Consider the following 54,583-nt stretch of genomic DNA (forward strand, 5'->3'; position numbering starts at 1 on the left):
GCCGACCGGGCCACGCGGCACGAATACGGCCTCTCCCGCCTCCCGGTACGGCCCGAAGTCGTGCACCGCCACGTCCCGGCGGTCCAGATCGTGCCGCAGCAGCGCCGAGCCGCCCAGCGTGCCGGTACCGTCCTGCATGGCCACCGTGTACGCGTACCGGTAGGGGGTCGTCTTGCGCCGGTCGTCGATGCGCGGGAACTCCTGCGGAATGTCGTCGAGCTGTTCGGCCGCGACGGACCCGCCGGTCAGGTCGAGGGTCCAGCGCCACAGCGTCGGGGCGCACTCACCGGGTGTCCGGCGGTCCCGGTCGAAGACCCGCTCGTGCCGTACGACGTCGATCACGCACCGGTCGGCGGTCTCGAAAGCGTTCACCGGGTGAAAGACGTAGCACGGATCGACCTCGAACCAGCGCACGACCGGCCCAGCGGCGGCTCGGGGCAGCAGGCCGATCCGGGCCGGCCGACCAGTGGACCAGGCGTACGGGAAGCGGGATCCGGCGTGGGCCAGAGCCGGGTCGAAGGCGACCGGCAGGTCGAACAGCACGGTGTGCCGGTCGGTCAGGGCCACCGAGTGCATCAGCGGAGTGCCGGCCACCTCGATCCGGGTGCTGTGCCGCACCCGGCCGTCCACGCCGACGACCAGGTGTTCGACATAGGGCAGGTCGTGGTAGTAGGCGACGGCGAACAGCTCCCCGGTGACCGGGTCGGTCTCGGCGTGCGCGGTGAAGCCGTGCGGCAGGGTCGCGTCGAAGTCCATCCGGGCCACCGAGTCGAGCTCGCCGTCGAGCTCGATCGGCAGGACGCCGGCTTCGCCGAGCGCGAGGGTACGGCCGGCGTGCCGAATCACGTTGGCGTTGGCGTTGTCGCTCAGCCCGTGCCGGGGGCCGGGGATGGGGAGTTCACCGCGGGTACGGGCGACGCTGTCGCTGCGTACCCACCGGTTGCGGTACCACAGCGCCCGGCCGTGCCGCAGTCGCACGCCGTGCACCATGCCGTCGCCGACCAGCGGGTGTGCCCGAGGGTCGGGCCGGGTCGGGTTGGGGCCGATCCGGACCAGGCAGCCATCGAGTTCGGCGGGCAACCGACCGCTGACGACCAGGTCGGTGCCGGTCGTCTCGTGAGCGACGGGACGCCGGTTGTCCCGGCGGACGGTCGCGGGAGTCAGGGGTGAGTGGGTGACGACGCTCATCGGGGGCCTCCACCGGCCGTACACGACCTGGACGGCATCGTTACGCACCAGCGTTACGTTTCAAGGTTACGTAACAATGTTATGTCTTGACGGTACGCCGGACGTGAGAACATGTCAATGTGAGTCCGCGCCGGGTCGATCCGCAGCTGGCCGCCGCCCTGCTCGAAGCAGCCGCGCGGCTGCTGGCCGAAGGCGGCACGGCCGCGCTGACCACCCGCCGGCTGGCCGCCGAGGTCGGCACGTCGACCACCGTCGTCTACACCTACTACGGCGGGATGGACAACCTGGTCCGGGCGATGGTGCACGAGGGCTTCGCCCGGCTGCACCGGCGGATGGCGACCGTCCGAGCCACCAACGACGCCGTGGCCGACGTGATGGCGCTCGGGTACGCGTACCGCGCCAACGCCCTCGACCACCCGCAGCTCTACCTGGTCATGTTCGGCAGTTCGGCGCTCGGCGGGTTCTCCCTCGGCGAGGGTGACCGCCAGCACGGCCGGTACACCTTGGAGCCGCTGGTCGACGCCGTGTCCCGGGCCACCGAGCAGGGCCGGTTCCGGCCGGCCGATCCGCTGCTCGTCGGGCAGACCATGTGGATCGCGTTGCACGGTCTGGTCGCCCTCGAACTCGGCGGCTACCTGATCGACCCGTACGACGCCGACCTGTGCTTCGAGACCCAGTTGCGCTCGTTGATGGTGGGCGCCGGCGACAAACACGAAGCCACCATGATCTCGCTGGCCCGGGCCCGCCGACGCCGACCGCCACGGTCGGCGTCGGCGTCGGCACCGAGCCAGAAGGACAGCGCCCTGAGCAATACCGGAGAAGTAACACCCTGAGCAACGGCGGAGAAGCACCGCGAATTGGCAAATGTGATGCTCATCGGAGGACGTGAAGGTCCTGTGATGGATGCGCATCCATTCCTGTGAGGAACGCCCAGGATCGCCAACTCGACACTGCCGAAGGACGCCGCTGATGAACGAATTTGACTATCTGGTGGTCGGAGCCGGGTCCGCCGGAGCCGCACTCGCCGCCCGCCTGAGCGAGGACCCGCAGCGCAGGATACTGCTACTGGAGGCGGGTCCGGACTACGCCACAGTCGCCGAGACACCGGACGAGATCCTCGACGGCAGCGCCATGTCGATGTCCACGTACGACTGGCACTTCAAGGCCGAAATCACCGACCGCCGGCGCATCATCTTCCCGCGCGGGAAGCTGACCGGTGGATCGTCTGCTGTCGGCGCGACCATCGCCCTGCGTGGCACGCCGAACAACTTCGACGAATGGGCGTCGATGGGCAATCCGGCGTGGGCCTGGAACGAGGTCCTGCCGTACTACAAGCGACTCGAGAACGACCTGGACTTCGACAATGAGTACCACGGTCAGGGCGGTCCGATCCCGATCCGCCGGTGGCGGCCCGACGAGCTGGCCCCGGTGCAGCACGTCTTTCACGAAGCCGCTCTCAAGGCCGGCTTCCCCGACGTGGAGGACCACAACCACCCCGAGGCCACCGGGGTCGGTCCCATCCCGTCGAACCGCGACGACACCCGTACCCGGTTCTCCACCGCGATGGGCTACCTGGGCATGGCCCGCGGCCGGGCGAACCTGACCATCTACTCCGGGGCGCAGGTCAACCGGGTGCTGTTCACCGGAACCCGGGCGCACGGCGTGGAGGTCACCAACCCGGCCGGCGGCACCGAGGAGATCCACGCCCGCAACGTCGTACTGGCCGCCGGGGCGGTCAACTCGCCGGCGATCCTGATGCGCTCGGGCATCGGTCCGGCCGGCGATCTGCGCCGGCTCGGCATCGACGTGCTACTCGACCGTCCCGGGGTCGGCGGCACCCTGATCGACCACCCGCGCACCGGCGCGTTCATGGTGCCGAAGGATGGCACGTTCGACCCGCAGGGTGCCTTCCTGCAGACCATGGTGCGCACCACCGCACCGGGCTCGGACGAGTTCAACGACCTGCAGTACTACATGATCAATCACTTCGATCTGACGCTCTTCCCCGAGCTGCAGATGCTCGCCGCGGCGAAGACGATCTTCGGGGTGATGGTGGTGCACCAGCGGCCGCAGTCGAGGGGACGCCTGGTGCTCGCCTCGGCCGACCCGACTTCACCGCCGGACATCGACCTGAACTTCCTCGCCACCGAGCAGGACATCAAGATCCTGGTCGACGCGGTCCGCACCTGCTGGCAGCTGATGCAGACCCCGGGCATCGTCGACCGCGGCGACCGGTTTGTCGTCCTCGGCGAGGAGATGGTCTCCGACGACGACATCCTCGGCCACTACGTCCGACTCAGCCTGGACAGCGGCTACCACCCGGTGGGCACCACCCGGATGGGCACCGCCGACGACGCCGACGCGGTCGTCGACGAACGGCTGCGGGTGCACGGCACGGAGAACCTGTACGTGGGCGACGCCTCGGTCATGCCGTCGATCGTCAACTGCAACACCAACCTGACCTCGATCATGATCGGTGAGCGGCTCGCCGACTGGCTGACGGCCTCCTGACCGCCGACACCGACCGGGGTGATACGACATGCCCCGCGGGTAGCGCGCTACCCGCGGGGCATCACCGTCGGTACGGGATCAGGACAGTTTCTGCAGCCCGGCTCCGGTGAGCTCGTAGCCCGGCGCGACCGTCGCGGCGTCCGCCCGGACCAGGTCCACCATCGCGGCACCGGCGATCTGCGGGGTAAGCGGCGGCCCGATCCGGTTGACGAACTCCTCGGTCGACTTGCCGGCGCGGGCGGCGTACGCCCGTACGGCGGGCAGGCCCACCCCGGTCATCGGCGCGAACCTCGGCAGCACGGTGGTGAAGGTGATGTCCAGGCCGGCCCGCTTCGCCTCGTCCTGGGCGTAGCCGGTGATGTAGCGCTGAGTCGCCTTCGCGCCGGCGTAGCCGCCGCTGAGCGGCGATCCGCCAAGCACGGCACCGCTACTGATCACGATCACCCGGCTGCCGGGACGCAGCGGCTTGAGCAGCGCCTCGCGCAGCCAGTGGAAGGTGATCCGCACGTCGGTCTCCCAGTTGACCGAGAACGTCTCCCAGGTCTGCTCCTGCAGCGGGCGCATGTGCGGGGTGGCCCCGGCGACCAGGATCACGGCCTCCGGCTCGTACTGGTCGATCAGGGTGGCCGGGACGGTGGCTTCACCGGCGTCGGCGATCTCCGGCTGGATCGATCCGGCGCCGTTGGCCGGCACCGGGAAGTCCATCGCGGTACGGGCCACCGCGATCACCGGCGCACCGGCGTCGGCGAAGGCGGTGGCGACCCCGTGGCCCAGGCCCCGGCTCGCCCCGACCACGATCGTGGTCCGGCCAGACATGTCACTCATGGTTCCTCCTGTGTCAGATGACGGGGTGGCTGCTGGATGGCTGCTCCGGCCCGACGTTGCACCGGCCGGTGGTTGGTGGCCGGTCCGACGCGGAACGGCCGGGACAGGCCTACGGCTCCGGCTTCTGGCGAATCCACGGATTCGCCAGAAGCCGGAGCCGTTTCGCCCGAATCAGGGGCTACTTCTGGAACCTGGTGCCGTTCCACCAGTTGGTGCCCGGCACCGCCGCGTTCTCCGCGTCGTACCGGTCCTTGTGACGCCACCAGTCCCACGGGTGCTCGAGCTCGTCCTCGCGCCGGCCGAGGTGGGTGATGTCCAGATAGTTGTAGAAGTTCTTGAAGATCTCACCACCCCGGTCGAAGATCGAGTAGGTGAAGTAGACGTCGTCGCCGTCGCGGTAGAAGGCGCTGACGCCGGGCGACTCGCCCTGCTCTGTGGAGACCTCGTAGTCGTAGTTGAAGTCGCTGCCGAACGACGAGTACCAGGGCATCTCCCAGCCCATCCGGGCCTTGAACGCCTGGAAGTCGGCCAGCGGAGCCCGCGAGATCATCACGAAGGTGGTGTCCCGGGCCCACATGTGCGACAGCTCGCCGACGCTGTCGGCCTGCATCGAGCAGCCGATGCATCCCTCCTTGTCGCCTGGGGCGTACATGAAGTGCCGCACGACGAGCTGGCGGCGCCCCTCGAACAGGTCGAGCAGCGTCAGCGTGCCGTTCGGCCCCTCGAAGAGGTACTCCTTCTCCACCTTGACCATCGGGAGATTGCGGCGCTCTTGGGCAATCATGTCCCGCGCCTTGGTGACTTCCTTCTCTTTCTCCAGCAGCGCTGTGCGTGCCGCCAGCCATTCTTCTCTGGAGACAACTTGCGGAGAATTCATCAGATCTCCTCAGAACTTCGGCCGGAACCATCCATGGCCAGAGTGACAGGGAACGGGTCGCCGGGACTTCTCCCCGCTTGCCCGGCACCGACTACGAGCTGAACGTCCGCTCCTTCAGCCGTCGCCGCTCGATCTTGCCCACCGGGGTACGGGGAATCTGCTCGATGAACTCGATCTGCCGGATCTTCTTGTACGGCGCCACCCGTTCGGCGACGAACGCCATGAGCTCCTGCTCGGTGGTCGGCTCCTTGGCGACCACGAAGGCCTTCGGGATCTCGCTGGCCTCCTCGTCCGGCACGCCGATCACCGCCGCGTCCGCCACCTTCGGGTGGGTCATCAGGACCGCTTCGAGCTCGACCGGGGAGACCTGCTGGCCCTTGTACTTGATGAGCTCCTTGATCCGGTCGACGAGGAACAGCTCGCCGTCGTCGTCGAGGTAGCCGAGGTCACCGGTGTGCAGGAACCCGTCCGGCCGGAGCACCTTGCTGGTCACCTCGGCGGCGTTGAGGTACCCCTTCATCACGTGCGGACCCCGAATCAGGATCTCGCCCCGCTGGTGCGCACCGAGCTGCGCACCGGTGTTCACGTCGACGATCCGGCACTCGACATTGGGCGCTGTGCGGCCCACCGACGCAGGCACCAACGGCTCCTCGAGCTGCATGAACGACGTCATCGCCTCGGTGAGACCGTACCCCTGGGCGATGTGGCAGCCGAGCCGTTCTCGGCAGAGCCGGGCGATCTCGGGGTCGAGCGCGGCGCCGCCGGAGACGATCGACCGGACCGACGACAGGTCGTACCGGTCCGGCAGCGGGCTGCGGGCCAGCAGCACGGCGAGCGTGGGGACAATGTAGAGGCGGGTGATCCGGTGGTCGTGGATCGCCTTGACGTATCCTTCCGGGTCGAACCGCGGCATCGTCACGATCGTCGCGCCCTGCAGCAGGCTGGCGCTCATCACCATGATCAGACCGAACGCGTGGTGGAACGGCGGCATGGCGAGCACCTTCTCGTCTGCGCCGAGCGGCGTGACCGTCCTGGTCTGCAACACGGTCGCGACGATGTTGCGGTGGGTCAGCATCACCCCCTTGGGACGTCCGGTGCTGCCGCTGGAGTGCAGCAGCGCCGCGACGTCCTGCGCCGGGTCGATGGCCACCTCCGGCGCCGGTTCGTCGCTGAGCAGCTCGGACAGCGGCGTCGCTCCGTCCGCCTCGCCCATCACCACGATCTCCTCGATCTTGGTGCGGGCGGCCAGCGCCGCCGCCTTGGGCACCTCGGACGGTACGGTCACCAGCAGCTTCGCGCCGGCGTCGGTGAGGTGGCCGGCCAGATCGTCGGGCGTGTCGATCGGGTTGAGCACGACGACCGTGCCGCCGGCCAGCGACGCGGCGAGCACCACGATCGGGTACTCCGGCACGTTGGGCGCGAGCATCGCCAGCACGTCGCCCCGGCGCAAGCCACGGGCGTGCAGCCCGGCGGCCAGCCGACGCACCATCGAGGCCAGCTGGCGGTACGTGTAGCCGTCGCCACCGGCCACGTCGACCAGTGCCGTACGGTCGCCGTACTGTTCGGCGCGCTGCAGCACGAATGCCGGCAGCGACAGGTCCGGGATGTCGACCGTCATCGGCGTCGGGGCAGTGGTGGTCATGACTTCGCCTCCGCCCGGCTGTAGGTGCTCAGCCCTGGCTGGTAGGCGCGCTTCTCGAACTGCTTCAGCGCGACGTTGACCCACTCGTTGCCGCTGAGCCGGGACAGCTCCCAGAGCTTGGCCTGGTCGTAGTCAATGGCGGTCGGCAGGTCCATGGTGGTGGTGCGCTCGTAGACCTGCTTGGCCAGTTCCAGGGTGATCGGGTTCTTCTTGGCGATCTTCCGCACGATCCGGTCGGTCTCGGCGTCCAGCTGGTCGGCCGGCACCGCCTTGTTGACCAGGCCGTACTCCTGCGCCTGCTGGCCGGTCATGGTGTCGCCGGTCAGGATGTAGTAGAGCGCCTGCTTGCGGGGCAGATTGTGGGTGGCTGCCCAGGTCGCGCCGCCGGCCGGGAAGATTCCGAAGTTGATCTCCGAAAGGCCGAACAGAGCGGTTTCCGACGTCACGGCCAGGTCACAGAGGCCGGTGACCAGCAGGCCGCCGCCGAACGCGAACCCGTTGACCTTGGCGATGGTCACCGCCGGGAACGCCTTGAGCCGTTTGAACCAGGTCAACGCGACCAGGTTGGTCCGGTAGAACAGCTGCGGGTCGTCGAACGGCTGCAGGAAGCACTCCTCGAGGTCCATCCCGGCGCTGAAGCTGTCGCCGACGCCCGTCACCACGACCGCCTTGACGTTACCGGCCGCCTCGATCGTGTCGAGCGCCTGGTTCATGTCCCGGTGCATCTGCGGGTTCATCGCGTTCTTCTTGGCCGGGCGGTTCAGATAGATTGTGGCCACCGGGCCGTCCATCTCGAGGTTCACGGTTTCCAGCACCATCATCTCGGTTCCCTCTTTCCGGTCGGACAACGAAAATGTGCGCACATGGCCTTGGCCGCTCGGCCGTACAATCCGGATTTCGTCAGTGCAGCCTCCGGTAGGCCCGCCGCGGTACGAGCATCACAAGTAGAGAACCGCAGCGCTTCTTTGGTGTTGCCTTGCACAACTGACCGCCGGTCGGCCTGCTACGACAGGCTCCGGTCGCACGGCCTGTCGAATATTGCCCACAACGACGGTCTACGATCGACCGCCCGGGCCCGGCGTGACAGGTCGCGCCACAGCCAAGGAGTGAGCATTCTCGAAGACGACAGCAGCCGCGTGGTCGTCGAGGATCGTTGAGCAGTGACAGCGGCGCCAGGACGGCCAGCAGGCCGGCCCGACCCCCGTGGTGATCCCTGCGCCAGGACTACCGCAAGCCCGCCCGATCCGGCTCCTCATTCACCCGCCCGCTCCAGGATCCGCAACTGACCTGGGCATACTCAACATCGCACGATCATCTGACGAGAACCACTCAGGTTGTGCAACCCGTGGGTTGCGCAACCTGGGGTGACGTGCAACCATGAGGTGGCAATCAACGACGAAGTTCAGGAGTCACCGATGAGCGAAGATCGGATCGAGCGGGAGACCTTGATCGCGGCGCCGATGGAGCGGGTCTGGTCGCTGGTGGCCGAACCCGGCTTCTGGGTGGCCGACGAGGCGACGGTGGCCGGCACTGTGGCGAAGGAGGGCGAGTCCATGACGGCTCGCAACCCCGAGTACGGTGACTTCCCGGTCCGGGTGGAGAAGGTCCAGCCACCTACCTACGTGGCGTACCGCTGGGCCAGCGCGTTCCCCGGCGAGGAGTTGCGGGAGGACAACAGCACCCTGGTCGAGTTCACCCTGACCGCCGAGGGCGACAAGACCCGGCTCCGCGTGGTGGAGAGCGGCTTCGCCGCGCTGGCCGTTTCCGAGGAGCAGCGCAGCGAGGCTCTGAAGAACAACGACAGCGGTTGGCCCCAGGTCTTCGACGGGTTCAAGAAGCGCGCCGAGGCATCTGTGTGACGCCAGAACGTCGTGGCGAAGCCGAGTTCGTCGACAGTGTTCTCGTTGCGCTGGCCGACGCGACTCGGCGGCATCTCCTCGACCTGCTGGCCGCACAGGGCGAGCTCACTGCGACGACCCTTGCCAAACAGCTGCCTGTCTCGCGACAGGCGGTGGTCAAGCATCTCGCCGTCCTGAACGCCGCCGGGCTGGTTTCGGGCAGCCGGGTGGGTCGCGAGGTGCGGTACGCCGTGCATCCGGCCGCGCTGGACGCGACCGTGCGGTGGATGGCCGCCGTCGCGACCGACTGGGACCGGCGACTGGCCAACATCAGACGGGCCGCCGAATCGGCCGATCAGAAGTCGGACTGACCCGGTGAGCATGCTGCATCGCTGGTTGCGCTGACCGACCGGCACGAGCACCAGTCATCCCTTGCCGACGGGTACGACGTCGTGTAGCGCGTGGCGCGCGTACCCGTCGGCGAATCTCGAATTCATGCGCCTATGACCGGTCGTGGCCGCCTCGCGATGGAAAACATTGTCAACGGACACCGAACACGGGATGAAATTCCTGTCTGGCGCTATCTGTCACGACGGCCAAAACGGGCCAGCGTGGGCAAGTAAGAAGTGGAAAAAGCACGTTCCGGAAGGGAGGATTCTTCGTTGGAACCACTCAGCGTGACCAAGAAGGAAGGTGCACCGTGAGCAACGAACAATCCGCCACCGGCCAGGACGTGACGAGCGGTATCCGTCACCGCGTCGTACAGACCAACGGCATCCAGATGCACATTGCCGAGCAGGGCGACGGTCCGCTGGTCGTGCTGCTGCACGGCTTTCCGGAGTCGTGGTACTCGTGGCGTCACCAGATTCCAGCGCTGGCCGCCGCCGGATACCACGTCGTCGCCCCCGACCTACGCGGGTACGGCCAGACCGACCTGCCGACCGCCGTGGAGCAGTACTCCCAGCTGCACCTGGTCGGCGACGTGATCGGCCTGCTCGACGCGCTGGAGGAGCAGCAGGCCGTGCTGGTCGCCCACGACTTCGGCACCTCGGTGGCGTGGAACGCCGCACTGATGCGGCCCGACCGAGTTCGTGGCGTCGTCTCGCTCAGCGTGCCCTACCTGCCGCGTGGTCCGGTCAGCGCGCTGACCGGGATGCGCGGAGCGTTGGGCGACGGCTTCTACATGCAGTATCTGCAGCAGCCCGGTATCGCCGAGGCCGAGCTGGAGCAGAACGTGCGGTCCTCCCTGACTCGCATCTTCCACTGGGGCTTCGGCAACTCCCCACAGGCAGCGGGGCCCACCATGCCGGTGGTGCCGACCGGCGGCAAGCTGTTCGACCTGATGCCCGAACCGGCGGCGCTGCCCGGTTGGCTGACCGAGACCGACCTCGACCACTACACGGCCGAGTTCAGCCGGACCGGCTTCACCGGGGGCCTGAACTGGTGGCGGACGATCGACCTGAGCTGGGAGCTGACCGCACCGTGGCAGGGAGCGCCCGTGACGGTACCGGCGTTGTACGTCCACGGTGACCGGGACGGAAGCATCCAGCTGCCGGGGATGGACCAGTTGATTCCCAACCTGAAGTACCTGGTACCCGGTCTGACCAGCACCACCGTGCTGCCTGGCGTCGGGCACTGGACGCAGCAGGAGGCACCTGAGGAGGTCAACGCGGAGCTGCTGAAGTTCCTCGCCGGCCTGTAGCAACACCGCGACGCAAACCCGGTCCACGCTCTCCGGACCTGCGCTGACAAACGGCGTGCGCCGCCGAGTCATCTGGCCAGTCCGGAGAGCGTGCTGATCGTCGGCAACATCGGTCTTTCGAGGAAGGGATCACATCTTGACTACCGAAACATCCCCGCCACTACAGTTCAGTAGCCGGCAGCGGTTGATCATGCTGGTTCTACTGGCCGCCGCCTTCGTATTCGCTGCCGACTACTCGATCCTGAATGTCGCGCTACCCGAGGTCGGCGCAGGCGTCGGGTTGGGGTTGACCGGGCTGCCCTGGATCGTCTCCGCCTACACGCTGCCTGCGGCCGGCTTCATGCTCCTGTTCGGTCGGATGGCGGATCTGTTCGGTCGCCGTCGGCTGTTCCTGTCCGGCATCGTGCTGCTCGCCGGCGCGTCACTGCTCGGCGGTTTCGCGACGAACCCCGAGATGCTGCTGGCCGCTCGGGCGCTACAGGGCACCGCGACCGCGATGGCCGTCCCAGCGGCGCTTTCGCTCATCACCACCTCGTTCACCGAGGGTGGCATGCGGGAGCGGGCGCTCGGTCTCAACGGCGCCATCCTGTCGGGTGGCTTCACGGCGGGGGCGCTTCTCGGCGGCTCCCTCGTCAGCCTGCTGAGCTGGCGGGCCGCGTTCTTCGTCAACGTCCCGATCGCGGCGGCCATCCTGGTGGTCACCCCGATGCTGATCAAGGAAAGCCGGATTCCCGACCGGGTCAAGCTCGACGTCCCGGGCGCGGTCACCATGACCGCCGGTCTGCTGGCCGTGGTCTACGCCGTCATGGAGAAGAACATCATCTGGGGCGTCGTCGGCCTGCTGCTGCTGGTCGCGTTCTGGATGGTCGAGAGCCGTTCGTCCGCGCCTCTGGTGCCGGTCCGCTTCCTCAAGCGGCCCACCGTCAAATGGGGCAACTACGCCGGTCTGGTGATCTTCTCCATGGAGACCGGCATGATCTTCCTGATGACGCTCTACCTGCAGAATGTTCTGAACTTCTCGCCGGTGACCACGGGACTCGCCTTCGGCGTGCCCGGCCTGGCCGCGGTCGCCGCAGGGCCGATCGCCGGACGCATCCTCGGTCGGTACGGTAGCCGGGGTGTCCTTAGTGTGGGCTTGGCCCTGCAGGGCCTGCTGATCCTGCCGTTGGCCTTCCTGGGTACCGACCGGCTGGCTCTGCTGATCCTGATCCCCGCGCTGTTCATCGGCTTCTTCGTACACGTCACGTGCATCGTTTCGTACACGGTGGTCGGCACCTCCGGTCTGCCCAACGAGGAGCAGGGTCTGGCCACCGGCCTGACCTCGATGACCCAGCAGGTGGCACTTACCATCGGCGCTCCGATCATGGTCTCAATCGCCGCCACGCAGAGCGTGGAGCTGACCGGAATTCAGCTGGCGTTGGGCGTGAACGTCGCCGTGACACTGGCTAGTGTGGTCCTCATCTGGTTCGGACTACGCCCGCGCGGAGGTGACGGCGAGACTACAGTGGCGGAGACACCCGCGGAGCAGACCTCCGGCCAAAAGCTGGCTGCGTCTGTGGACTGAGTCACCACGTCGGTGGACTGAGTCCGCCGCGCGGAATGCCGTCACCAAAGGCAAGTCGACCCGGCCCGTACGCGCACCTGGCATCCCCGGCTGATGACGACGAAGGCTTCGCACCCGACGACAAAGGAGATTTGTCATGCTCACACCCAAACTAAGCAGCATCCTGCTCGGCACCACCCGCCCCGCCGAGCTGAAGGAGTGGTACCGCAAGGCACTCGCCCCGGACTACAACGGTGAGGGCCCGATCAACCTCGGCGGTTTCCTCCTGGTCATCGAGAACCGCGACGACGTCGACGCGAAGAACAACGAACCGGGTCGCATGATTCTCAACTTCCACGTCGACGACTTCGACGCTATGGAGGCTCAGCTGCGAGCCGCCGGCGTCGAGTGGCTCTCCCCTGTCGCCGACCGCCCCTCCGGCCGCTTCGGGACGTTCACCGACCCTGACGGCAACTACCTGCAGATCATCCAGTTCAAGTAGGACGACGAGCGCGTCCTGCCCTTACCGGACCCGTGCCCGGCCAGCCTCCCCGTTCGCTGGCCGGGCACGCCGCTGTCCAGGGCATACGCCGGGCGAAGCGAATTTGTCCGGAGCGTCCGGATCTGTCGCCTACCCTTGCCTGCCTGAGGATCGTAGGTCCGTCCGCGATGTGGAGATCCAGGGACAGGGCTGCGGGCAGGACCGTCGGGCAGTCGGCTGAGAGCCAGTCGAGCTGTGGGGTACAGGTCCGCCGATGTCCGCCTCGCTCTCACCGGTATACGCACCTGCGGCATCACCTCATCGGCGGTCCCGGGGAAGCCCGGGAACTGGCCAGACAGATCGCTGACCTGCCCGCCGGTCCCGCTGCCCGACTGGCTGTCCGCCCGACCCTGCCGCGATCCGGCCCCGTCCCGACAGCAGAGAGCCGCTGCGCCTGAAGCGCAGCGGCTCTCTGCCCGGCTACGACGGTCTCGCACCACAGACGACCGCCGAGGGCCTTCCGGGGTCACCACCGGTCTACGGCGGTGACCCCGGCCGTCTCCCCTAGATGAATATCGTGTTGGGCGGCAGCCCGCAGAGCACCCGCCCGTACGTCTCGGTGTTGCTGTCCGGGCTGAACATCGGATGCACGCTGATTGCGTGGATGTCCCGGACGACTCGCTGGATCGGCTCGTTGCGGTAGATCGACGAGCCTCCGCTGGCCGACGCGTAGATGTCGATGGCCTCCTTGGACAACCTGGTGGCCCAGCCCTCGTCAGCGCGCACCCGGGCGCGCTCCTCGGTCGTCCACGGCTCACCGCTGGCGGCCTTGGCATCGACCAGCGAGGCAGCATGGTATGCGTGGTACTCGGCCTGCTCGGTCTTCATCACGGCGGTACCGACCTGGATGTGCGTGACCGGCGCCTCTGCCTGGTGTTCGTAGTCGGTGTACCGGATCGGCCGGGACGGCATGCGCTCGAAAAATGCCTCGCGAGCAGCTTTCGCCATTCCGACCAGAATGCCGACCGTGGCCGCAGAACCGGCCAGGATCGTTGGGCTCCGGTAGATGGGCGAGTCAGCGCCCAGCTTCGAAAGAGAATTCGGTCGGATTGCCGACTCCAACGGGATGATGTGCGTTTCGGGAACGAAGATGTCCTTCGCCGTCGTGGTGACGCTGCCACTTGCGGCCATCCCGGACGTGTGCCAGTCGTCGACGATCTGCAGGCTCGACATCGGCACGGCGGCGATGACCGGCTCCGGGTCCGCACCCGGCCGCAGTCGGATGGTAGCCAGTTCCTGCCAGTCCGCGTGCAGCGCGCCGCTGACGAAATGCCACGAGCCGTTCAGCACGGCACCGCCATCGACCGGCACGAGAGTGCCGCTCGGGCTGACCGCACCGCAGATCCGCACGTCAGGCGAGGCAAAGACCTCATCCTGGGCCTCATCCGGGAACAGGCCCACGATCCAGGAGGCGATCCAGTAGGTCGATACAGTCCAAGCCAACGCGCCGTCCGCCCGGCCGAGCTGGATAGCGACGTCCACCAACGTACGTGTATCGGCTTCGAACCCACCGTAGCGAGCCGGCATCCGCAGTTTGAAGACCCCGGCATCAGCGAGGGCCTGGAGAGAGTCATCGTGAAGACGCCGGTTCTCCTCCGACCATTGTGCCTTCTCCCTGAGCGTGGGCACCAACTCCGGCAAGGAGCTCTTCACCTGTTCGAGTGTAGGTTGATGTCTCGAAAGTTCAGTGATCGACACTTTCCGCCTCCAGAGGGGGGACCTGCAACGTGAATCGACCATCGCATATGCAGCACGATCGCGCCTCTTCCTAATTGCCGCGACCTGCCGGCGGCGGTCGCGCAACCGCCGGAGCTGCGCTGCACCGGTCTGGAGAAGGTGCCCTTTCCGCCCCGTCGAGTCTGCCCGCGCCGACCGGGGTCGAGCCGCCCGATCCGCTACGGATCGGATCCGCCTCGTCCGGACGGCCGGACCGCCGGCACCCTCACTTCTTGCGGGCCCTCGCGGTCGCCCGCGAGTTTGCCTTCCCGATCGCATCGACCAGGTCGTCCTTGTTCATGTCCTGCGGGTGGTCGATGCCGACCTGGCGCGCCACCTCGTCGAGGTGGCCTTTGCTGGCGTTGGCGTCGACCCCCTGGGCGGTCTCCCGGGGCTGGCGCAGCGACCGGGGCGTGCCCTGGGCCGCCTGTGGATCGGACGGGCCCAGGCTGTCCTTTGGCTGCCAGTGGTCGCCGACCTTCTCGTGGCTGTGTTTCAACGAGGCGTACGCCGCACGGTGCGCCCGCGCCGGATCGTCGTAGCTCTCCTCGGCCGACTCCAGGGTCTTCTTGTAGGTCCGTACGGCCTTGTCGTCGGAGCGGGCGATCGTGCTGGGCACGTCGTCGCGCATCTGCTCGGCCTGCTGGTGCTTATCGGCCTTCTCCCGCTTGGCAACCATCGTTCCTCCTCACGGACGTCGTCGGCGCCGGGGGGCGGCACTGAGTTTCGCCGTACCGCATCCCATACCCGCGATGCCGCCGGTCATGCCTGTGGATCCATCGCCGCGGCGTCGTCGCCGGTGCGACGTCGCCGGCCCCACGGCCACCGGCCGTCCAGCTCGACCTCCAGGGAGAAGCTGAGGAAGGTACGCACCGCGACGATCATTGCCAGCACGCCGACGCTCTGGAAGGTCGGCGAGATCGCCACGGTACGGATGATGTCCCCGGCGACAAGAAACTCCAGCCCGAGCAGGATCGCCCGGCCAATGTCCTGCCGGTACCGGCGGTAGGTCCCCCGCATGTTCCGCTCACGAAACGCGCCACGCAGGTAGAGCACCGTGCCAACGACTAGGCCGGTAAGGATGATCAGCACACCGAGGGCGTCAACCGTCGTACCGATGACCAGGACAGCTGTCTCGAAGTTCATCCCTGACCACGATGTCCGTCTCGGTTGACGCCCGGTGCACGACCAGGGTAAATCGCGCTATCCGCTCACGGAGCGGGATCTCAGATTTGGCCCCTCAGCTGCCCTCGATCCAGGCCTTCAGAAACGCCCGGCCCAGGTAGCCGGCGATCATCCAACTGTCGAGCGCGCTCAGCACCCGGAAGTCAACCGCTCCGACGATCATGGCGATGGTCAGGCTGAGCACGGCGACCCCGACGACGAGCGTGATCAGCCCCAGTGCCCCGACCTTTAACTGCTGGCCGCTGCCCAGGCTTTGAAACCGGGCGGTCGCCCCACTGCCGGCGACGCCCGCCCGGGGATGCCGCCCGGCCGGGACTGCGGCGTCGGCCAGATCAGCGGTGGCACCCTCGTAAACCGTTGGTTCCAACTGCAGGCTGACGCCGTCGTCCCCGATGAGCTGACGGCCACCGTCCGGCCAGGCCAGCATCGCCGCACAACGGTCGTAGCGCACCGATACCGCCTGCCCGGACTGCCCGGGCCCCGGCGACGAGGCTGACCTCCTCCGCCCCGACGATCAGCTACTGGCCGTCCAGCCCGCCCAGTCCACGGTGGCTGGTGCCGGAAAGCAACCCCACCAGGCCCGGCTCGGCCCGGGTGAAACCGGCCCAGTCGGCGCTCCGGCCACGGGGCGTCATCAGCAGCGACGACGCGTGCGCGGTGGTTGCCACCGCATGCACCGACTCGACGGTAACCTCCTTCAACTGCCGGGTCAGGTCGTCGCTGGACCGCACCGGACGGCCGGTGAGCAGGTTGAACGCGATCGACGGCAGCCGCGCACCGTCCGCTTCCACGCTGGACAACGCATCGGTGGCCCTGCCGACGACGGCAGCCACGTCCGCTTCGTCGATCCGACCCACCCGGATCCTGGCCAGTACGTCGACGAAGCCGCCGAGAACCGCGTCTTCCTTGCCGTTGGGGGCGTCCGTGAGGGCGGTGACCACCGCATTGCCATCACCTCGTGGCTCGTAGCTGGTGGCGGTCGTGTAAGACAGGCCGTCCCGCTGCCGCAGCGCCCGGTACAGTTCCCGCTCGACGACATCGTTGAGCACCCGCGCAGCCGCCCCGGCGGGCACCACCGCGTCCATTGCGGTCGCCCGACCCGGCCCGTAGAAGAACGCCGGCGTACCTGCCAGCGCCGACGAGGCAGCAGGAGCCGGCATCCGGGTCCCGGACGGCAACTCCAGCCGCAGATCTGGCGGCAACTCGGTACCGGCCAGCCAGAGCCCCGCGTTCTCCCGGGTGAAGTACCGGGCCGCCCACTCCTGCAGGTCCTCGGCGGTGATCGCAGGCAGTCCGAGCTCAGCGAACGCACCCAGCCCGTAGTCCCGCGCGCCGTAGCGCCACAGCGGCAACTGGTCGGTGGCGGCAGCCGTCCGGCCGGCCCACTCGGTGTCCAGGATTGCCTTCTCGGGTGTCCAGGCGGTGCACCGGCAGTTCCCGCAACGACCTGCACACCCCGGTCAAAAAGGTGGTGATGTCGTCGACGGAGCCCGACAGGTGAAAGTGAGTCACCACGCTACCGGTGGTGCCGTTGTAGTGGTAGTCGGCGGCGCCGAGCGGATGCAGCACGAGATGTTCGAGCAGATGGGTGAGGCCACGCCGGGCCAGCACCAATACAGCGCGGAAACTGATGCCTCGAAGGCAGAGCGCTATAGCGACATCCGAATGGCTGCCGCAACCTGTTTGGCGCAGAGCTACGCCGGCGACCACCGCCGAGCGTGCCGAGGCCTTCCGCGGCGCCCGGATCATCGGGCAGAACGGCTTCATCAAGGTATTCGATGGGGCCGACGCCGACGCGCTGTCGGTCCTGCTGGCAGCCCCTCGCGACGACGAATCGGCGGCGCGCAGGGCATGACCAGAACGACGCCCACCCGTCCGGATCGCCCTGGGCATGCGAACGGTGACATTCGGCGTCCGCTCGCCTCCCCTCTACCTGGCGGCGACGGTCCTCTCCCTTGGCCGTAGGGCGTGGTTCACCTGCTGGGCAATGTTCCTGACGCGGTTCGCGGGCCTCTCCACGACCGAGTTCGCGATCGGCATCACGGTCGCGGGCGTCGCGGGCCTTGTCCTCGGCGGACCGGCCGGATATCTCGCCGACCGGCTCGGTGCACGCGAGACGCTGATGGTGATCGGTGCGGTGCAAAGGCTCGCCGTCTGCTCGTTCGCTTTCACGCGGCAGTTCTGGGGCCTCGCCGCGATCACCTGTCTGGCCGTCGGCGCGGAACGCACGGCACCGGCCTTTCGGATCGCCCTCATCGCCGGCCTAACCAGCGGCGAGCAGCGGCTGAACAGCCTCGCCACGGCCCGCTCGCTGACACAGAGCGGGATGGTGGTCGGCGCGCTGCTCGGTGCGCTGGTCCGGTCCCTCGACAACCGCCCCGCGTACGTGTCCCTCGTTTTCGGCTACGGCGCCGCCTGCTTCTGCTTCACCCTGCTGCTGACCCACGTCCCGCACGTGGCGTCGCTTCGGGACCGGAAAGTCCGGCGCAAGGCTCTGGCGGTACGTGACCGGCCCTTCCTCGCCATCTGCGGCTTCAACGGCATGCTGGCCCTCAGCTGGGCCCTGCTGGACGTGGTGCTGCCGCTGTGGATCAGCGCGCACACCGGCGCGCGCCCCGCTGGATCATCGGCGTGCTCATCGGCGGCGACGCCGGCGCCGGCGTCGCCCCGCAACGGCGTGCGGTCCGGCACGCCGACCGGGTTGCGACGGCGGCCCGGATGGGGCTCTGGTCGGGCTTGGCGCTCGCGGTGTCGTGCCTCGTCTTCGCGGCCTCCTATCACCGGTCGGGCACCGTGGTCGTCGCCGTACTTGCGGTCGCAGCGGCCGTCCACGTCGCTGGCGAGCTCGGCTTCGTCAGCAGCGGCTTCGGCCTTTCGGTCGCGCTGGCCCCCGACGACGCCCACGGCGAATATCAAGGCATGCTCGGCATGGCACAGTCCGGGGCGCTGATACTGGCGCCCGGTCTGCCGACGGTGCTGCTGGTTGACTGGGGCGTCGGCGGCTGGTTCGTGCTCGCCGCGTTCTTCCTTGCCGGCGGCGTCGGAACACTACGCTCCGCTGCCTGGGCGCAGCGCCAACACGTTGAACGAATCGGGGAGGGAGTCTGATGCCCTCCATTGAGTTCTTCGGCTACGACGCCGAGGAGCGCGCCCGGATAGAGTAACGGGTGCGTGAGCGGCTGGTCAGCGAGAACTTCCGCATCGACTGCGTCTTCGTGGCGGGCCAGCCGACCGTCGTCCGCGACTGGCGGGGTCAAAACGCCGCCGATCGTCGGGGTGAGCACTCGCTCGGAGCAGCGCGCGGCCCGCTTCAAGGAACTGCTCGCCGCCGTCTGCGACCTTGCGGTCGTACAGCCGCATTGCCGCCCTCAGCCCGCTCCTTGATCCTGAAGCTGCTGGGAGTCGTACGACTCCCTGTGGGGGTTCCGGGGGGTGATTTGAGATTGCATAGAAAGACGTATGCCCTGACTGGCGTTGTCGCTGGTCAGGGCATAGATTATGTGGAGCTGAGGGGATTCGAACCCCTGACCCCCTCGATGCGAACGAGGTGCGCTACCGGACTGCGCCACAGCCCCAGAATCGGGTGATCCGCTGCCAGACCAGCAGTGGACCGGCGACAAGGCTAACAGGTCGGGCACCCGACGCGCGAATCGATCCCGCCCGGGCGCGCGGGTCTACCCGGCACGCACCCCGGCTCCCACCACACCTCGACGCCGGTCAGGACCGGCCGTCGTAGCTGCGGCCGGCCTCGTAGGCACGGCCCCGCAGTCCGCCCGTGCGGCGGTAGGAGACCGACCCGCCGACCCCACCGCTGGCCGCCGCCGGCAGGTCACGCGGCCGGTCCAGGCCCATCGCGGCGCGACGCATCACCTCCCGCTGGGCGGCGAGCCGGCGCTGCTGCTCCCGGCGGGCAGCGGCCCGTCGGGCCTGCTCACGGCGCACCTCGGCCTGCCGGGCGGCCAGCCAGGCCGCTTCCCGGGCGCGGTGCCGGCGGCGACGGCGGTCGGCGATCGCCCGGTTGCGCAGATGCACCAGGTACACGGCGAGCAGCACCGCAGTGACCGCGAAGCTGATCCAGAAGCCGGGGCCGACCACCAGCACCCCGATCAGCTCGACCAGGTTGAGCAGCAGCAAGGCGGCGAAGACCCGCCGGCGGCGAACCACTGCCGGGGTGTGCCGACGGGCTGGGGCACGGCGCGGTCGGACGCCGGCAGTCGGGACGAGCCGCAGCCGGCCACCCCGTCGACCGGCGCCTGGCCGACCGCCGGCCGGCAGCGGAGCGGACGGATCGTTGAACGACTCGGCGTCGGGCGCCGTACCACCTTCCGGACCGGCAGCGCGGCGCACGGTAAGCCGGCGGGGCGGGTTGACCGGCCGTTTCCCGGGCACGGTGCGACGACGGCGGCGGCGTTGCAGCACCCGCGCCGTCGACTGCGCCCGCTCCGCCACCAGGCGCTCGGTAGCGTCGTACCGGCGGACCAGCGCCGGTGCGAGGGCGAGCAGCCCGGCGGCGGCGAGGACGGCGAGGAGCACCGAGGTCGGCACCCTCACCCCTCCCGTCACCCCGAGGCAACCCGCCACCCATGCACGGACATGAAGGCTTGATAGGTTGCCGTACCTTCTCGTTACTTGAGGTTACGGGCGTCCGACCAGGAATTTTGTACGCCGCGCCGACCATGGCCGGCGGTTGTGTTCAGTGGGCGCTGGCCTGCAGCCGTCGCCAGCGGGCCAGCAGTCCCCCTTCGACCAGCACATCCTCGCTGGTCAGGGCATATCCGATGTGGTCACGCCAGGCACCGTCGATGTGCATGTAACGACGATGATAGGACTCCTCACGGAAACCGAGCTTCTCAACTACACGCCGTGACGGAATGTTCTCCGGTCGGACGTTGACCTCGATGCGGTGCAGTCCGCCGGCGGCGAAGGCGTGGTCCACTGCCAGGGCCAACGCGGTCGGGATCACCCCCCGCCCGGCGACCGAAACGTCCACCCAGTAGCCGGCGTAGCCGGAGCAGAACGCCCGCCGCACGATGTTGCCGATGTTCAGGTGACCCACCAGCCGTTCGGCACCCGCCTCGACCAGACAAACCGCGAACGGCATACTCTCACCGCGCCGCGACTGTCGACGCTGGTCACGGTAGAGGTAGCGGAACGCGTCCGGCGAGTTCAGCTCGTGCCACGGGCCTGGCGGCGCTGGCTCCCACGGGGCCAGCCAGGGCTGGTTACGCCGCCGGACCGCCGACCATTCGGCGGCGTCACTGCGACGGTACGGGCGCAGCAGCACCGGACCGTCGGTGAGCACCACCGGCCAGCCCGGAGCCTCGTCCCCGATCACCGCTGCCGGTCCAGCAGCAACACGTCGACGGTAGACCCGGCGGCGGCGGTGGTCACCCGCTCACCGAGCACCAGCAGGCCGTTCGCCTCGGCCAGCCCGGACAGGGTGAACGGCCCGCCGGGCAGCGGCTGCACGGTGTAGCCGCCGCCGCGCCGCTCCGCGACGTTGGCCGGACGGAACTCCCGCAGGCCGACCGGCGACGACACGGTCTCCAGCAGATGGGCACGCACACTCGGCCGGAACACCGGCTCGGCACCGGCCAGCAACTGGATCACCGGCCGGGCCAGCACCTCGAACCCGACCAGCGTGGAGCCGGGCTCCCCGGGCAGGCAGACCACGGGCACCTCCTCGGCTCCGACCGTACCGAATCCGAGGGCTGTTCCGGGATAGAGCGCGACCTCGGTGAAGGTGACCGGCCCCGCGCGGCCCCCTTCCCGTCGGCTAAAGATCCGCCGGACCATGTCGCCGGGCCCGGTGCCGGTGCCGCCGGTGGTGATGATCAGATCGGCCCGCATCGCCTGATCCTCGAGCAGCCCCCGCAGCCCCTCCGGATCGTCGTCGCAGATACCCACCCGGTACGCCAGCGCGCCCACCTCGGCGACAGCTGCGGTGAGCGCGTGCGAGTTGGCATCCACCACCTGCCCCGGCTGGCTGCTGCGGCCCACGTCGACCAACTCGTCACCGGTCGCCACGATCACCACCCGCGGGCTGGGCCGGACCACCACGTGCCCGATCCCGGTGGCGGCGAAGACCGCCACCATCGCCGGCGTCACGTAGGAACCGGCGCGGGCCAGGACCGCCCCGGCCGGCAGTTCGTCGCCGGCCCGCCGCAGCCCTGACCCGCGCCGGGGCACCTGGAAGATCTCCACCGCGGCCATGCCCTGATCGGTCCAGTGGATCGGCACCACCACGTCGGCGGCGATCGGCAACGGCGCCCCGGCCGCCACCGAGAAGCAGGTGCCCGGGGTCAGCCGGACCGGCCGCCAGCTCGCCGCGCCCAGGTCGCCCACCACGTTGAGGCGCACCGAGCGGGGTACGCCCGGGGTCGCCGACCGGCTGGCCGGGATCACCCTGCTCCCCCGGCCGGCCGAGGCGATGTCCTCCCAGCGTGCCGCGTAGCCGTCGATGACGGCCTGGTCAAACGCGGGAAAGGCGTGCGGCGCCACGACATCCTCAGCGAGGAGGTTGCCGTGCGCCTGGGTCAGGTCGAGGTCGAGCGGCGGCAGCGGCCGAATCCTGCGCAGCACACTGCCCAGGTATTCGGCGAGCGGCGTCAGCTCGTTGAAGGCCGCCTCGGCACCGGCCGTCGCGGTCATGTAGAGGGTACCCCTGGCGCGTCGGCCACGAACTCCTTCAGCCACGCCCGGAACTCGTCACCAAGCCCTTCCCGCTGACAGGCGATCTGCACCACGGCCTGCAGGTAGCCCAGCGGCGCCCCGGTGTCGTAGCGGGTGCCCCGGTAGACGATGCCGTGCACCGGTGTCCCCTCGGCCAGCAGCATCGCCATCGCGTCGGTCAGCTGAATCTCGCCGCCGCTGCCCGGCTTGGTCCGCTTGATCGCCTCGAAGATGTTCGGTGGCAGCACGTAGCGGCCCAGCACCGCGAGGTTGCTCGGAGCGTTCTCGGCCGACGGCTTCTCCACCAGCCCGGTCACCCGGACGATGTCGGCACCGTTCTGCACCGACTCGGCGGCCGGTTCGACCGACGCGATGCCGTACCGCTTCGTTTCGGTCGGCGGCACCTCCATGAAGGCCAGCACGATCCCGCCGGCTCGGGCCTGCAGGTCGATCATGGCCGGCAGCAGCGGGTCGTTCTCGTCAACGAACTCGTCGCCGAGCAGCACCGCGAACGGTTCGTTGCCGACGTGGCTCTGCGCGCAGCCCACCGCGTGGCCCAGTCCGAGCGGCTCGTGCTGGCGGCAGGTGTAAATCTCGGCCAGCTCGCTCGGCCGCCGAATCGCGGCCAGCCGCTCCTGGTCGCCCTTGTCGGCGAGCCGGCCTTCCAGGTAGGGCTGCCGGTCGAAGTGGTCAACCATGGAGGTCTTGCCACGGCCGGTGATCAAAAGTACGTCGTTGATCCCGGCGGCGGTGGCCTCCTCGACGATGTACTGCAGGACCGGCCGGTCGACCAGCGGGAGGAGTTCCTTCGGCACGGCCTTGGTGGCCGGCAGGAACCGGGTGGCGAGCCCGGCGGCGGGGATGACCGCCTTTACCGCCCGCTGATCCGCGTTGGCGGTGAGGGTCGTTGCTGGGGTGGCTGCATGCTCCGACATGCCGCGAGACTATCGGCCACGGGTCTGTCGCGGCGGCTGTGGCCCGAAAGACGCGCCGCCACCGCGCGACGGTCCGCCCTCCGGGGTGGCCGCGCCGCCGCCCGCCGGTACCCGGGTCGACCGGGCCGGCGCCCGGTCAGCGACGTGGAAAGTGTCCCGGCCAGCTGCTTTCGCGGCGTACAGTGCGTCGTCGGCGGCGTCGAGGACCTCCTCGCCGTCGCCGGCGTGGTCCGGGTAGACGGCAATGCCGATCGATACCGTTACCGACACGGTGGCGTGTGCCCGCCGGCCGGCCCCAGCGTACGGCTCGACTTGGATCGGGCGGTCGCGGATCGCGGCACAGAGTCGCTCCGCGACGGTGGCCGCGCCACGGACGTCGGTCTCCGGCAACAGCACCACGAACTCCTCGCCGCCCTGCCGGAAGGCCAGGTCCACCTCACGGATCTCGGCGCGGATCCGGCGGGCGAACTCGACCAGGACACTGTCCCCGGCCGCGTGCCCGTAGGTGTCGTTGATGTCCTTGAACCGGTCCAGGTCGAGCACGAGTATGGCGAGCATCCGACCGAACCGGTTGGCCCGTTCGATCTCCCGGTGGATCGACTCCCGCAGGTGCCGGTAGTTCCACAGCCCGGTCAGCGGGTCGGTCACCGACAGCCGCTCGGCCTCCTTGTGCATCCGTACGTTGTTGACCGCCACCGCCGCATGCCCGGCGAAGGTCCGCAGCGTCATCAGATCGGCGTCGTCGAACTCGTCGCCGCCGAGCCGGTCGTAGACGGCCAGCACCCCGAACGCGGCGGGCGCGCCCGGACCATGCCGGCCGGGGGCACGCTGCCCACCCGCCCCGGGCACCCCCACGCCGAGCTCATCGGTCCAGTTCGGCACCGAGAAAGGCACCGCGACATAGGTCCGGCAGGCCGGCTCGTACGCCGACAGGGCCGGACCGTCGCGTTCGATCCGTCCCCGTTTCGGCTGACCGCTGACGGCCACCGTGCCGAGCAGTCCACTGCCGAGCGGCACGTGCAGCGTCCCGTCCGGCCCCGCCTGGCTGGCGGCCGGGTCCGGTCCCGCCGGCTGATTGACCGCCGGGCCGGTGCCCGACGACGTGGTGGCCGGGTCGGTGCCGGCCGGGGTCGTCCGGTTGGACGACTGGCCGACCAGCACCCCGGCCGCCGGGTCGAGCACCAGTACGGCACCGTCCCGCGCCCCGGTTGCGGCCAGCGCGGTCTGCAGAATCACCCGCAGGATGCGCTGCAGATCGTGGGTGCTCGACAGGGTGTCGCCCAGAATCGTCAGCTGGCCGCGCAGCTGGTCCCGGCTCGCGGTCAGGGCCTGCACGTACGCCTGCGCCTCGCGGGTCATCCGGTTGAAGATGGTGGCAAGCTCGCTCACCTCGTCCGAGCCGCGTACCGGGACCCGGGCGGCCAGGTCACCGTCGACCACTCGGCTCGCGGCGTCGGCGAGCTCGGCCAGTGGCTGCGTGGTGGACCGGGCCAGCCACCAGGCGGCGACCACCGCGAGCAGTCCTGCCAGGACGACTGTCGCCACCAGCACCGCGTACAGACCGGACAGCTGGTCCCGGGGGGTGGACAGCACCATCGGCAACAGCTGGCCGTCGTCCGGGCCGAGCCGGCGCACCTGCCGGCCGCCGTCGGTCCAGCTGGTCCCGCCGTCGGCGAGCCGGCCGGCGGTGGCCACCACGTTGCCCCGCACCTGGGACGGCTCGGTGCTGTGCACCACCGTGGCCCGGTCGGTGTCGGCGAGCAGGGTGATGCCCACGCCGGTGGACGCGGCGAGCCGGGCGACGAGGTCGGCGTCCAGCAGTTTGACCGCTGACACCTGACCGGCCAGGGCACCGTTCTCGTCCCGGACCTCGGCGAAGGCCGCGAGGGTCGGCATCGCCCCGCTGCCACCGGTGCCGTCCGGCGCGGGCACCGTCGCCGACCCGGCACCGTCCGGCGACCCGGTGCCGGTGTCCGCCGATGGCGCCTGCCACGACTGTCCACTACCGGTGCTGCCACTTCCACCGTTGTCGTCCTGCCCGCTCGCACAGTCGACCCAGGGCGCCGACGGCGGGTCGGCGGTGGCCACGATCGACGCACCGTCCGGGCCGATCACCTGGACTGCGGAGGCGAGGCCACGGGCCACCGCCTGGTCGGCGGCAACGGCCAGTCGGGCTGGATCGGGCAGCAGCAGAGCCACCGCGCCCGCGGCAGCCTCCAGCTGGCTGCACAGCGCGTTGACCGAGGTGCCGACGCTGGCGGTGGCCAGGTCGAGGCGTTCGGTGGACCGGCTCTGCCCGACCGCCGCGACGGTAGCGCCGACAAAGAACGCCCCGAGCAGGACCGGCCCGAGCACGACCGTGAGGAAAGCGGTGGTCAACCGTCCGCGCAGGGTCACGCTTCCCCCAGAGGATTCTGCACCTGATGGTGCGATGCTGACACAAGCCAGATATTCCGCAGCGGTTGCCACCAGGAGTGTTGAGTGTCGGATTTTCCCGATGGAGCGAACGCCTGTTCATCGATCAAGGACAGACTCCGTGCTGACATTCTCGCCCAGCGGCGCAAGCTGACGCCCGACCAGCTCACCCTGGCCGGTAGCCGGGTCAGGGCCACCGTACGTCAGCTGATCGATCTGGTCAGGCCGGCGCAGGTCGCCGGGTACCTGCCGATCGGCAGCGAACCTGGTGGTCCGGGGCTCGCCGGCCTGCTCGCCGAGGCGGTCGGCGGACCGGACCGGGTGCTGCTGCCGGTCCTGCTGCCCGACCGGGACCTCGACTGGGCCCGGTTCGACGGGCCGAATTCAACCGGTACGTCGGGCCAGACCGGCACATCCGGCCAGACCGGCGCGTTCGGCCGGACAGGAACCTCCGACCGGAAAGGCACCGCTGGACTGCGGCAACCGGCCGGTCCCCGGCTGGGCCGCGCGGCGGTGGCCGACGTCGAGCTCGTCGTGGTGCCGGCCCTCGCCGTCGACCACCACGGCGTACGGCTGGGTCGTGGTGGCGGCTCCTACGACCGCGCGCTCGCCCGGGTGCCCGGTGGCGTACCGGTGGTCGCCCTGCTGCACGACGGCGAGCTGCTGCCGCACGTCCCAGCCGAGCCGCACGACCGACCAGTGTCAGCGGTGATCACACCGTCGGAGGTGCGCTGGTTCACTCCCGCACGGTGAGCTCTGCCGCTTCCCGCTGGACGTAGTGGGGTCCAATGGCGGATCATTGGCACTCGAATGGGTTGAGTGCCAGATGGCCTAGCCAGTGTCGGAGGAGACCGTGCCTACGTACCAGTACGCCTGCACCGCGTGCGGACACCAGCTTGAGGCGGTGCAGTCGTTCACCGACGAGCCCCTGCGCGACTGCCCGTCGTGCACCGGGCGACTTCGCAAGGTGTTCAACTCGGTGGGCATCGTCTTCAAGGGCTCCGGCTTCTACCGGACCGACTCGCGCAACGGCCAGGGCGGCGACTCGACCAACGGTTCCTCGGCGCCGTCGTCGGACAAGCCCGCGGAGAAGAAGGACGCCGCGGCGTCCACCGGCGGCAAGACCGACAGCGGTGGCAGCTCGTCGAACAGTTCCGGCGGCACCTCGACGTCCGGCGGCTCGACCAAGGCACCTGCCGCAGCGGGATCGACGAACAGCTGACCCGGACCGACGGCGGGCAGACCGACCAGTCAGCTCCAGTGCGGTGGACGCTCGGCCAACAACCAGGCGTCGTCCGAGCTGGTGGTCCGCTCGCCCCAGCCCAGGTCGGTGTCGTCGCTGGTCTGCTCGGGCAGCAGCGGCGCGTCGTCGTCGCTCAGGTCGACGAGACGATCGTCGTCACCACGGCCGTCCGGCACGGTGAGGCCGGTCACCGCTCATCCGTTGTTCGCACCCCACCAGGTTACCGCCCCGGCCGGTGAGCCGTCGGAGCCCGGCACCGCGCTGGCCGAGCCGTCGGAGCGGGCCGGTGAATTGATAGCGTCGTCTGCCGTGACCACAGATGACGGCGCGGGCGACGACGCGTACTGGCGGCGCCCGGACCCGGACGCCCCCGCCGGTGGACCGGGCAGCTCGGCCGGTGCCGGGCCAGTCGGCTACAGCGGGCCACCGGTCGGCAGCCCGCCGCCGCCCGGCTGGCGTCCGCCGGTGGTGGTCAATCCGGCTCCGCCCGGCACGCTGCCGCCGCAGGACCTGGCCGCGCTCGACGGTGCGGAGCGCAACGCCCGCACGGTCACCTACGGCGTCGGAATGATCGCCGCCGCTGTCATGATCATCCTGACTTGTCTGCTCTGCTCCCGGCTGGTGTTCTGACCGGCGGACCTGGCCCAGGCGCACCGCGCGGCAACCACCCGAACCCGCTGTGGCCACCGCCACGATGCCCATGGTTCTATCTTGTACCGCGCCCACCTGCGTGTTTCGATGGACAGATGCCGGCCGAGGAGGAGTTGCGCAGCCGGGGTCTGCGGGTCACCCGGCCGCGGCTCGCCGTCCTCGACGTGCTCGCGCAAGGCGGGCATCTCGGCGTGGACGAAATCGCCCGCCAGGTGCGCAGCCGCATCGACTCGGTCTCCACCCAGGCGGTCTACGACGTGCTGAACGTCTTCGCCGAAGCCGGTCTGGCCCGGCGGATCGAGCCGGCCGGTGACGCGGCCCGCTACGAGCGACGCACTGGGGACAACCACCATCACGTGGTCTGCCGCGAGTGCGGCGTGGTTGCCGACGTCGACTGCGCGCTCGGCACCGCGCCATGCCTGGAGCCGACCGCCGACCACGGATTCGTGATCGACGAGGCGGAAGTCACCTTCTGGGGGTTGTGTCCCGACTGCCAGGCGAGGGCGGCCCGGTGACTGCCGACGACGACCTCGGGCTGTTCGGTCCCGGATCGGTCACCTGGCGGGTGCACGACGAGCCGATTCTCGTCGTCGCCGGGCTACGCAGCCTGTACCTGCAGGCGCTGCACCCGAGGGCGATCGCCGGAGTGGCGCAAAACTCGAGCTACCGAAGTGACCCGTTCGGTCGGCTGATGCGCACGTCCACCTATGTTGCGACCACGGTCTGGGGCACCACCGCCGAGGCGGACGCCGCCGCCGCCCGGATCCGCCGGCTGCACGCCCGCCTGCGGGCCACCGACCCGTCCACCGGCACCGAGTTCCGTGTCGACGAGCCCGACCTGCTGCGCTGGGTACACGTCGCCGAGGTCGAGTCGTTCCTAAACACCGCCACCCGCGCCGGCCTGCGGCTGACCCCGGCCGAGGCGGACCGCTACTACGCCGAGCAACGGCGCAGCGCGGCACTGGTCGGTCTCGACCCGGACAGTGTCCCCGGCAGCGCGGCCGATGTCGACGCGTACTACCGAGTGGTCCGACCGGACCTGCGGATGACCCGCGAGGCGGCCGACACCGCGCTGTTCCTCACCGCCCCGCCGGTACCCGGTCAGCTCAGTCTGCCGTGGCGGCTCGGGTTGGGTTTCGGCCCGCCCCGGCTGGCGTACCTGGGTGTGGCGGCCACCGCGATCGGTCTGCTGCCGGCCTGGGCCCGACGCATGTACGGCGGCCTTGGCCTGCCGACCACCGACCGCTGCGCGGCGGTCGCCGCCCGGGGCCTGCGGTTGGCGTTGCGGGCGGTGCCGCGCAACCTGGTGGAGGGACCGATCCGCGCCGCCGCGCGCAGCCGGGCAGAACGGGCCGCCGCCCCGGTCACTCCTGCGGCGTACGCGGCTGCGGTGGCGCCGTGAGCAGCCGCTCGACGGCGGCCCACTGCTGCTGCTCCGGGTAGCCGTCGCCGGCCGGGCACACCCGCCGGTAGTCGCACCAGCCGCAGAGCGTGCCCGGCGACGCCGGAAACGCCTCGTCCGGGTCTGCGCCGTCGGCGACGGCCCGCTCCGCACCGGTGATGTCCCGGGCCGTCGCCTCCGCCCGGGTGACCTGCCGGTCCAGCGACTCGCTGCTGTGTTCGAAGGAGCTCACCGTACCGGTCGGCAGATGGTGCAGCTCCACCCGCCGGCAGGGCCGGCGGAAGACCCGCTGCGCGGCGTACGCGTAGAGCGCGAGCGCCTGCGAGCCACGCGCGTCGTCGGACGTCAGCCCGGCCCGTCCGGTCTTGTAGTCGACGATCACCGCCTCCGGACCGTCCGGGCCGGTCCGGGCGTCGATTCGGTCGGCCCGACCGTTGAAGGCCAGCACCGACGTCTTAGCCGCCACCACCCGTTCGACACCGAGCGGCTCGACGGCCGGGTCGAGCTGGTCCAGGTACGCCTCCAGCCACTGCAGGGCCTGCCGGTACGCGGCGCGTTCCTGCTCCTCGTCGCGGTACCCGTCACGCACCCAGGTGCCCTTGAGCAGGGCTGCCGCCGCCTCTGGACGGCGCTGCTCCGCCGGGCGGGCGAACCAGGCCCGCAGCGCGGTGTGCACGCTGGCGCCGAGTGAGTTGTGCGCCCACGGCGGGCCTTTGGGCGGCGCCGGCCGGTCGACGTAGCTGTAGCGGTAGCGACGGGGACAGTCCGCGAACGCGGCCAGCTTGCTCGGCGTACAGACAAAGAGCCGCTCGGGCATACCGTCGAAACCGAGCTGCTCGGCCTGGGCGGGACGGGCAGCCGTGGCCGGACGGGCGGCGCCGGAGGACCGCCGGCCCGACGGGGAGGAAGGTCGGGACACGTCCCTGATCCTGCCACGGGACCGCCGACGGTCAGCCGGCGGCTACATAGGAACGGACGAAGGCGGCGACGGCGTCGGCGATCAGCTGGACGGCGATCGCGGCGAGCAGCAGGCCGGCGATCCGGGTCAGCACCTCGATGCCGCCCGGCCGGAGCACCTTGACGATGCCGCCGGAGAACCGCAACGTCAGCCAGACCACCACCATCACCGCGACGATGCCGAGCGCGATCGCCAGATGGTCGGCGGCGGTCTCGGCACGCTGCACGAACAGCATGGTCGCCACGATCGCACCCGGACCAGCCAGCAGCGGGGTGCCCAGCGGGACCAACGCGATGTTGGACGTCGACTGCTGGCCCGGGTCGTCGGCCTTGCCGGTGAGCAGTTCCAGCGCCACCAGGATGAGCAACAGTCCGCCAGCGGCCTGCAGCGCCGGCAACTCGATGTGCAGGTAGGCGAGCAGCGTCTGCCCGGCGACCGCGAAGACCACGATCACGCCGAGGGCCAGCGCCACCGCTTGCCAGGCGGCCCGACGGCGTTCCCGGACCGGCAACGCTCCGGTGAGTGCGAGGAAGATCGGCACCATGCCGGGCGGATCGGTGATCACCAGCAGGGTCACGAAGACCTCGCCGAACAGCTTGAAGTCCACCAGGTCAACCTAGTGACCGACGGATCGCCGGTCCGGACGGGTCCGGACCCGGGTCCTGGTCGGGGTCAGATCAGATCGGTGGTACGCCGTGTGCCGCCGCGACCAGCCGTTCGTACGCTGCCGGGGCGGTGGTGTACTCGCCCAGCCGGACCGTCTTGTGGCTGCCGTGGTAGTCGGAGGAACCGGTTGCGACCAGCCCGAGCTCATCGGCGAGCCGGCGTACATGTGCCCGCTGGTCCGGCCGGTGATCGGCGTGGTCGGCCTCCAGGCCGGTCAGCCCGGCCGCAGCCAGGTCGGCGATCATGCTGTCCGGCACGGTCCGCCCTCGCTTGGTCGCGGCCGGGTGGGCGAAGACCGTGACCCCGCCTGCCTCGTTGACCAGCCGGACTGCGGTGAAGACGTCGAGGTCGTCCTTGGGCAGCCGGTAACGCCGGCCGAGCCATTCGGGCCGGAACGCCTCGTCGGTGTCGGCGACCAGGCCGGCCCGGATCAGGGCCTGGGCGATGTGCGGCCGGCCGACGGAGCCGCCAGCGGCGTAGCCGAGCACCGCGCCCCAGCTGATGTCGAAGCCGTCGGCGCGCAGCTGATCGACGATGCGCTCGCCGCGTACCGTCCGGGCTGCCCGGACTCGGTCCAGCTCGGCGGTCAACGGGCCGTAGGTCGGATCGAACAGGTAGCCGAGCAGGTGCAGCGGGATGGACGGCTCGGTCCCGTACCACCGGCAGGAGATCTCGGCGCCGCGGACCAGGGTGAGCCCGGCCGGGCGGGCCGCGGCCGCCGGTGCCCAGCCGGCGGTGGTGTCGTGGTCGGTGAGCGCCAGCACCGCGAGACCTGCGGCGGCGGCCTGCCGAACCAGGTCCGCCGGGTCGACCGTGCCGTCGCTGGCGGTGGAGTGGGTGTGCAGGTCGATCCGGCTGTCGACGGTCATCTGCGGTCCGGGGCACCGGCCACCAGCACCGGTTCGGCGTCGATGGCGGCCGGGGTCGGTACGGCGATGTGCTCCACTGCACCACCCTGGCCGGCGCTGATCCGGTCCACGTTGATCTGGACCAGCTGGTCGGCGCCGGCAGCGTGCACCACGCTGTCATGATCCGCCCAGACGGTGCTGCCGGCAAGCCGCTGCCCGGCTTCCCGCACCGCGCCGATCTGGTCGTCGAAGACCTGGTTCAGGTCTACGAGCAGGGCCAGCTCGGGCTCGCTGGCCACCCGCGCGTCCGCGACCCCGTTGGCCACCAGCCACCTGCCGTCCGCGGAGACCGCTCCCCGGCCGTCGCCGGTCAACGGCACTGTGCAGGCGGTCTTCACCGCAGTGAGGTCTTGTTCGACGTCCAGCAGGGCCAGGCAGGGACCGCCGGACGCGTCGTGCACCTGGGCGACGACGGTCTGCCCGTCCGGCAACACGCCGTACACGACGCTGGCGGCCTCGCTCCAGCTGGTCCGAGACTCAGCCTGGCCGGGCCGCCAGACGCCGTAGCCGCGGCGCCGCTCGCCGCCGCCGTCGCGTTCCAGCAGTACGGCGTCGCCGGCGAAGCCGACCGGCCGGCTCTGCTTCGGTGCTCGACCGCGTCTGGTGCCGGCCAGCTCACCGTGCACCACCGAGGCCACGGCCAGCTCGGCGCCGTGCAGCCAGGCGATCCGGGTCCCGACCGGATCAACCGCGACCGCGTCGACACCGGCCAGCATCACTTGCGGGGTGGTGTCGGGCGCCACGAACCACACTCCGGCCACACCGTCGGCCGATGTTTCGGTAACGACGAGCCAACCGTCCGTCAACCGGCTGGCCTGGGCGACGCCACCGACCTGAGCGAGGTCCATCCGTTGGCCGTCGGCGGTGCGCAGTTCGCCGGCCACCACGAGGTCGACCGGGGGTGCCTGGGTGGTGGCGGCCAGCGGTTGACTGCGCAGGTCCTCGCTGAACGGCAGCGGGGCAGCCGGAGCGGCCGGGGTCCTCGCTGTGACGTCCCCGCCGGTCACCATCAGCGGTTCAGCAAGGGCCGGCGGTTCCGAGCTGTCAACGAGCAGCAGGTGGCCACCGACGACGCCGGCAGTGGCGAACAGGCAGAGACAGAACGCCGCAGCAGCTCCGTTGCGGGCCCGACGAGTCCGGCGGGCCCGGCGCATCGCACGGTCGGCGAGATCGGCGACCGCAGGCGGGTCGACGGCCTGGTCGCTCAGAGACTGCCGCAGCGCTCGCTCAAGGTCGTCGGTCGCCACGACAGATGGACGCCGCCGTGTCGGTGGAAGGTTGTCGCCTGGCGGCCCGGAGGAACCGTCGCTGCGCGGCCTGAAGCAACCGTCGCTGGGCGGCCTGGGAAAGGAAGTCACCGGTTCGCTACACCACTACTCTGGTGGATCGCACCGGTGCCGCCTGCGCTGGTGCCGGCAGCGGACGGGCGGTGGTCGGCACCGCCACGGCGGGCCGGGCCGAGCGGGATGCGGCGACGGCCGGGGCGACTGTGGCCGGAACAAGGTGTGGTTCCTCGGCGGCGAGCCGTTTGCGCAGCGTGCCGAGCGCCCGGGAGGTCTGACTCTTCACCGTGCCCGGTGAGATGTTCAACAGGGCCGCGGTCTGGGCCTCGGAAAGGTCTTCGTAGTAGCGCAGCACCAGCACAGCACGTTGTCGGGCGGGCAACGCCTTGACATGGCGCCAGAGGACGTCCCGGTCCAGCTGCTGTTGGATGAGGTCCGGGCCGGCCCGTTCCGGCAGCGTCTCCGTCGGACGTTCACCGTGCCAGCGCCGACGCCACCAGCTGGTCGCGGTGTTGACCAGCACCCGGCGGGCGTACGGCTCCACCGCCTCGATCTGGCCGAGCCGCTTCCAGGCCAGGTACGTCTTGGTCAGCGCGGTCTGCAGCAGGTCCTCGGCCGTCGCCCAGTCACCGGCGAGCAGATAGGCGGTACGCAGCAGCGCCCCGGATCGGGATGCGACGAACTCGCGGAAGTCCTCCTCCACGGAGTTGCTGGGCGTCATCGGCTACCTCCCCCGTCACCGGACACGGTACGCCGAACAGGACACCGTCGAGGTCGGACCGACCGGTGGTGGGGCCGGGCGGAAGGACACAACCGCGACGCTGTCACGCTCCGTCTTCCGCTTTGGCGGCGGCTTCGTCCTTGCTCAACCGTGCCTCGACAGCCTGCGGCTCGTACATCTCCTCGACCACCCGGAGGTAGAGCTCGTTCGGGTTCGGCAGGTGCTTGACCTCGCGCAGCGCCTGCTCCTGGCCGGCCGATTCGAGAATGAACGTGCCGTAGTTGAGGAAGCGGCCGAGCGGTGACTGCTCGTACTTCATGTCGGTCACCCGCAGCAGCGGCATCATCGCCACGTTACGGGTGACGATGCCGTTGACCACCATCACCCGCTTGTTGGTGAGGATGAAGCGGTCGAACCACCAGTCCGCGATCTTCCAGCCGACCCAGCCGAGCACACCGAGCCAGAGCAGCACCGCCACCGTGGTCAGGCCGCCGACGTCCTGACCGGCGAGGAAGCCGGAGAGGTAGCCGAGGACGAAGGTCGCGACCACCCCGATCAGCAGTGGGGTGGACAGGTGGATCCAGTGCCGTTTCCACTCGCCCCGGTAGCGTTCGGTGGGGAAGAGATACCGCGCGACCAGCGAGGTGGGCTCGTCCTCGAGGGGCAGCACCCGGCGTGGCTGCACCGGCATGCCGGAGGCGTCGGCCTGGAGGCCGGCGAGTTCGTCGGCGGAGATGTCCGGCGGCGAGTAGCTGATGATCGGTTCGTCGGGCACCTGGCGGGTGCCGCCGCCGTAGCCGGCGCCGCTGGCGTACGCGGGGCCATCCGAGTACGCCGGGCCGTCCCCGTAGGACGGCCCCGCACCGAAGTGGGGGCCGTCCTCCGGACGGATCTGCGGAATCGGCTCGGTGTCGCGTTGACGGCGCCGGCGTGCGGCCTCGTCGTCAGCGTCGGGGGGCTCGGAGGGGTTGCCCATGGACGACTAGGCCACGAGGCTGGTGAAGAAGTCGCCGAACCCCTGCGCAATGTCGACGATGCCGCCGCCCACCGACTTGAACACGTCGGCCGCCGAGTCGGGCCGGAACGCGACGAAGAAAATCAGGAACGCGATTCCGCCCCAGGTGAGGACCTTCTTGACCATTGCGGGCCATCCCCCTCCGTGTGGCGCGCCGCGACGCTCGTCCCGGCGATACTAGAATATCAGCCCATCGTCCCGCGGTGGTGTAGTTGATCGTGGGAAAAGGTGTTCACGCTTTCCCGTGCAGGTACGGCGACGGTGCGCCGTACACGATCCCGGTCGGCACCTCCTCGGACAGGTCGTGCAGGACGATCTCCTCGGCCAGCAGGTAGCCGGCGTTCGCCGGCCAGGCCACTGCGTACAGCCACCGGCCGCACGCCTCACCGACGTAGGCACAGCGGTCCGGCTCGGCCGGAACCGACCACAAGGGAGTTGGGTGTCCGCCAGCCCGCAGCTTGGCGTGCGGACCGCCGCCGCCCGGACCGCCAGCGGTGGTCTGCTGGTCACCGAGCACCCCGGTCAGTAGCTGCCCGGGGTCCGGGCCGGGCAGTCCGGCGAACCGGGTGCCCAGACCCACCCCGGGCTCCTCGGCGACCAGCACCAGATCGGCCGGCCCGCCGGAGACCGGAGCGGGGCCACTGAACGCGGTGACCGTCGCCCGGACCGCCTCCCGGTCGTCGCCGACCCAGCCGACACCGGTCAATGTCCAGCCCGCCAGCAGCGGCCAGATCGCCCACAGTGGCACCGGCCCGGCCCGGCCCGGCCCGGCGGTGGCCAGCAGCCGGTGCGCCACACTCGCGACGATCTCAGCCCCGATGTGCTCGGCGACGTGCAACGGGGGCACCGGCCCGCAACCGTCGCAGCGGGACTCGGTGTGCATCAGGTCGGGCGGCCGCACCGGGCCTCCGCAACGAGGACAGCTCACCATCACACCCACGCCACCCACGTTGCTCGCCGTGCCGCTCCCCCGTCAAGCGAACCCGCTTTTTCGGTTGTTCTTTCCCTCTGTCGCGGGTCGGTACGCCCACCTGGCCAGGACGTTCGCCACTACCGGCCAATCCACGCCGCCTCAGCCCGGTCGACGCGGTCACCGCCCGGTCGCCGCCGGCGTCTCGGCAGGGTCCGGCGGCGGCCCGGCGTGCGCCTGGATCCACGCGTGCATCGCGATGCCGCTCGCCACCCCAGCGTTGATCGACCGGGTGGAACCGTACTGGGCGATCGAGAACAGCAGCTCACAGCCGGCCCGGGCGTCGTCGGACAGACCGGGGCCCTCCTGTCCGAACAGCAGGACGCAGCGGCGCGGCAACCGTACCGTCTCGATCGGCCGGGAACCGGCCAGGTTGTCGATCCCGACGACCGGCAGTTGGAGCCGACCTGCCCAGGCCAGCAGGCCAGCGATATCGGCGTGGTGGCGGACGTGCTGGTACCGGTCGGTGACCATGGCACCCCGGCGGTTCCACCGACGCCGCCCGACGATGTGCACCTCGGCGGCGAGAAAGGCGTTCGCGTTGCGGACCACCGTGCCGATGTTCAGGTCGTGCTGCCAGTTCTCGATCGCCACGTGAAACGAGTGCCGGCGCTGGTCGAGGTCGGCGACGATCGACTCGCGGCGCCAGTACCGGTAACGGTCGACGACGTTGCGGCGGTCCCCGGCGGCGAGCAGTTCGGGGTCGTAACGCGGGTCCGAGGGCCAGTCACCGGGCCACGGGCCGACGCCGATCTGCGCCACGCCGGTCCGGGCGTCGTCACTCACTCCGTCGCCGACCGGCGGACCCGACCGCGCTGTGCTCTGCCACTGTTCCACGCTCTGCAGAGCCTACGGACCGGTCGCCGGCGCCAGGATGCGGGACATCACTGCCCAGGGGCGCCGTCGGGCTGCCGACTTCGCATCCGCGCGCTTGCTGAACGGGCCTCGTTTCCGGGCCTGGACGCAATGAACGGCGGGGCCCTCCCCGGCACCCGCCGTCCACGCTCTGATATCTAGAGATTCTGCCGGACCCACCCCGGCTCGGGAAGGGCAGGAGCGGAGACGGAAGTCACAGTTATCGTTTTGTTATATTACGCTGCGTAGTTGAATTGAAGATCCAACCGATCCACCGCCAGCGGCGTTTATCCTAGTCACCCCGCTACTGTTCGACAAAACCGCGCACCACCTGCGAAAACGACTGGAAACGCTCCCATCACTATCAGTGACCGCTAGCTGGCGCGTTTCGCGAGGTATCGATCGGGAATGCTGTAGCACGCAGAGCGGTTTCCCACGGTAGACCGGGGAATCACGGCCCCACATCTGGCGATCGGAGACATCGATGGCAACCGCTGAGCTAACCGCCGAGAACTTCGACGAGGTAACCTCCGGCGACGGCATCGTCCTGGTGGATTTCTGGGCGAGTTGGTGCGGACCCTGCGTACGGTTCGCTCCCGTCTACGAGCGCTCATCCGACAAGCACACCGACATCACCTTCGGCAAGGTGGACACCGAGGCACAGCAGGCGCTCGCCGCCAAGTTCGACATCCGGTCGATCCCGACGATCATGGCCATCCGCGACGGCGTCGTCGTCTTCGCGCAGCCCGGCGCGCTCCCGGAGTCCGCATTGGAGTCCCTGATTGAGCAGGTCAGGGCGCTGGACATGGACGACGTTCGCAAGCAGCTGGCGTCGCACGACCACTGACCGTGCACGGCCAGGGCGGGCTACCGGTCGCCGACCGCTGACCGGTAGCCCGCAACCGTGGCCGCCAGTACCTGGGCTCCCGGTCGCTGCCACACCAGCTCGTGGAACACCTCGACCTCGACCGGCCCGGTGTAGCCGGCCGCGTCCACCGCCGTGGCGAACCTGCCGAGGTCGATGCAGCCGGAGCCCGGCAGACCCCGCCCCAGCAGGACCCCCGCCGGCAGCGGAGTGATCCAGTCGGCGAGTTGGAAGCAGGCGATCCGACCGGCCCGACCGGCCCGCTCGATCTGCGCCCACACCTGGTCGTCCCACCACACATGGTAGGTGTCGACCACCACGCCGACCGCCTCCGCCGGGTACGGCTCAGCGAGATCCAGCGCCTGGCCGAGCGTCGACACCACGCACCGGTCGGCGCAGAACATCGGATGCAACGGTTCGATCGCCAGGGTCACCCCGGCCTGCAACGCGTACGGAACCAGCCGGCCTACCGCGTCACCGACCCGGGCCCGGGCACCATCCAGATCCCGGCCGTCCTGGCCGCCCGAGACCAGCACCAGGACCGGGGCACCGAGTTCGGCGGCCTCGTCGATGGCGCGCCGGTTGTCGTCGTACCAGTCGTCCGCGCCGAAGAAGCCGCCCCGGCACAGCGAGGTGACCGGCAGACCGGCATCCCGGCACAGTTCGGCGGTGCGGCGCAGTCCGTACGCGGCGGTCTCCTCGCGCCACAGGCCGACCCCGCGAACCCCGGCGGCGACGCAGCCGGCGACCAGCTCCGGCATCGGCCAGCGCCGGGTGGTCGCCGCGTTGAGCGCGAACCGGGGCGGCGCCGGCCCGACACCGGCCGCCGGTACCTCGATCCCGGCGAACGGGTCACTCACCGGTCAGCTCCGGCACCTCGATCCGCCGGCCCTCGCGCGCCGACCGCAGGCCCAGCTCAGCGAGCTGCACCCCGCGCGCGCCGGCCCACAGGTCCCAGCCGTACGGGGCGTCCTCGACGACGTGCCGCAGGAAAAGCTCCCACTGCGCCTTGAACCCGTTGTCGAACTCCTCGTTGTCGGGCACCGTCTGCCACTGCGCACGGAACTCCTCGGTGACCGGCAGGTCCGGGTTCCAGACTGGTTTCGGCGTGGTCGAGCGGTGCTGGACACGGCAGTTGCGCAACCCGGCGACCGCGCTGCCCTCGGTGCCGTCCACCTGGAACTCCACCAGTTCGTCGCGGTACACCCGGACCGCCCAGGACGAGTTGATCTGGGCGATGATCCGGCCGCCGCCGGGCCCCGGCCGGTCGATTTCGAAAATGCCGTACGCGGCGTCGTCCGCCGTGGCGTCGTATGGCTCGCCTGACTCGTCCCAGCGGCGGTCGACGTGGGTGGCCACCTGCGCGGTCACCGAGGTCACTCGGCCGAAGATCTGCTCCAGCACGTAGTGCCAGTGCGGGAACATGTCCACAGTTATCCCGCCGCCGTCCGCCGCCCGGTAGTTCCACGACGGCCGCTGCGCGGGCTGCCAGTCCCCCTCGAACACCCAGTACCCGAATTCACCGCGTACCGACAGGATTCGGCCGAAAAAGCCGCCCTTGACCAGCCGGTCGAGCTTGCGCAGGCCCGGCAGGAACAGCTTGTCCTGCACGACGCCGTGCTTGATCCCGGCCGCGCCGGCCAGCCGGGCCAGGTCGACCGCACCAGCCAGATCATCGGCGGTGGGCTTCTCGGTGTAGATGTGTTTGCCGGCCTCAATCGCCAGCCGCAGCGACTTCTCCCGCTGCGCGGTGACCTGCGCGTCGAAGTAGACCTGCAGGTCGGGGCGGGCCAGCGCGGCGGCGAGATCGGTAGTCCACTCGGTGAGGCCGTGCCGGTCGGCGAGTTCGCGCAACTTGTTCTCGTTCCGCCCGACCAGTACTGGTTCCGGCCACAGCCGGGTGCCGTCGGCCAGCGACAGTCCACCCTGGTCTCGGATGGCGAGCAGGGACCGGACCAGGTGCTGCCGGTATCCCATCCGACCGGTGACGCCGTTGAGGATGATCCCGATGGTGGTGCGGGCCATGCCTCGCCTCCTTCGAAGTGGTGGTGGCGGGAATCTGTCCTAGCGAGCTGTGCTGGCGAAAAGTTGTGCTGACGGGAGCCGTGGGTGTGTGGCACAGGTCAGCGAGGTAGGCGGACCCGGGCGAGGTAAGCGCTTTCCGGCGTACGCTACTGCCTCTCCGCAGCGTTCGGCAAGGGCTTTCCCGGCTGGCCGCCGGCCAGTCACGCTATCCTCACCGCAAGCATTCCGGACCGCGCGCAATGCCGCGAGCATCCGGCCTGGCCGGCTCCCACTCGGCTACGGGAGCCCGGGAAAGGAGCGGGTCGTGGCCACACTGGCCGATGTTGCGAGACGCGCCGGCGTGTCCCCGGCCACCGCCTCGCGGATCATCAACGGCAGCAGCAAACCGGTCACCGAAGCGCTGCGCGAGCGGGTGCTGGCCGCGGTCGAGGAGCTGCAGTACGTCCCAAATGCCCACGCGCAGTCGCTGGCCCGGTCGCACCGCAGCGCCATCGGCGTCATCGTGCACGACGTGTCCGACCCGTACTTCGCGGAGATCACCCGCGGCCTGCAGCGGGTGGCGACCGAACACGGCCGGCTGGTGATCATCTGCAACAGCTACCGGGATCCGGACAAGGAGCTGCAGTACGTCGAGCTGCTCCGCGCCCATCAAGTGGCGGCGATCGTCCTCGCCGGATCCGGCTACCACGACGAGACGTTCACCGCGACGCTCGCCAGCAAGCTGCGGGTGTACGAGCGCACCGGCGGACGGGTGGCGGTGATTGGTCGGCACGAGCACGCCGGCGACGCCGTGGTGCCGGACAACGAGATGGGCGGCTACCTGCTCGGTGCCGAGCTCTACTCCCTCGGGCACACCGACTTCGGGGTGGTCGCCGGGCCGAAGGTACTGACCACCACCACCGACCGGCTCGCCGGGCTGCGTCGGGCCGCCCGCGAGCACGGCCAGAAGCTGCCGGCGCGGCGGGTGGCGTACGCCGACTTCGACCGGGCCAGTGGCGCCGCGACCGCGGCCAGCCTGCTGGACGCCGAGCCCGGATTGACCGCGATCGCGGCGCTGAATGACTCGATGGCGATCGGCGTACTGGCGTTGCTGCGCTCCCGCGGCATCGTCGTACCCGACCAGTTCAGCGTGGTCGGCTTCGACGACATGCCGGTCGCCCGGGACGTGACGCCGACGCTGACCACCGTACGGCTGCCGCTGGCCGAGATGGGCGCCCGGGCGATGACGCTGGCGCTGCAGTCGCCGGGCGGGGCCCGCCCACCGCTCATCGAGGAGATCGGCGCCGAGCTCGTCCGCCGGGACAGCGCCGGGCCGCCCCGGACGGGTGTGATCTGACCGGCGCGCCGACTTGCTCCATCTTCGTACGCATGTTCGAATGGTGGCCATGCGTTGGGACCCCTTGTCGGCACCCCCCGACCAGCAGGTCCCTTCCGGGGCAGCGCCGGCGGCCCCGCCCCTGCCGCTGGCGCTGCCCGAGGCCGCGCAGCGCACCTTCGACACGCCCGGCTTCGCCGGGATGACCTTTTACGAGATTCACGCCCGGTCAATCATCAACCGGGTACGCGGCTCCGGCCGCGTGCCGTTCGAGTGGACGGTCAACCCGTACCGCGGCTGCGGCCACGCCTGCACATACTGCTTCGCCCGCAACACCCACACCTACCTGGACCTCGACGCCGGCCTCGACTTCGACACGAAGATCGTCGTGAAGGTCAACGCCGCGGCGCTGCTCCGCCGGGAGCTGGCCGCGCCCAGTTGGTCGGGCGGGCCGATCGCGATGGGCACCAACGTCGACTGCTACCAACGCGCCGAGGGACGCTACCGGCTGATGCCCGGGATCATCGACGCCCTGAGTGCCGCCGCCAATCCGTTCTCCATCCTCACCAAGGGCACGTTGATCCTGCGGGATCTGCCGCTGCTGCGCCGGGCCGCCCAGGTCACCCGGGTCAGCCTGGCCATGTCGGTCGGGTTCGTCGACGAGCCCCTGTGGCGGGCGGTCGAGCCCGGCGCGCCGAGCCCGTCCCGACGACTCGACACGGTCCGCGCGTTGACCGACGCCGGCTTCGACGTCGGGGTGCTGATGGCGCCGATCCTGCCCGGGCTGACCGACGACGCGGAGTCGATCGAGGCCACCGTCGGCGCGATCGCCCGGGCCGGCGCGGTCAGCGTCACCCCACTGCCGCTGCATCTGCGCCCCGGCGCCCGCGAGTGGTACGCCGCCTGGCTCGGCCGGACCCGCCCCGATCTCGTCCCGCGTTACCGTGCGTTGTTCCGCTCCGGGTCCTACCTGCCGCAGGCGTACCAGCGGGAGGTCGTGGGCCGGGTGCGGATGGCCGCTCGCCGGCACGGCCTGTCCCCCACGGGCCCGGGTGCCGCCCGGCGGCTCGACGAGGCGGGCGGTGCCACCGGGAACTAGGCTCGACGGGTGAGGACTCCGCAGCAGATCCTGGCCGACCTCGATGTACCGGTCGATCTGGTCAACGTCTTCCGGCCGGTACCGGAGGCCGTCGAGGTGGTGCGTGCCGCGGTGCGAATCGGTGCCCCCGCCGTGTGGCTGCAGAGCGGGATCGCCTCGCCGGTCGCCCGCGACATCGCCGCCGCGGCCGGCATCGACTACGTCGAGGACCGGTGCACGGCCGTCGAACGGGCCCTCGGTAACCTCACCCGGGCCGGCTGACCCGATCAGCGGTACTCGGCCTCCCGAACGCTGTTGCCACCGTCGACGACGAGCATCTGGCCGGTGATGTAGGAGGCGGCCGGCGAGCAGAAGAAGGCGATGGCGGCGGCCACCTCGTCTGGGGCGCCGGGACGGCCGATCGGCGTACCCATGCCCTGCTTGAGCTCGGTGACCGTCGACGCGGCCGTGTAGATCGTGCCCGGTGCGACCGCGTTGACGGTCACGCCGTCGGCCACCATCTCCATCGCCAGCGCCCGGGTGAGCCCGACCACGCCGGCCTTCGCGGCCGCGTACCCCGCCTCGGTGGGCAGTGCGTTGACCGGCCCGGCGGTGGCTGCCAGGTTGACGATCCGGCCCCAGCCACGCTCCGACATCCCACCGATGAAGGCCCGGCTGCACAGGAACGCGGTGGTGAGGTTGCGGTCGATCTCCGCCCGCCACTCCTCGAAGGTGAGCTGGGCCACCGGCCGCAGCACCTCCGGGCTGGCCCGACTGGCCAGTCCTGCGTTGTTGACCAGTACCTCCACGTCGCCCAACTGTTCGGACACTGCGTCCGCCAACGCGCCGACCTCGGCCTCGTCGGTCAGGTCCGCGACGAACCCGGTCGCGCTGAGCTCCGCCGCCCGCTCGTGGATCCGCCGCGTGGTGGAGACGATCGCCACCCGGGCACCGAGCTCGCCGAGCCTTCGGGCCGTGGCGTAGCCGATCCCGTCCGAGCTGCCGGCACCGGTCACCAGTGCGACCCGGCCGTCCAGACGAAACGTGCCGAGCTCGGGTGCCGGCCCGGCCGCCCGGTCCGGAGCCGTCCGGTCCGTATCGGTTCCGTCCCGGTCCGGACTGGACGGGACGGCGGTTGACCGCTGATCCGGTCCGGGGCGCGGGGTAGCGACCGGGGACTGGTTTGGGCCGGCGTCCTGTCCAGCGCTGCCGACCACGGCTCGTACGTCAGAAACCATGGGCTGATCCTGCCTGCTGGTGCCGTCGCGGGCAACGACGCTGCCCGTGAGCAGTTCGCCAGTACCGACTACTCTGATCGGGCGAACCCTCCCGCAGAGAGACCACCGCCGATGAGCCAACCCCAGCAGCCGGGCAACTGGAGCGATCCGTCCTGGCCGAGCCACCAGCCGCCGGCCGGCTACCCGGCGCCCGGCCAGCAGCTGGCCGGGTACGGCGTACCCGGCCAGTCGCCGGCCGGCTACCCGGCGCCCGGCTACCCGCCAGCCGGGTACGCCGCGCCGGGCTACCCGTATCCGCCGCCCGCCCCGATGCCGATGAACGGCCGGGCGATCGCCGCGCTGGTCCTCGGCGTCCTCGGCATCGTCGGACTGTGCGGCTACCTGGTGCCCGGATTGATCGGCATCGTCGGCGCGTTGCTCGGGCACTCCGCCCGGCATCAGATCCGCACCGCAACCGAACAGGGTCGTCCGGAGCAGGGCGACGGGATGGCACTGGCCGGGGTGATCACCGGCTGGATCGCCTTCGGTCTCGGGCTGGCCGGGGCGGTTCTCGTCACGATCGCGATCGCAGCCAGCATCAGCCAGAGCTAGCAGCAGCCGGGCCCACAGAAGGAGATCCGGGTGAAGGAGCCAGACGCCGGCGGCCAGATCCGCCCGCCATCACCGCAGTCCCCGTCGGCCGGCGCCGGGCCGGCACCGGCCAGCGGACAACCGCCACTCGGCGAGCTACCGCCGCCGGGCCAGTACCCGCCACCGGGCAATCCGGCCGGCGGATACCAGTACGGCGGGTACCCGTACGGCTACGCCGCGCCGCAACCGACGAACAGCATGGCACTCGCGTCGTTCATCGTGTCGCTGGTCAGCCTGTTCAGCTGCCCGCTACTCGGTGGGGTCGCGGTCTACCTCGGGCGCCGGGCCCGCGACGAGATTCGCCGGACCGGCCAGCAGGGCGACGGGCTCGCCCAGGCCGGCGTGATCATCGGCTGGTGCGGGGTCGGCTTCGGGGTGCTGATGGCACTGTTCATGGTGGTCTACTTCGGATTCATCATCACCATGCTCAACAGCACCACGGCCGGCTTCTGAGCTTGGCGGCCGCGCCGTCGGGCAGCGATCCGGTCAGACAGCGGTCCATCGGCGCACCGCCCGGTCAGACGGCCGCGCCGTCGGGCAGGGCGGTGCGCGGGCGAGGTCCGGGTCAGGCCGGTGGACCGGCCTCCGGCGGCAGCGGCGGCGGCGTGCGGCTGCGGGTCCCACCGAGAACGACCACCGCGACACCGACCAGCAACAGCCCGAGCCCGGGCAACACGGCGGTACGGGGCACCTGGCCCAACCACAGCCAGGCGATCAGCGCGGCACCGGGCACCTCCAGCAGGATGAGCACACTGACGGTGGTCGCGGGGATCTTGTGCAGGGCGTAGCTGAACATCGAATGGCCGAGCAGTTGGGCACCGACCACCAGGCCGAGGACCGCCAACCAGGCCGAGCCGGGGAACCCGGTCAGTTGGATCCCGCCAGCCAGGCAGACCACGAGCAGCACGCCGGCGCAGACCCCGTAACAGATCGTGGTGTACGTGGTGGTGCTGATCGTCTGCCGGGCCTGCTCGCCGAGCGCGGTGTAGCAGGCGGCGAAGACCGCCCCGGCCAGGGCCAGCAGGTCACCGAGGACCGCCTGCGCGTCGAACCCGACGTCGGCCCCGGTGGCGAGCACCGCGCCGAGCACCGCGAGACCGATCCCGCCCCAGGTGATCAGTGGCAGTCGCCGGCCCTGAGCCAGGGCGATCAGGCCCTGCCAGACCGGCTGGGTGGCGACCAGCGCGGTTGCGGTCGCCACCGAGGTGAGCTGTGCGCTCGGCATCCAGGTACCGAAGTGCGCGGCGAGCGCGACACCGGCCAACGCGCTCCAGCCGGCCTGGCTACGGCCGCCCGGTCGGGCCAGCACCCGCAACTCGGGCCTGCGCCGGGCCAGTACGAAGGGCGCGACCGCACCGGTGGCCAGCACGTTGCGCCAGAAGGCGACGGCGAGGGCGGGCGCGGCGGCGAAGGCGATCAGCGGCGCCGAGGTGGACACGGCGAGTACGGCGATCGCGGTGGCACCGGTGGCGAGCAGCTCACCCCGGCCGCCCGGACCGGAGGGGTGGGCACCGGAGGACACGGGGTCTGATCCTCACAGACCACCGACCGGGTCCATGCACCGGGACCGCGTCGACCGGCCACCGCGTCACCTTGCGGACCGGCTCCGGCGCGACACCGCGCCGGGACTACGGCAGGATGGTCGACATGACCGACCCAGCAGAAACCGGCGGGCCCGCCCCACTGGTTGACGAAGCCGGTAAAAAGGCCGCGGTCGCGTGGGTCTCGGTCGACGGCGCGCCCGCCCGCGCCCTGTGGTGCGTGCCGGCCGACGGCTCGTTGCACGTGGTGACCGGTACCGGCGAGCAGTCCGCCGCCGGGCTGGCGGCCGGCGTACCGGCGACGGTGACGCTGCGGGGCGATCACGGCGGCCGGATCGTGTCCTGGCCCGCTGAGGTGACCTTGATCGAGCCGGCCGACCCCGGCTGGGAGTCGATCGCGGCCCAGGTGGCCGCCAAGCGGCTGAACGCCCCGGGCAACCCGGCCGACCTGGTGCGGCGGTGGGCCGACGAGTGCCAGCTGTACCGCCTGACCCCGGCCGGTCCGCCGGTGGCGGCCGGTGCGTCACTGCCGGACGGATCGCTCGCCGCGCCGCCCCGCCCCAGCACGGTCACCCGGCCGACCCGTCGTCCGTTCCGCCTGCACCGGGTCCGCCGACGCTGAAGCACGCCAGGCCGCGATCCGGACAACCGGGCGGCCCGCGCCGGGTCGACGGTCAGCCGACAAACGGCGGTACGGCGATCTGCCCGCTGGCTATCGGCACCACCTGACCGGCGACGGTCGCGCTCCGCGCCCGGCCGCCCAGCGCGGTCACCGTACAGTCCAACATCGATGGGCGGCCCAGCTCGGCCCCCTGCCGGACGAGATACCGTGACTGACCGTTGGCCGGCAGCAGACCGCTGCCCACTGCCCAGACGCCGAGGCCGAGGGCGGCGGACCCGGTAGCCGGGTCCTCGGTCACCCCGGCTCCCGGGCAGAAGACCCGGCAGTGCGCCGTCGACCGCTCCGGCTCCCCCGCCGGGGAGCCGGCCATCGTCCAGGTGAGCACGCTGACCATCCCGACGCCGCCCCGGGCCGCAGCCGCCGCGTCCAGCCTGGCCCGGGCCAGAGCATCGGGACGTACGCACAGGTAGTCGAACTCCAGACCGGAGCCGGCCCGGCGGGGTGCCGGACCGGCGTGGTCCTGCGCGGTCAGGCCGACCGCAGCCAGCAGCGGGGCCGGGTCGACCGGTGTCCCGAGAGTCGGCTCGCCGCCGCGCAGTGTGGCGTACCCGTGCTCGGTCAGCTCGACCGGTAGCAACCCGGCGCCGCACTGCTGGGTCACCATCCCGGCTTTCACCAGACCTCGCCGGCCGGCGGTGACCGCCGCACCGATGCTCGGATGCCCGGCGAACGGTAGTTCCTGCTCCGGTGTGAAGATCCTCACCCGGTAGCTGGCGTCCGGGGTGCCGGGCGGTAGGACGAACACCGTCTCGGACAGGTTGAACTCCCGCGCGATCGACTGCATCTGGTCGACGGCCAGCGCATCGGCACCGAACACCACGGCGAGCGGATTCCCGGTGAACGGCCGGTCGGTGAAGACGTCGACGATCTCGTACCCGAGGCTGGACATGGAACAAACCCTACGGCCCGTACGCTGTGGCCGTGACTACGGCGACCAGGGTGTACGTCGCCCGGCTTGCCGGGCTCGCCGTCTTCGACCCCAACGGCGACCAGGTCGGGCGGGTCCGGGACGCGGTGGTACGGCTGCGAACCACCAACCGGCCACCTCAGGTGGTCGGACTGGTAGCGGAAATGCCGATGCGTCGGCGGATCTTCCTTCCGATGGGCCGGGTGACCGCGATCGACCCGGAGTCGGTGCTGCTCAGCACCGGCACTTTGAACCTGCGGCGGTTCGAGAAACGGCCGAACGAGTTGCTGGTGCTGGAGGACCTGCTGGACCGGCGGGTCCGGTTCGATCCCGAGGACCAGCCCGGTTCGGTGGTGGACGTCGCCATGGAGGCGAACCGGGTCGGCGAGTGGTCGTTGACCCGGGTCGCGGTCCGGGAGATCACCGGACGGCTGACCCGACGCGGTCACCTGCACCAGCTCGACTGGCACCGGGTGCGCGGGCTGATCGGGCTGCCGGACACCCAGGGCACGGCCGGGCTGCTCTCCGTACTCGACCAGATGCGCGCGGCGGACCTGGCGAACGCTCTGCAGGATCTGCCGGACAGCCGACGGCAGGAGATCGCCGCGGCGCTGGACGACGAACGGCTCGCCGACGTGCTGGAGGAGCTGCCCGAACACGACCAGGTGTCGATCCTGACCGCCCTGGACCGGGAACGCGCCGCCGACGTGCTGGAGGAGATGGACCCGGACGACGCGGCGGATCTGTTGGCCGAGTTGCCGCCACCGGAGCAGGACGTGCTGCTGGACCTGATGGAGCCGGACGAAGCTGACTCGGTACGCCAGCTGCTGCAGTACCAGGCGGGAACCGCCGGTAGCGTGATGACCTCCGAGCCGGTCATCCTGACCCCGGACGCCACGGTCGCCGAGGCGCTGGCCCGGATCCGGGAGCCGCAGCTGCCGCCGGCGATCGCCGCCCAGGTCTTCGTCGCGCGGGCGCCGATGGCCACCCCGACCGGTAAGTACCTGGGTGTGGTGCACTTCCAGCGGCTGCTGCGGGAGCCGCCGGCGGAGCTGCTCGGCGGAGTGGTGGACAGCGGTATCGACCCGTTGCAGCCGGAGACTCCGCTGTTGGAGATCACCCGCCGGATGGCCACCTACGACCTGGTCGCGATGCCGGTGGTCGATCCGGCGAACCGGCTGGTCGGCGCGGTGACCGTGGACGACGTGCTGGACCACTCGCTGCCGCCGGACTGGCGGGACCGGGACACACCGCTGGAGGGTGGGGACGGGCATGGCTGACCTGCGCCGGAGCACCGGCCGGCTGGACCAGCCCCGCGAACCGGGACGGATCTCGCTGCCCCGCTACGACCCGGAGGCGTTCGGACAGTGGGCCGAGGCGATCGCCCGGTTCATGGGTACCGCCCGGTTCCTCGTCTACATGACCGTGGCGGTGGTCGGCTGGATCGCCTGGAACACCCTCGCCCCGGCGAGTCTGCGCTTCGACCCGTACACCTTCACGTTCCTGACCCTGTTGCTGTCGGTGCAGGCGTCGTACGCGGCGCCGCTGATCCTGCTCGCGCAGAACCGGCAGGCGGACCGGGACCGGCTCTCCCTGGACGAGGACCGGCGGCGGGCCGCGATGCAGAAGGCGGACACCGAGTACCTGGCCCGGGAGATCGCGTCGCTGCGGGTGGCGGTCGGTGAGGTGGCCACCCGGGACTTCCTGCGGTCGGAGCTGAGCCGGCTGGCCGAGGAGCTCGACGAGCAGGCGTACCGCCGGCACCGGCTGGACCGCCGCCCGGTGGAGGGGCCTCAGCCGCCGGACAGCCGACCGGACCTGCCGGACAGCCGACCGGACCTGCCGTCGAAGGGACCGCGGCCGCCCGGACAGTGATCGGCGGTGACCTGCACACGCGACGTAGCATGGCGAGCATGTCCGCACCGACCAGCACCGTCAACGATGCCATCAACGCCGCCCTGGCCACGGTCAACGACCCGGAGATCCGCCGCCCCATCACCGAGCTCGGCATGGTGCGCTCCGCGACGGTCGACGCCGCCGGCCGGGTACGGGTCGAGCTGTTGCTGACGGTCGCCGGCTGCCCGTTGAAGGACAAACTTCGCACCGACATCACCGAGGCGGTGACCCGGGTGCCCGGCGTCACCGGGGTGGACGTCGACTTCGGGGTGATGAGCCCGGAGCAGCGCAAGTCGCTGCAGGAGCAGCTGCGCGGCGGTTCCGCCGGCGCCGAACCGGTCATCCCGTTCGCCCAGCCCGGGTCCCGCACCCGGGTGTACGCGGTGGCCAGCGGCAAGGGTGGGGTCGGCAAGTCCAGCGTGACGGTGAATTTGGCGGCCGCGCTCGCCGCGCGCGGGCTGTCGGTCGGGGTGATCGACGCCGACATCTACGGACATTCGGTGCCCCGGATGCTCGGTGCGGAGGGACGGCCGACCCGGGTCGAGGAAATGATCATGCCGCCGCAGTCGCACGGCGTGAAGGTCATCTCGATCGGCATGTTCACCGCCGGCAACGCGGCGGTGGTCTGGCGTGGGCCGATGCTGCACCGGGCGCTGCAGCAGTTCCTCGCCGACGTTTACTGGGGCGACCTGGACGTGCTGCTGCTGGACCTGCCGCCGGGCACCGGGGACGTGGCGATCTCCCTGGCCCAGCTGCTGCCCAACGCCGAGATCCTGGTGGTGACCACGCCGCAGGCGGCCGCCGCTGAGGTGGCCGAACGGGCCGGCGCCATCGCTCTGCAAACCCACCAGCGGCTGGTCGGCGTGGTCGAGAACATGTCCTGGCTGGAGCTGCCCACCGGAGAGCGGATGGAGATTTTCGGCAGCGGCGGCGGCGGCACTGTCGCCGAGTCGCTGACCCGCACCGTCGGCGCCCAGGTGCCGCTGCTCGGCCAGATTCCGCTGGACACCCGGGTACGGGAGACCGGTGACCGCGGCACCCCGATCGTGCTGGCCGATCCCCCGGCCCCGGCGGCCCGGGCGCTCGACGCGGTCGCCGACCGGCTCGCGGTCCGCCGCGAGTCGCTGCTGGGCAAGCCCTTGGGCCTGCGACCGTCCGCCGGCTGACCGTCAGGTGGCGTCCGGCTGATAACCGTCAGGTGGCGTCGGCGTCCAACGGCTTGGGCGGGACGGCGGCCGGGCTGGTCTCGGCGGCCGGGCCGGTCGGGACAGCTGACCTGCTGGCGCCACCGGTCACCGTCGTCGGCTTCGCGGCGGACTTCAGATCGGCCGCGTCGGCGACCTCACGCAGCTCGTCGCGGACCCCGCTGACGTCGGAACGCAGGTCGTCGTAGACGCCCTGCAACGGCTTGCGCAGCGCGGCCTCGTCCTCCTCGCTGAGCAGGTGCTTGCGGATGAACGCCTTGGGGTGCAGATCCTCGAGCTGGATGTCGGTGCCCAGTTCGCGGCCGAGGTCGGAGGTCGCGTTGCGGGCCATGTTGCGCAGATTGCGCAGCATCCGCAGGCCGTCGGAGATGACCTGCGGTAACCGGTCACCGAAGATCAACAAAGCGAGCAGCAGGAGCAGACCGATCTCCCACCAGTTCAGGTTGTCGAACATGCGCCGGGCCTCCCTGTGCCGCCGTCGAAGGCAAGGGTACGCACGTCAGCAGCCGGTCCGGGAGGGCCGACCGGGTGTTACTTGGCGTCGGCGGCCAGGGTCACCGAGGCCGACCTGGCCTCGCTGCCCCGGCGGTAGTCGACCGTCACGACCGCCCCGGGGGCGTACTTGCGCACCAACGCGATCAGGTCGGTCGCCTGGTCCAGAGGCCGACCGTCGATCCGCAGCACCACGTCGCCGGCCTGCAGGCCGGCGACGTCCGCCGGCCCGCCGTCGACCACCTCACTGAGCCGGACACCGGCACCGGGGGTACGGGCAGCGTCGGTCACCTGAGCACCGAAGATCGTCCGCCGGGCCGTGCCGGTGTCGATGATCTCCTGGGTGATCCGCTTCGCGTGGTTGATCGGGATGGCAAAGGCGAGACCGATGTTGCCGGCCGTCTCCTCGTCGGCGGCCAGCGACTTGATAACCGAGTTGACACCGATCACCCGGCCGGCGGCGTCCACCAGCGGACCGCCCGAGTTGCCCTGGTTCACCGCCGCATCGGTCTGGATCGCCGCGTAGTAACGCACCTGGCCGCCGGGCTCACCGGCCTGGATGGTGCGGTCGAGAGCGCTGACGATCCCCGAGGTGACCGTGTTGGTCAACGCGAGCGGCGAGCCGAAGGCAAGCACCGGATCGCCGACCGCGATCGCCTCGGAGTCGCCGAACTCGACCGGCGTCAGCCCGGTCCGGTCGACCTTGATCACCGCCACGTCCGATTCCGGCTCCTGGCCGACGATCGAGGCTCGCGCGGTCGAGCCGTCGTTGAACAGCACCATCGCCTCCTCGGCCCCCACCCCGACCACGTGGTCGTTGGTGATCACATAGCCGTCGGCGGTGGCGACGAAGCCGGAGCCGACGCTCTGCCCACCCGGCCCGCTCACCTGCACGGTCACCACGCTCGGCAGGACCCGTTGGGCCACCCCGGCCAGCGAGTCGGCCGGCCGCTGCGCCGCCCCGGGCGGATCGGCCGGCGCGCCGCCGAGCACGGTCCCGGCACCGGCCACGCCGCCCCGGACCGCAAAGGCGAACCCCAGGGCACCGCCGAGGCTTCCGGCGAGCAGTGCGGCGATCACCGACACGACCACGTACGGCATGAACCCACGGCGTACCGCCGGCTTCGGTTCGACGACCGGTTCCGGACCATCGCCGGTGCCGGCAGCACCCGGCGGGACGTCGACCACCACTGCAGCCGGCGCGTACGGATCACGCCAGGGATCCCGCAGCGCGTCCGACCACCACGGCGACGGCGGCGCAGAGGGGCCGTACGACGGCGAACCGGCCGGCGGTCGGTGCACCGGTACCGAAGGACCGTACGACGGCGGGTAGGGCGGCGGACCGGCCACCGGTGGGTACGGCGGAGCCGGTGCGGGGCCGTGCAGCCCGGCCCACCCGCCGGCCGGCGGCTGGTGCCCCGGCGGTGCGATCCCGTCGGCCTGGCGCCAGTTTCCGCCGTCGGTCACGGTTGCCTCCCAGTCCATCCCCCAGCACGACGGCACCGGTCCGATCGGCGACATCGCTCCGCGTCCAGGATTGCACGGATAATCGAAGAACATTCAGAGGTCGCCGAAGAGCGGGGTGCCCCGGTGCCCGCCCAGCCGGCCGACCAGCGGCGCTCTAGGCTCGTACCGGCAACCGCCGCCCGACCCCCCGCTGGAGGTGCTCCATCCACCCGGTCACCCGACCCCCTGCCTGGACGGTGCCCCAGGCCCTCCAGTTCGTCACCGGGTACGCCGCCGAGGACCTGGTGCTGCGTACCGCCCGTAGCCTGGCCGAGGAGGTCGGGCTGCGCCCGGTCTCGCCGGACGCCGGCGCAACGCTGCGGCTGCTCGCCGCTGCCGGCAATGCACGCGCTGTCGTCGAGATCGGCACCGGGACCGGGGTAAGCGGCGTGTGGCTGCTGCGCGGGATGCGCCCCGACGGGGTACTGACCACGATTGACGTGGAAAACGAGCACCAGCGGATGGCCCGGCGGATCTTCGTCGAGGCCGGCTACCCGACGTCGCGGACCCGGATCATCACCGGCCGGGCGCTCGACGTGCTCCCCCGGCTGGCCGACTCGGTGTACGACATGGTCTTCGTCGACGGCGACAGCGCCGAGTTCGGCGCGATCGTCGACGCGGCGCTGCGGCTGCTGCGCCCCGGCGGCATCCTGGCGGTACACGGCGCGCTTGCCGGTGGCCGGATCGGCGACCCGGCGGCGCGCGACCCCGACACGGTCGCCATCCGCGAACTGGTCAAGTCGATCCGGGAAGCCGAGGAGTGGGTGCCGGCGCTGCTGCCGGCCGGCGACGGGCTGCTGGCGGCGGTACGGCGCTGACCTGCGACCGGCCGTCATGCCGCCGGGTCGAGCGCGGTCAGCCAGCGCACCAACGTCCGGACCCCCCAGCCGGTTGCGCCCCGGGTCAGCTCGGCGTGGTCGTCGTCGGACCAGGCCGGGGCGGACATGTCGTAGTGTGCCCAGCGGTCGCGCAATGGCCCGGTGAACTCGCGCAGGTAGAGCGCGGCCACCACCGAGCCGGCCCCCCGGTCCGGGGCGCTGAACAGGTCGGCGATCTCGCTACCCAGGTACTCGACGTAGTCGGCGTGCAGCGGCATCCGCCACGCCCCCTCGCCGGCCGCTGCCGAGGCGTCGAGCAGTGCTCGGGCCAGGTCGTCGTCCTCGCTGTACAGCGCGGCGGTACGCCGGCCCAGGGCGATGGCGTTCGCGCCGGTGAGGGTGGCCAGGTCGACCAGATAGTCCGGGGTGAACCTGCTGACCGCATAGCTGATCGCGTCGGCCAGCACCAGCCGGCCCTCGGCGTCGGAGTTGGTGGTCTCGCTGGTCCGCCCGCCGTAGTGCCGCACCACGTCACCCGGGCGGAACGCCGCCCCGCTGACCATGTTCTCGGCGAGCGGAACCAGCACGGTCAGCCGGACCGGCAGATCCAGGTCGGCGGCGGCGACGGCGGTGGCCACCACCGCGGCGGCCCCGCCCATGTCCTTGCGCATCAGCTTCATCCCGTCCACCGGCTTGAGCGAGATCCCGCCGGTGTCGAACGTGATGCCCTTGCCGGCGAGCACCACGTGCCGCCCGGCGTGCGGCGGGGACCAGTCGATCTCCACCAGGCGGGGGCCCGCCGCCGAACCGCCGCCGACCGCCAGCAGCGCGCCGAACCCCTCGGCGGCCAGTTCCGCCGGGCCGCGTACCGAGACGGTCAGCCCGGACCGGTCGGCCGTCGCGGCGGCGACCTGCTCGGCGAACCAGGCCGGGTTCTTGACCGAGGACGGCATGTTGGTCAGGTCCCGGGCCAGGCAGGTGGCGGCGGCGGTCGCCCGGGCGTACCGCAACGCCTGTTCGGCCGCCCGGGTGGGCGGATGGGCGAGCAGCACCACGGGCAGCCTGTCGTGCGCCTCGTCGGTGTCTGCGGCCGGTAGGGACCCGCCCGGCGCAGTGAACCGGTAGCCGGCCAGCCAGCAACCTTCGGCGAACCCGCGGATCGCCGCGGGGCCCGCCGGCGGTGGTATGGCGGCCAGGCACGGCCCGGCGACCGGTTGGGCGGCGACCGGCCCGGCGGCGACGGCCCGGCGCAGCAGCCCGCCAACGGCCGCGCCCGCCGCCCGCCAGCCGGCCTCGTCTGCCACGCCGATCCCGACCAGAATCACCTGGTACGGCGAGTGCCGGGGCCGGTGCAGGACTCGCATCTCGCCGGCGCTGCCGTCGTGCCCGGTACGGGTCAGCAACGCGGCGGCCGACTCGGCGAGCTCCGCGCGGTCGCCGTCGAGCGCCAACTGGTCGGGCAGTGGTCCGAGCCGTGCGCCGGCCGACCCGGGGTCCGGCTCGACGGGCAGGACGATGGTGCCGGCGGCGGTGGTCTCCGCCAGCAGACGGATGGCGAACACGCCGGGGTTACCTCCAGGTACGAGATTGGGTGCTGCCCACGGCGTACCGAGTCCGCCGACCCGGCGGGGGCCGGGTCGGCGGACTCGTCAACCGTCGCTATGTCGGCCCGTGGGCCAGCGTCGCCCCCGGGTCCGGCTCGATCAGCCTGCAGCGGCCTTCAGCGCATCACCGAGCGCGTTGGCCTCGTCCGGTGTCATCTCGACGACGAGTCGACCCCCACCCTCCAGCGGAACCCGCATGACGATGCCCCGGCCCTCCTTGGTGACCTCCAGCGGACCGTCGCCCGTCCGCGGCTTCATCGCCGCCATGTTGTCTCCCCTCAGACTTGCCCCAGGGCCGCTGGGGAGCACCCCAGCCACCTCGTAAGTCTCACCGCATCCCACTGCCACGGTGCCGACCAACGATTTTCCCTGATGAACACCGCCGGACCCAAACCGAGGCCACAATGCTGTGACAGCGTCTAGCTTATCTTGAAGCGGGCTGTCACAATGTGCGGTCATGCAGGCACGGTCGGCGCTCTTCGACCTGTTCGGTGACCATCTTCGGCTACGGGGTGGTCG

60 protein-coding genes, 1 tRNA gene and 1 pseudogene (1 of these 62 cut by a window edge) are annotated in these 54,583 nt (G+C 70.6%); 26 read left to right on the top strand and 36 right to left on the bottom strand.

Annotation, left to right across the window (positions count from 1 at the left end; all coding sequences use genetic code 11):
• Nucleotides 1-1,188, bottom strand: a 1,188-nt coding sequence (locus tag ACFHWS_RS15450) for a carotenoid oxygenase family protein (RefSeq protein ID WP_416568412.1), incomplete at its 3' end; no start/stop codon positions are given.
• Between the two features lie 119 nt (nt 1,189-1,307).
• Between ACFHWS_RS15450 and ACFHWS_RS15455 the strand changes: the two genes are divergently transcribed.
• Together ACFHWS_RS15455 and ACFHWS_RS15460 are read left to right on the top strand one after the other, a co-directional pair.
• Entirely contained in the window at nt 1,308-2,021 is a 714-nt protein-coding gene (locus ACFHWS_RS15455; RefSeq protein WP_416568413.1) for a TetR-like C-terminal domain-containing protein, read from the top strand.
• A 136-nt stretch (nt 2,022-2,157) separates the two neighbouring features.
• Nucleotides 2,158-3,699 carry a GMC family oxidoreductase gene (locus tag ACFHWS_RS15460; protein ID WP_416568414.1) on the top strand — a complete coding sequence of 514 codons (1,542 nt, stop codon included), beginning with the start codon at nt 2,158-2,160 and terminating at the stop codon, nt 3,697-3,699.
• 78 nt (nt 3,700-3,777) lie between these two features.
• On the opposite strand, the gene ACFHWS_RS15465 is transcribed toward ACFHWS_RS15460, so the two are convergent.
• From ACFHWS_RS15465 to ACFHWS_RS15480, 4 genes are all read right to left on the bottom strand, one after another.
• On the bottom strand, nt 3,778-4,524 hold the full coding sequence (locus ACFHWS_RS15465) for an SDR family NAD(P)-dependent oxidoreductase (RefSeq protein WP_416568415.1): 747 nt from the start codon (nt 4,522-4,524) through the stop codon (nt 3,778-3,780).
• A gap of 178 nt (nt 4,525-4,702) precedes the next feature.
• Complete coding sequence (locus ACFHWS_RS15470) at nt 4,703-5,401, bottom strand: DUF899 domain-containing protein (RefSeq protein ID WP_416568416.1); 699 nt, start codon at nt 5,399-5,401, stop codon at nt 4,703-4,705.
• A gap of 91 nt (nt 5,402-5,492) precedes the next feature.
• Nucleotides 5,493-7,043 (bottom strand): AMP-binding protein, encoded by a 1,551-nt coding sequence (locus tag ACFHWS_RS15475; RefSeq protein WP_416568417.1) that lies wholly within the window; start codon nt 7,041-7,043, stop codon nt 5,493-5,495.
• A complete protein-coding gene (locus tag ACFHWS_RS15480) occupies nt 7,040-7,864 on the bottom strand; it encodes a p-hydroxycinnamoyl CoA hydratase/lyase (RefSeq protein WP_282233749.1) in 825 nt (274 codons plus the stop codon). Before ACFHWS_RS15480 ends, ACFHWS_RS15475 begins: the two co-directional genes overlap by 4 nt.
• Before the next feature lie 594 nt (nt 7,865-8,458).
• Between ACFHWS_RS15480 and ACFHWS_RS15485 the strand changes: the two genes are divergently transcribed.
• From ACFHWS_RS15485 to ACFHWS_RS15505, 5 genes are all read left to right on the top strand, one after another.
• The gene (locus ACFHWS_RS15485; protein ID WP_282233748.1) at nt 8,459-8,902 is read left to right on the top strand and encodes an SRPBCC domain-containing protein; all 444 of its coding nucleotides are present in this window, start codon (nt 8,459-8,461) and stop codon (nt 8,900-8,902) included.
• Nucleotides 8,899-9,252 (top strand): ArsR/SmtB family transcription factor, encoded by a 354-nt coding sequence (locus tag ACFHWS_RS15490; protein ID WP_416568418.1) that lies wholly within the window; start codon nt 8,899-8,901, stop codon nt 9,250-9,252. Before ACFHWS_RS15485 ends, ACFHWS_RS15490 begins: the two co-directional genes overlap by 4 nt.
• Nucleotides 9,253-9,581: 329 nt before the next feature.
• Nucleotides 9,582-10,583, top strand: a complete 1,002-nt coding sequence (locus ACFHWS_RS15495; protein WP_416568419.1) for an alpha/beta fold hydrolase — start codon at nt 9,582-9,584, stop codon at nt 10,581-10,583.
• A 136-nt stretch (nt 10,584-10,719) separates the two neighbouring features.
• Nucleotides 10,720-12,147 carry an MFS transporter gene (locus ACFHWS_RS15500; protein ID WP_282233745.1) on the top strand — a complete coding sequence of 476 codons (1,428 nt, stop codon included), beginning with the start codon at nt 10,720-10,722 and terminating at the stop codon, nt 12,145-12,147.
• A gap of 136 nt (nt 12,148-12,283) precedes the next feature.
• Entirely contained in the window at nt 12,284-12,628 is a 345-nt protein-coding gene (locus ACFHWS_RS15505) for a VOC family protein (RefSeq protein ID WP_282233744.1), read from the top strand.
• 543 nt (nt 12,629-13,171) lie between these two features.
• Here ACFHWS_RS15505 and ACFHWS_RS15510 read toward each other — a convergent pair.
• From ACFHWS_RS15510 to ACFHWS_RS15535, 6 genes are all read right to left on the bottom strand, one after another.
• The gene (locus ACFHWS_RS15510) at nt 13,172-14,407 is read right to left on the bottom strand and encodes an acyl-CoA dehydrogenase family protein (protein WP_416568420.1); all 1,236 of its coding nucleotides are present in this window, start codon (nt 14,405-14,407) and stop codon (nt 13,172-13,174) included.
• A gap of 202 nt (nt 14,408-14,609) precedes the next feature.
• Nucleotides 14,610-15,062 carry a ChaB family protein gene (locus ACFHWS_RS15515; protein ID WP_416568421.1) on the bottom strand — a complete coding sequence of 151 codons (453 nt, stop codon included), beginning with the start codon at nt 15,060-15,062 and terminating at the stop codon, nt 14,610-14,612.
• Between the two features lie 83 nt (nt 15,063-15,145).
• Nucleotides 15,146-15,529, bottom strand: a complete 384-nt coding sequence (locus ACFHWS_RS15520) for a DUF1622 domain-containing protein (RefSeq protein ID WP_416557563.1) — start codon at nt 15,527-15,529, stop codon at nt 15,146-15,148.
• Between the two features lie 94 nt (nt 15,530-15,623).
• Entirely contained in the window at nt 15,624-16,019 is a 396-nt protein-coding gene (locus ACFHWS_RS15525) for a hypothetical protein (RefSeq protein WP_416568422.1), read from the bottom strand.
• A 67-nt stretch (nt 16,020-16,086) separates the two neighbouring features.
• Nucleotides 16,087-16,920 (bottom strand): hypothetical protein, encoded by an 834-nt coding sequence (locus ACFHWS_RS15530; RefSeq protein ID WP_416568423.1) that lies wholly within the window; start codon nt 16,918-16,920, stop codon nt 16,087-16,089.
• Nucleotides 16,868-17,335, bottom strand: coding sequence for a hypothetical protein (locus tag ACFHWS_RS15535; RefSeq protein WP_416568424.1), 468 nt, complete (start codon nt 17,333-17,335; stop codon nt 16,868-16,870). Before ACFHWS_RS15535 ends, ACFHWS_RS15530 begins: the two co-directional genes overlap by 53 nt.
• Nucleotides 17,336-17,459: 124 nt before the next feature.
• Between ACFHWS_RS15535 and ACFHWS_RS15540 the strand changes: the two genes are divergently transcribed.
• A complete protein-coding gene (locus tag ACFHWS_RS15540; RefSeq protein ID WP_416568425.1) occupies nt 17,460-18,518 on the top strand; it encodes an MFS transporter in 1,059 nt (352 codons plus the stop codon).
• Entirely contained in the window at nt 18,497-18,676 is a 180-nt protein-coding gene (locus ACFHWS_RS15545) for a hypothetical protein (protein ID WP_416568426.1), read from the top strand. Before ACFHWS_RS15540 ends, ACFHWS_RS15545 begins: the two co-directional genes overlap by 22 nt.
• A 393-nt stretch (nt 18,677-19,069) precedes the next feature.
• Here the strand turns inward: ACFHWS_RS15545 and ACFHWS_RS15550 are convergent.
• From ACFHWS_RS15550 to ACFHWS_RS15575, 6 genes are all read right to left on the bottom strand, one after another.
• Nucleotides 19,070-19,143 (bottom strand) — tRNA-Ala (locus ACFHWS_RS15550).
• Between the two features lie 142 nt (nt 19,144-19,285).
• On the bottom strand, nt 19,286-20,113 hold the full coding sequence (locus tag ACFHWS_RS15555) for a hypothetical protein (RefSeq protein ID WP_416568447.1): 828 nt from the start codon (nt 20,111-20,113) through the stop codon (nt 19,286-19,288).
• Nucleotides 20,114-20,261: 148 nt separating this feature from the next.
• On the bottom strand, nt 20,262-20,903 hold the full coding sequence (locus tag ACFHWS_RS15560; RefSeq protein WP_416568427.1) for a GNAT family N-acetyltransferase: 642 nt from the start codon (nt 20,901-20,903) through the stop codon (nt 20,262-20,264).
• Nucleotides 20,900-22,219: a gephyrin-like molybdotransferase Glp gene (glp, locus tag ACFHWS_RS15565; protein ID WP_416556202.1), complete on the bottom strand. Its 1,320-nt coding sequence runs from the start codon at nt 22,217-22,219 to the stop codon at nt 20,900-20,902. Before glp ends, ACFHWS_RS15560 begins: the two co-directional genes overlap by 4 nt.
• Nucleotides 22,216-23,175, bottom strand: a complete 960-nt coding sequence (locus tag ACFHWS_RS15570) for a UTP--glucose-1-phosphate uridylyltransferase (protein WP_416568428.1) — start codon at nt 23,173-23,175, stop codon at nt 22,216-22,218. Before ACFHWS_RS15570 ends, glp begins: the two co-directional genes overlap by 4 nt.
• A 9-nt stretch (nt 23,176-23,184) precedes the next feature.
• Nucleotides 23,185-25,530, bottom strand: a complete 2,346-nt coding sequence (locus ACFHWS_RS15575) for a diguanylate cyclase (protein WP_416556281.1) — start codon at nt 25,528-25,530, stop codon at nt 23,185-23,187.
• A gap of 126 nt (nt 25,531-25,656) precedes the next feature.
• Here ACFHWS_RS15575 and ACFHWS_RS15580 point away from each other — a divergent pair, with 126 nt between their 5' ends.
• Nucleotides 25,657-26,343 (top strand): 5-formyltetrahydrofolate cyclo-ligase, encoded by a 687-nt coding sequence (locus tag ACFHWS_RS15580; protein ID WP_416556204.1) that lies wholly within the window; start codon nt 25,657-25,659, stop codon nt 26,341-26,343.
• Between the two features lie 100 nt (nt 26,344-26,443).
• Entirely contained in the window at nt 26,444-26,812 is a 369-nt protein-coding gene (locus ACFHWS_RS15585; protein ID WP_416556205.1) for an FmdB family zinc ribbon protein, read from the top strand.
• Nucleotides 26,813-26,841: 29 nt separating this feature from the next.
• Here ACFHWS_RS15585 and ACFHWS_RS15590 read toward each other — a convergent pair whose 3' ends face one another.
• Nucleotides 26,842-27,024 (bottom strand): hypothetical protein, encoded by a 183-nt coding sequence (locus ACFHWS_RS15590; RefSeq protein WP_278171565.1) that lies wholly within the window; start codon nt 27,022-27,024, stop codon nt 26,842-26,844.
• A 118-nt stretch (nt 27,025-27,142) separates the two neighbouring features.
• Here ACFHWS_RS15590 and ACFHWS_RS15595 point away from each other — a divergent pair, with 118 nt between their 5' ends.
• From ACFHWS_RS15595 to ACFHWS_RS15605, 3 genes are all read left to right on the top strand, one after another.
• The gene (locus ACFHWS_RS15595; protein WP_416556207.1) at nt 27,143-27,463 is read left to right on the top strand and encodes a translation initiation factor 2; all 321 of its coding nucleotides are present in this window, start codon (nt 27,143-27,145) and stop codon (nt 27,461-27,463) included.
• A gap of 116 nt (nt 27,464-27,579) precedes the next feature.
• Complete coding sequence (locus tag ACFHWS_RS15600) at nt 27,580-27,999, top strand: Fur family transcriptional regulator (RefSeq protein WP_416556208.1); 420 nt, start codon at nt 27,580-27,582, stop codon at nt 27,997-27,999.
• The gene (locus tag ACFHWS_RS15605) at nt 27,996-28,886 is read left to right on the top strand and encodes an oxygenase MpaB family protein (protein ID WP_416568429.1); all 891 of its coding nucleotides are present in this window, start codon (nt 27,996-27,998) and stop codon (nt 28,884-28,886) included. The genes ACFHWS_RS15600 and ACFHWS_RS15605 overlap by 4 nt, the downstream gene beginning before the upstream one ends.
• On the opposite strand, the gene ACFHWS_RS15610 is transcribed toward ACFHWS_RS15605, so the two are convergent.
• The 9 genes from ACFHWS_RS15610 to ACFHWS_RS15650 form a co-directional block, all read right to left on the bottom strand.
• Nucleotides 28,849-29,805, bottom strand: coding sequence for a PD-(D/E)XK nuclease family protein (locus ACFHWS_RS15610; protein ID WP_416556210.1), 957 nt, complete (start codon nt 29,803-29,805; stop codon nt 28,849-28,851). The genes ACFHWS_RS15605 and ACFHWS_RS15610 overlap by 38 nt on opposite strands.
• A 31-nt stretch (nt 29,806-29,836) precedes the next feature.
• Nucleotides 29,837-30,451, bottom strand: coding sequence for a MarC family protein (locus ACFHWS_RS15615; RefSeq protein WP_416556211.1), 615 nt, complete (start codon nt 30,449-30,451; stop codon nt 29,837-29,839).
• 70 nt (nt 30,452-30,521) lie between these two features.
• Complete coding sequence (locus ACFHWS_RS15620) at nt 30,522-31,379, bottom strand: PHP domain-containing protein (protein ID WP_416568430.1); 858 nt, start codon at nt 31,377-31,379, stop codon at nt 30,522-30,524.
• Nucleotides 31,376-32,665 carry a hypothetical protein gene (locus tag ACFHWS_RS15625; RefSeq protein WP_416556213.1) on the bottom strand — a complete coding sequence of 430 codons (1,290 nt, stop codon included), beginning with the start codon at nt 32,663-32,665 and terminating at the stop codon, nt 31,376-31,378. Before ACFHWS_RS15625 ends, ACFHWS_RS15620 begins: the two co-directional genes overlap by 4 nt.
• A gap of 118 nt (nt 32,666-32,783) precedes the next feature.
• A complete protein-coding gene (locus tag ACFHWS_RS15630; RefSeq protein ID WP_416556214.1) occupies nt 32,784-33,422 on the bottom strand; it encodes a SigE family RNA polymerase sigma factor in 639 nt (212 codons plus the stop codon).
• Between the two features lie 103 nt (nt 33,423-33,525).
• On the bottom strand, nt 33,526-34,398 hold the full coding sequence (locus ACFHWS_RS15635) for a PH domain-containing protein (protein WP_416556215.1): 873 nt from the start codon (nt 34,396-34,398) through the stop codon (nt 33,526-33,528).
• A gap of 6 nt (nt 34,399-34,404) precedes the next feature.
• Complete coding sequence (locus ACFHWS_RS15640; RefSeq protein ID WP_199757972.1) at nt 34,405-34,563, bottom strand: hypothetical protein; 159 nt, start codon at nt 34,561-34,563, stop codon at nt 34,405-34,407.
• Between the two features lie 106 nt (nt 34,564-34,669).
• Nucleotides 34,670-35,368, bottom strand: a complete 699-nt coding sequence (locus tag ACFHWS_RS15645) for a DUF6758 family protein (protein ID WP_416568448.1) — start codon at nt 35,366-35,368, stop codon at nt 34,670-34,672.
• A 159-nt stretch (nt 35,369-35,527) separates the two neighbouring features.
• Nucleotides 35,528-36,169 carry a TrmH family RNA methyltransferase gene (locus ACFHWS_RS15650; RefSeq protein WP_416556283.1) on the bottom strand — a complete coding sequence of 214 codons (642 nt, stop codon included), beginning with the start codon at nt 36,167-36,169 and terminating at the stop codon, nt 35,528-35,530.
• Between the two features lie 577 nt (nt 36,170-36,746).
• Here ACFHWS_RS15650 and trxA point away from each other — a divergent pair.
• Nucleotides 36,747-37,109: a thioredoxin gene (gene trxA / locus ACFHWS_RS15655; RefSeq protein WP_416556216.1), complete on the top strand. Its 363-nt coding sequence runs from the start codon at nt 36,747-36,749 to the stop codon at nt 37,107-37,109.
• 20 nt (nt 37,110-37,129) lie between these two features.
• Here the strand turns inward: trxA and ACFHWS_RS15660 are convergent, their stop codons facing one another.
• Together ACFHWS_RS15660 and ACFHWS_RS15665 are read right to left on the bottom strand one after the other, a co-directional pair.
• Nucleotides 37,130-37,888: a sugar phosphate isomerase/epimerase family protein gene (locus ACFHWS_RS15660; protein ID WP_416556284.1), complete on the bottom strand. Its 759-nt coding sequence runs from the start codon at nt 37,886-37,888 to the stop codon at nt 37,130-37,132.
• Between the two features lie 91 nt (nt 37,889-37,979).
• Complete coding sequence (locus ACFHWS_RS15665) at nt 37,980-39,152, bottom strand: Gfo/Idh/MocA family protein (protein WP_416556217.1); 1,173 nt, start codon at nt 39,150-39,152, stop codon at nt 37,980-37,982.
• Nucleotides 39,153-39,456: 304 nt separating this feature from the next.
• Between ACFHWS_RS15665 and ACFHWS_RS15670 the strand changes: the two genes are divergently transcribed.
• The 3 genes and pseudogenes from ACFHWS_RS15670 to ACFHWS_RS15680 all read left to right on the top strand — a co-directional run.
• Nucleotides 39,457-40,488, top strand: a complete 1,032-nt coding sequence (locus ACFHWS_RS15670) for a LacI family DNA-binding transcriptional regulator (protein ID WP_416556218.1) — start codon at nt 39,457-39,459, stop codon at nt 40,486-40,488.
• A 49-nt stretch (nt 40,489-40,537) separates the two neighbouring features.
• Complete coding sequence (locus ACFHWS_RS15675; RefSeq protein ID WP_416556219.1) at nt 40,538-41,566, top strand: Rv2578c family radical SAM protein; 1,029 nt, start codon at nt 40,538-40,540, stop codon at nt 41,564-41,566.
• A 30-nt stretch (nt 41,567-41,596) separates the two neighbouring features.
• Nucleotides 41,597-41,827: pseudogene (locus ACFHWS_RS15680) on the top strand (CoA-binding protein); the annotation flags it as partial.
• A gap of 5 nt (nt 41,828-41,832) precedes the next feature.
• Here the strand turns inward: ACFHWS_RS15680 and ACFHWS_RS15685 are convergent.
• Nucleotides 41,833-42,783 (bottom strand): SDR family NAD(P)-dependent oxidoreductase, encoded by a 951-nt coding sequence (locus ACFHWS_RS15685; protein WP_416568431.1) that lies wholly within the window; start codon nt 42,781-42,783, stop codon nt 41,833-41,835.
• 111 nt (nt 42,784-42,894) lie between these two features.
• On the opposite strand from ACFHWS_RS15685, the gene ACFHWS_RS15690 reads away from it, so the two are divergent.
• Together ACFHWS_RS15690 and ACFHWS_RS15695 are read left to right on the top strand one after the other, a co-directional pair.
• The gene (locus ACFHWS_RS15690; RefSeq protein ID WP_416556221.1) at nt 42,895-43,374 is read left to right on the top strand and encodes a DUF4190 domain-containing protein; all 480 of its coding nucleotides are present in this window, start codon (nt 42,895-42,897) and stop codon (nt 43,372-43,374) included.
• 30 nt (nt 43,375-43,404) lie between these two features.
• Entirely contained in the window at nt 43,405-43,866 is a 462-nt protein-coding gene (locus ACFHWS_RS15695; protein WP_416556222.1) for a DUF4190 domain-containing protein, read from the top strand.
• 112 nt (nt 43,867-43,978) lie between these two features.
• Here ACFHWS_RS15695 and ACFHWS_RS15700 read toward each other — a convergent pair whose 3' ends face one another.
• A complete protein-coding gene (locus ACFHWS_RS15700; protein ID WP_416556223.1) occupies nt 43,979-44,935 on the bottom strand; it encodes a DMT family transporter in 957 nt (318 codons plus the stop codon).
• A gap of 125 nt (nt 44,936-45,060) precedes the next feature.
• Between ACFHWS_RS15700 and ACFHWS_RS15705 the strand changes: the two genes are divergently transcribed.
• Complete coding sequence (locus ACFHWS_RS15705; RefSeq protein ID WP_416568432.1) at nt 45,061-45,576, top strand: hypothetical protein; 516 nt, start codon at nt 45,061-45,063, stop codon at nt 45,574-45,576.
• A 52-nt stretch (nt 45,577-45,628) separates the two neighbouring features.
• Here the strand turns inward: ACFHWS_RS15705 and ACFHWS_RS15710 are convergent, their stop codons facing one another.
• Nucleotides 45,629-46,525, bottom strand: a complete 897-nt coding sequence (locus ACFHWS_RS15710) for a PhzF family phenazine biosynthesis protein (protein ID WP_416568433.1) — start codon at nt 46,523-46,525, stop codon at nt 45,629-45,631.
• A 32-nt stretch (nt 46,526-46,557) separates the two neighbouring features.
• Here ACFHWS_RS15710 and ACFHWS_RS15715 point away from each other — a divergent pair, with 32 nt between their 5' ends.
• Genes ACFHWS_RS15715 through ACFHWS_RS15725 form a run of 3 tightly spaced genes read left to right on the top strand, consistent with a single transcriptional unit; the run spans nt 46,558 to nt 49,605 of the window.
• Nucleotides 46,558-47,823, top strand: a complete 1,266-nt coding sequence (locus ACFHWS_RS15715) for a magnesium transporter MgtE N-terminal domain-containing protein (RefSeq protein ID WP_278171595.1) — start codon at nt 46,558-46,560, stop codon at nt 47,821-47,823.
• A complete protein-coding gene (locus ACFHWS_RS15720) occupies nt 47,816-48,418 on the top strand; it encodes a DUF1003 domain-containing protein (RefSeq protein ID WP_416556226.1) in 603 nt (200 codons plus the stop codon). The genes ACFHWS_RS15715 and ACFHWS_RS15720 overlap by 8 nt, the downstream gene beginning before the upstream one ends.
• A gap of 38 nt (nt 48,419-48,456) precedes the next feature.
• Nucleotides 48,457-49,605: a P-loop NTPase gene (locus tag ACFHWS_RS15725; protein WP_416556227.1), complete on the top strand. Its 1,149-nt coding sequence runs from the start codon at nt 48,457-48,459 to the stop codon at nt 49,603-49,605.
• Nucleotides 49,606-49,633: 28 nt separating this feature from the next.
• On the opposite strand, the gene ACFHWS_RS15730 is transcribed toward ACFHWS_RS15725, so the two are convergent.
• Together ACFHWS_RS15730 and ACFHWS_RS15735 are read right to left on the bottom strand one after the other, a co-directional pair.
• Nucleotides 49,634-50,098: a preprotein translocase subunit TatB gene (locus ACFHWS_RS15730; RefSeq protein ID WP_416556228.1), complete on the bottom strand. Its 465-nt coding sequence runs from the start codon at nt 50,096-50,098 to the stop codon at nt 49,634-49,636.
• 77 nt (nt 50,099-50,175) lie between these two features.
• Nucleotides 50,176-51,603 (bottom strand): S1C family serine protease, encoded by a 1,428-nt coding sequence (locus ACFHWS_RS15735; RefSeq protein WP_416568434.1) that lies wholly within the window; start codon nt 51,601-51,603, stop codon nt 50,176-50,178.
• A 236-nt stretch (nt 51,604-51,839) separates the two neighbouring features.
• On the opposite strand from ACFHWS_RS15735, the gene ACFHWS_RS15740 reads away from it, so the two are divergent.
• Nucleotides 51,840-52,460: an O-methyltransferase gene (locus ACFHWS_RS15740; protein ID WP_416556230.1), complete on the top strand. Its 621-nt coding sequence runs from the start codon at nt 51,840-51,842 to the stop codon at nt 52,458-52,460.
• A 14-nt stretch (nt 52,461-52,474) separates the two neighbouring features.
• Here the strand turns inward: ACFHWS_RS15740 and ACFHWS_RS15745 are convergent, their stop codons facing one another.
• Together ACFHWS_RS15745 and ACFHWS_RS15750 are read right to left on the bottom strand one after the other, a co-directional pair.
• Nucleotides 52,475-53,923 (bottom strand): leucyl aminopeptidase family protein, encoded by a 1,449-nt coding sequence (locus tag ACFHWS_RS15745; RefSeq protein ID WP_416556285.1) that lies wholly within the window; start codon nt 53,921-53,923, stop codon nt 52,475-52,477.
• Nucleotides 53,924-54,163: 240 nt separating this feature from the next.
• On the bottom strand, nt 54,164-54,331 hold the full coding sequence (locus ACFHWS_RS15750; RefSeq protein WP_007455245.1) for a DUF3117 domain-containing protein: 168 nt from the start codon (nt 54,329-54,331) through the stop codon (nt 54,164-54,166).
• A 190-nt stretch (nt 54,332-54,521) separates the two neighbouring features.
• Here ACFHWS_RS15750 and ACFHWS_RS15755 point away from each other — a divergent pair, with 190 nt between their 5' ends.
• On the top strand, nt 54,522-54,583 hold the beginning of the coding sequence (locus ACFHWS_RS15755; protein WP_416556231.1) for a PaaX family transcriptional regulator C-terminal domain-containing protein. It continues 751 nt past the right edge of the window; only the first 62 of its 813 coding nucleotides appear in the window; its start codon is at nt 54,522-54,524; its stop codon lies beyond the right edge, outside the window.

This window comes from Micromonospora sp. LOL_013 (genome assembly GCF_048060315.1).
Classification (GTDB): domain Bacteria; phylum Actinomycetota; class Actinomycetes; order Mycobacteriales; family Micromonosporaceae; genus Micromonospora_E.

Excerpts from the sequence above, each read along its gene's own strand:
- ACFHWS_RS15485 (WP_282233748.1), top strand. The coding sequence starts at position 8,459 with ATGAGCGAAGATCGGATCGAGCGGGAGACCTTGATCGCGGCGCCGATG.
- ACFHWS_RS15600 (WP_416556208.1), top strand. The coding sequence starts at position 27,580 with ATGCCGGCCGAGGAGGAGTTGCGCAGCCGGGGTCTGCGGGTCACCCGG.
- ACFHWS_RS15630 (WP_416556214.1), bottom strand. The coding sequence starts at position 33,422 with ATGACGCCCAGCAACTCCGTGGAGGAGGACTTCCGCGAGTTCGTCGCA.
- glp (WP_416556202.1), bottom strand. The coding sequence starts at position 22,219 with ATGACCGCGACGGCCGGTGCCGAGGCGGCCTTCAACGAGCTGACGCCG.
- ACFHWS_RS15725 (WP_416556227.1), top strand. The coding sequence starts at position 48,457 with ATGTCCGCACCGACCAGCACCGTCAACGATGCCATCAACGCCGCCCTG.
- ACFHWS_RS15640 (WP_199757972.1), bottom strand. The coding sequence starts at position 34,563 with ATGGTCAAGAAGGTCCTCACCTGGGGCGGAATCGCGTTCCTGATTTTC.
- ACFHWS_RS15520 (WP_416557563.1), bottom strand. The coding sequence starts at position 15,529 with ATGAACTTCGAGACAGCTGTCCTGGTCATCGGTACGACGGTTGACGCC.
- ACFHWS_RS15545 (WP_416568426.1), top strand. The coding sequence starts at position 18,497 with ATGGCACAGTCCGGGGCGCTGATACTGGCGCCCGGTCTGCCGACGGTG.
- ACFHWS_RS15635 (WP_416556215.1), bottom strand. The coding sequence starts at position 34,398 with ATGGGCAACCCCTCCGAGCCCCCCGACGCTGACGACGAGGCCGCACGC.
- ACFHWS_RS15510 (WP_416568420.1), bottom strand. The coding sequence starts at position 14,407 with ATGGTCGATTCACGTTGCAGGTCCCCCCTCTGGAGGCGGAAAGTGTCG.
- ACFHWS_RS15535 (WP_416568424.1), bottom strand. The coding sequence starts at position 17,335 with ATGAAGCCGTTCTGCCCGATGATCCGGGCGCCGCGGAAGGCCTCGGCA.
- ACFHWS_RS15720 (WP_416556226.1), top strand. The coding sequence starts at position 47,816 with ATGGCTGACCTGCGCCGGAGCACCGGCCGGCTGGACCAGCCCCGCGAA.
- ACFHWS_RS15645 (WP_416568448.1), bottom strand. The coding sequence starts at position 35,368 with ATGGTGAGCTGTCCTCGTTGCGGAGGCCCGGTGCGGCCGCCCGACCTG.
- trxA (WP_416556216.1), top strand. The coding sequence starts at position 36,747 with ATGGCAACCGCTGAGCTAACCGCCGAGAACTTCGACGAGGTAACCTCC.
- ACFHWS_RS15620 (WP_416568430.1), bottom strand. The coding sequence starts at position 31,379 with ATGACCGTCGACAGCCGGATCGACCTGCACACCCACTCCACCGCCAGC.
- ACFHWS_RS15505 (WP_282233744.1), top strand. The coding sequence starts at position 12,284 with ATGCTCACACCCAAACTAAGCAGCATCCTGCTCGGCACCACCCGCCCC.
- ACFHWS_RS15480 (WP_282233749.1), bottom strand. The coding sequence starts at position 7,864 with ATGATGGTGCTGGAAACCGTGAACCTCGAGATGGACGGCCCGGTGGCC.
- ACFHWS_RS15730 (WP_416556228.1), bottom strand. The coding sequence starts at position 50,098 with ATGTTCGACAACCTGAACTGGTGGGAGATCGGTCTGCTCCTGCTGCTC.
- ACFHWS_RS15705 (WP_416568432.1), top strand. The coding sequence starts at position 45,061 with ATGACCGACCCAGCAGAAACCGGCGGGCCCGCCCCACTGGTTGACGAA.
- ACFHWS_RS15685 (WP_416568431.1), bottom strand. The coding sequence starts at position 42,783 with ATGGTTTCTGACGTACGAGCCGTGGTCGGCAGCGCTGGACAGGACGCC.
- ACFHWS_RS15690 (WP_416556221.1), top strand. The coding sequence starts at position 42,895 with ATGAGCCAACCCCAGCAGCCGGGCAACTGGAGCGATCCGTCCTGGCCG.
- ACFHWS_RS15465 (WP_416568415.1), bottom strand. The coding sequence starts at position 4,524 with ATGAGTGACATGTCTGGCCGGACCACGATCGTGGTCGGGGCGAGCCGG.
- ACFHWS_RS15515 (WP_416568421.1), bottom strand. The coding sequence starts at position 15,062 with ATGGTTGCCAAGCGGGAGAAGGCCGATAAGCACCAGCAGGCCGAGCAG.
- ACFHWS_RS15710 (WP_416568433.1), bottom strand. The coding sequence starts at position 46,525 with ATGTCCAGCCTCGGGTACGAGATCGTCGACGTCTTCACCGACCGGCCG.
- ACFHWS_RS15570 (WP_416568428.1), bottom strand. The coding sequence starts at position 23,175 with ATGTCGGAGCATGCAGCCACCCCAGCAACGACCCTCACCGCCAACGCG.
- ACFHWS_RS15460 (WP_416568414.1), top strand. The coding sequence starts at position 2,158 with ATGAACGAATTTGACTATCTGGTGGTCGGAGCCGGGTCCGCCGGAGCC.
- ACFHWS_RS15675 (WP_416556219.1), top strand. The coding sequence starts at position 40,538 with ATGCGTTGGGACCCCTTGTCGGCACCCCCCGACCAGCAGGTCCCTTCC.
- ACFHWS_RS15660 (WP_416556284.1), bottom strand. The coding sequence starts at position 37,888 with ATGCCGGAGCTGGTCGCCGGCTGCGTCGCCGCCGGGGTTCGCGGGGTC.
- ACFHWS_RS15475 (WP_416568417.1), bottom strand. The coding sequence starts at position 7,043 with ATGACCACCACTGCCCCGACGCCGATGACGGTCGACATCCCGGACCTG.
- ACFHWS_RS15470 (WP_416568416.1), bottom strand. The coding sequence starts at position 5,401 with ATGAATTCTCCGCAAGTTGTCTCCAGAGAAGAATGGCTGGCGGCACGC.
- ACFHWS_RS15750 (WP_007455245.1), bottom strand. The coding sequence starts at position 54,331 with ATGGCGGCGATGAAGCCGCGGACGGGCGACGGTCCGCTGGAGGTCACC.
- ACFHWS_RS15665 (WP_416556217.1), bottom strand. The coding sequence starts at position 39,152 with ATGGCCCGCACCACCATCGGGATCATCCTCAACGGCGTCACCGGTCGG.
- ACFHWS_RS15540 (WP_416568425.1), top strand. The coding sequence starts at position 17,460 with ATGCGAACGGTGACATTCGGCGTCCGCTCGCCTCCCCTCTACCTGGCG.